The following is a 56,104-nucleotide window of genomic DNA, read 5'->3' on the forward strand; positions in this document are numbered from 1 at the left end:
GTTCTATGCCGGCTCGATCGTGCTGCTCTGCCCGCCGGTGCTGGCCGCCGCCCGGCGGGCCTGGACGCTCACCACCGGCCTGCGGGTCTTCGACCCGAACGTGCGGCCCCGGCTGCTGCCGGACCAGGCCGCGGTGGCCGGGCTCCGGGACGTGGTGGCCGAGTTCGTCGCCTCCGCCGACCTGGTCAAGCTGAGTGTGGCCGACGCCGAGGTGCTCTACGGCGACGCCTCCGCCGAGGCCGCCGCCGGGCGGCTGCACGACCTCGGCGCCGGGACCGTCGTGGTCACCCTCGGTCCGCGCGGCGCGCTGGTCTCGACCGCCGCCGACACCGCTGGAGTACGCCTGCCGGCGCCGGTGGTGGACGCCGTCGACGCGACCGGTGCGGGTGACTCGGTGATGGCGGCCCTGATCGCCGACCTGCTCGCCGACGGCCTCCCGGCGGACCCGGCCGGCTGGTCTGACCGGGTCGGCTACGCGCTCCAGGTCGCCGGGCTGGTCTGCGAGTCCCCGGGCGGCGCGGTCTCGATGCCGACCCGGGCGCAGGTCGCCCGCCGCTTCCCCCGCTGACCCGCCCCGCCGGCCACCACGCCACCGGGCACTAGACCGGTGGCGCCGGTCCCTCCACCGGCTCGCCGTACGAGCGCCGCGCGTCCAGGCCGGCCAGTACGCCGCGCTGGTCGCAGGTGAAGTCCGCGATCAACCGCGCCGAGATCCGGGTGGGCGCGAAGACGAAGACCAGATCGAGCAGCAACTCCAGGAAGGTGGCCCACTGCGGGGTGGCCGCGCTGCGTAACAGCCGCCGGCCACCCTCCTCGGTCACCCGTGCCTCGAACGTCGGGCTGCTAGGCGTCGCCGCGCAGTTCGGCGTAGCCGCGCTGGACGGCGGCGAGGCCGGCCTCCGGGCCGAACGGCGTGCGCTGGGCGACCCGTTCGGCGGGGGCCCGGTCGGCGTCGCCGTTGCGGATCAGCCAGCTCATGGTGGCCAGGTCGTCGTGCTGGACCCGGACGAATTCGGTGTCGACCACCGTGCCATGGCCCGGCACCACCACCGTGCCAGGGTTGAGGCAGCGGAGCAGCGCGGCGACCGTCTCCACCCACTCCAGTGGGAAGGCGTCCTCGAAGGCCGGCGGGCCGCTCTGCTCGATCAGGTCACCGGCGACCAGCACGTCGGCGTCCGGCACCTGCACCACCAGGTCACCCTCGGTGTGCCCCCGGCCGAGGTGGCGCAGCAGCACCGCCCGGCCGCCGACGTCGACCGTGGCCTCCTGGCGTACCGGGTGGGTGGGGGCGAGGATCGTGGTCCGGGCCAGCTCGGCGGCGAGCCCGGGGTCGGCCGGCAGCACCTCGTCGTACGCCTGCCGGCGCACCAGGGCGGGCTGATCGCGCAGCAGCCGGGCGGCCTCGGAGTGGGCGTAGATCGGCACCGGGCCGGCGGCGGCCAGTGCGGCGTTGCCGAAGCAGTGGTCGAAGTGGTGGTGCGTGTTGACCACGACCAGCGGGTCGGCGGTGAGCCCCCGGACGGCGGAGAGCAGTTCGGCTGCCTGGCCGGCGGTGGAGAGGGTGTCCACCACCATCGCCGCGCCGTCGCCGACCACCAGGGTCACGTTGACGTCGAGCAGCGGCTGGCGCAGCACGTACACCCGGTCGGCGATCTCGGTGAAGGCGACACCCACGGTGGCGGTCATGCCGTGCCCTGGGCCCGCTCGACGAAGCGGTGCCGGTCCACCAGCACCCGCTCCACCCGCCCCTCGGCCACCGTCGTCGCGCCCTCGGTGACGGCCACCTCGAAGAGCAGCCGCCGCCCGTCGACCTTGGCGAGCCGGGCCTGCGCCACGGCGGTCCGGCCGACCGGGGTCGGCACCCGGTGGTCGAGTTCCACCCGCATCCCGACCGTGGTCATCCCGGCCGGCAGCCGGCTCGCGGTGGCGGCGACGGTGGCCGCCTCGGCCAGCGCCAGCACCCGGGGCGTGCCCAGCACCGGCACGTCGCCGGAGCCGACCGCCTGCGCGGTGTCGACGTCGCTGACGGTCAGCTCGACCCGGGCGGTCAGGCCCGGCGGAAATACGCTCTGCGGCCCCGACGCGGCTGCGCTGACCTGCGGTTGCGTCGAATCGTCCGACGCTGACTCCGGCGACTGTTCGGCCGGGTGTTCCTGATCCATCAGCAAAGCGTAGATGTTCCGCCGACCGCCGTTGCCGACACGCGACGACACGCCGTACGGCTATCGGATAGTCCACAGCCGGCCCACTCCCCGGACCGTCGAGACCGTACGCGGCCAGGTGGTTCTCGTGCCGTGACGATCCCGCTACCCTCAGGCTCCGTCGGCATCGATCGGAGGCGTAGGTGCCGCTGCATACGGAGGCGAGGACACGACGGGGTTGGCCTGAGCAGAGGGAGAGACGGACGTGGGACGGTCGACGGCACTGGTCATCTACGCCGAGGAGTTGCGCCGGGCGCGGGCCGGGGCGGAACTGTCGCAGCAGGGGCTGAGCGAGCGGATCAAGTACTCGGCGGCGCTGATCGCCAAGATCGAGCTGTGCGAGCGGCGGCCCAGCCGCGACTTCACGCTCCGCTGCGAGCAGGTGTTGAACACTGGCGGACTGCTGGAGCGGATTCTCCGGGCGGCCGGCCAGGAGGCGGCGGTGCTGCCCTGGTTCCAGCACTGGGCCAACCTGGAACAGGAGGCGGTGATCCTGCGCTGCTACGAGCCGTTGGTGGTGCCGGGCCTGTTGCAGACCGAGGACTACGCCAGAGCCGTGCTCGCCGGCGGCGCGCTGCTCACTCCGGAGGAGGTGGCCGAGCAGGTCATCGCCCGGCTGGACCGGCAGCAGGTGCTCTCCCGGGAGCCGGCGCCGCATCTCTTCGCGGTCATCGACGAGGGCGTGCTGCACCGTGCGGTCGGCGGCCCGGCCGTGATGCGTGAGCAGTTGCTCGCGATCGTCCGGGTCTGCGCCGAGCATCCCCGGGTCCGCGTGCAGGTCGTGCCGGCCTCGGCCGGCGCGTACGCTGGGCTGAACGGGCCATTCACCATCGCCACTCCGCAGGAGGGCGACGACGTCGCGTTCCTGGACAACTCCCGCCGGGGCATGGTCCTCGACCAGCCGGAGGACGTCGGCGCGCTGCACCAGGCGTGGGAGGCGATCCGCAGCGTGGCCCTGCCGCACGAGCAGTCGATCGAGTTGATTTCAGAGGTGGCGGAGCGATGGAACTGACCGGGGCGCGGTGGCGGAAGAGCAGCCGGAGCAACGGTACTGGCGGCAACTGCGTGGAGGTCGCCGGCAACCTGCCCGGGATGGTGGCGGTGCGGGACAGCAAGGACCCGGCCGGGCCGGTGCTGCGCTTCGACCCGTACGCCTGGCGGGTCTTCGTCGGTGCGGTGCCGGCGGCCCGCCCATAACAACGAACGCCGTGGTCGGCCGGGACGACCGCCTGGGTCGGGCGGGTGCACATGCGGGGCAGCTCGACAGTCCGCGCGACAGGCACCGTCAACTCCGCCCGAGCGATCCGCGACCGACGGGGCAGCGCCGTCCGCGAAGTGACTGGAGTGGCCACCGTAGCCCTGGCGGGTCTTGCCGGCACGGTGCCGGTGGCCCGCCCATAACGGCGACCCAGCCGGTATCCGGGGCCGAAGCGTCGCCCCGGATACCGGCTGTCCCCGATGGCCTCGCCCCGGTCAGGGCCGGCGGAGCTGTTCGGCGGTGATCCGCTGCGTCAGCCAGGCCGGTACGGCGATCAGCACCAGCCCGACCGCCAGCGCCCCGCCAGCCAGCCAGAGCGCCGGGGCGACCCGGTCGAACACCCGCCCCACGTCCAGGTCGAGCAGGCCGGCGAGGACGGCCGCGAGGGTGACCGTCGCCAGGCTGGCCAGGCCGAGCCCGATCACCAGCGGCAGGGTGCCGAACCCGACCTCTCCGGCGGTGATGGTGCGCGGGCTGGTGCCGACCACGGCCAGCGTGGCGTTGTCCCGGCGCCGCTCCACCGTGCGGTCGATCGCGGCGGCGGCGAACGCCCCGACGCCGAGCACGAAGGTCACGGTGAGCCCGGTGACCAGCAGTGTCACCAGGAGTTCCGTGTCGAAGCCGCGCCGGGCGCCGAGGTCGCCGCCGAGATAGTGGCTCGGCGCCCGGGCGGCCAGCACCTGGGCGGCCCGGTCGGCGGTGGCCGGGTCGCTCGCCACCAACTGCATCGAGGAGGACGCCGGGACGTTCAGCGTGGCGGCGACCGGCGCCTGCCGGGTGACCAGCATCGTGCCACCCATCCCTATGTCGAACCGCATTCCGGTGTGCAGGATCTGCTCCGGCACCGGGATCCGGGCGCCGCCCCGCGCGATCACCTCACCGCCCGGCTCCGGTAGCGGTGGCCCGCCGAACCAGTGCTCGTGCACCAGCCGGTAAACCCGGCCGTCCACGCAGGATTCCCCGGTGTCGAGCCTGAACATGCCGGTGAAGTCCGCGCAGTCGCCGACGATCAGATAGCCCTGCTCGCCGGAGACGGTCGCCGGCAGGCTGGCCAGGTCGACGACCTGCACGCCGGGGACCTGCCGCAGTTCGGCGGCCGGGATCGGCCCCGGGCCGCGGACCGAGTACATCCGGGGTCCGCCCGGGTCGTCGGCCGCGCCGAGGTCGCGGACGTCGACGACCAGGCTGACGCCGAGCGAACCCATCCCGGCCACGTAGATCATCACGGTGAAGGCGGCGACCAGCCGGGGTGCCACCCCGGGGGCGTGCCGCAGCCGGGCGGCGGCCAGTTCCAGCCAGACCGGGGTACCCGGCAGCCGGGTCACCAGCGCGGCGGCGGCGTACCCGAGGGTGGGCAGGGCCAGCGGTAGGGCCAGCCCGATGAGCAGCATCGAGCCGGCGAAGAGCAGGGCGTCGGACTGGTGGGGTTCGTGCCGGCCGGTCCAGCCGGCCAGCACCGCTCCGGCGAGCCCGGCCAGCAGCGGGAGTACCCGCCAGACGCCGGGCCGGCGGCCGGGCGCGTCCCGGCGTACCGCCAGCGGGTCGACCCGGGCCGGCCGGGTGGCGAGTACGCCGATGATGACCGCGTACGCCACGGTCATCGCGAGCATGCCGACGATCACCGGCACCGGTACGGCGAGGTCGGCGGCGTACCAGCGCAGCCGGCCGATCCGCCAGCCCTCCGACAGCGGGGCGAGGATCGCGAAGCCGGCCAGCCCGAGCAGCCCGCCGCCGAGGGTGACCACCCCGGTCTCCACCGCGTTGACCAGGGTCGCCTGCCGGGCCGAGACGCCGAGCAGCCGCAGGGCGGCGATCCGGCGGTCCCGGGTGGAGGCGGAGAGCCGGGCGCAGGTGGCCAGGAAGACCCCGAACGGGACCAGCACGAAGAGCCCGAAGGCGTTGGCCAGGATCCGGGCCGGGGTGAAGACGTCCGGTCCGGCGCCCTCCCCGAGGGCGTACTCCAGGGCATGGCCGAAGCCGGTGACCGGCCAGTGCTCGTCGAGCATCCGATCCTCCTCCGGCACCGCTGCCGGTGGGGCGCCGACGTAGGCCAGCAGTTCGTCCGGGGCGAGCAGCCCGGCCGGGCCGACCGTGCCGACCACCCGCTGCGGGAGGCGCCCGGCCGCTCGGGGGTCGGTGGCGAGCAGGTCGCGCAGGGCCGGCGAGACCACCATCTCCCCGGGCGCGGGCAGCACGGCCACTCCGGGTGGGCGCGGGCTGGTCGCGGTGGCGCCCACCACGGCGGTACGCCGGAGCACCCGGCCGCCGACCGCGTCCTCGATGTCGTAGATCCGCAGCGCCGACGGGCTGGCCGGTTTCTCCTCCCGTACCGGCGTGCGTGCCTCGGCCCGCCCGTGCTGCGCCCCGGCGACCGAGACCGTGGCCAGCGATGCCAGCACCAGCAGTACGCCGAGCGCCGCCCCGGACGACATCAGCGCGGTACGCAGCAGCCCGCCCCGCCCGGAGCCGATCGACAGCCTCAGTCCGAGCCAGATCCACCGCCTCATGCGGCTACCCGCCCGTCGCGAAGGAAGACCGTGCGGTCCGCGTACGCCGCCACCCGGGCCTCGTGGGTGACCATCACGACCGCGCTGCCCTCCTTGCGGGCCAGCCCGGTCAGCGCGTCCAGCACCACTTCGCCGGCCGCGCTGTCCAGCGCCCCGGTCGGCTCGTCGGCGAAGATCACCGACGGCCGGTGCGCCAGTGCCCGGGCGACGGCGGCGCGCTGCGCCTCGCCGCCGGAGACCTGCCCCGGGCGGCGGTCGGCCAGTTCGGCCACGGCCAGGTGTCCGAGCAGTTCGGCACCCCGGCGCCGGGCCTCGGCCCGCGGCCTGCCGAGCAGCCGCAACGGCAGCTCGACGTTCTCCCGCAGGGACAGCTCCGGCACCAGGTCGCCGAACTGGAGCACGAAGCCGAACGACCGGAGCCGGAGGCTGCTGCGCCGGCTGTCGGAGAGGTTGTCGATCCGCTGTGTGTCGAGGCGTACCTCGCCCTGCTCGGGGCGGAGGATGCCGGCGAGCACGTGCAGCAGGGTCGACTTGCCGGAGCCGGACGGCCCCATGATGGCGACGATCTCGCCGGGGGAGATCGTCACGTCGGCGCCGTCGAGCGCGACGGTCCGGCCGAACCGGATGGCCAGGTCACGGCCCTGGAGGGTCATCGTGCTGCCCTGGGATGTCATCGGGGCTCCTTCTCCGCGTCGTCGACGCGGGATAGCAGCGCGGCCAGCCGGGCGAGCCGGGCGACGGCGCCGTCGATCCACTTGAGATCGGCGTCCAGGTGGTACATCTCGAAGTCGGCGTCGAGCTGCGTGAGCAGGTCTCCGGCCTGCCGCTGGGCGCGCAGCTCGCGCATCCGGGCCAGGTGCGCCTGGCGTTGCCGGTCGAGCATCGGCTCGGCGGGCCGGCCGCTGGAGAGCGCGATCAGCACCTTGGCGAAGAGCACTCGGCGGCTGCCGGTCACCTCGGGCACCTCCGGCTCGTCGAGCCAGCGGTCGAGTTCGCCGACGCCCGCCTCGGTGATGGCGTAGACCCGGCGGTCCGGGCCGACCCCGCTGGCCACGCCGGCCAGGTCGATCAACCCGTCCCGGTCCAGCCGGCCGAGGGTGGCGTAGACCTGCGCCGACTTGAGCGGACGGCTGTTGCCGAACCACTCGTCGTAGCGGCGGCGCAGCACGTAGCCGTGTTGGGAATGCGGTTCGAGAAGACCGAGCAGGATCCGGGAAACGGACATGGCCGGGACACTAGCAACCGAGTTGCTACGCTAGCAAGCGAGTTGTTAGTCGCGGTCAGCCCGTCGCCGGATGAACCCGGGGCGGGCCGGGCCGGCGCCGTGGAGCGCGCCGTCGTCCCTCCCGCAGTCCGCCGTACCGGCGCCGTTAACCTGGACGGCGATGCTCGTTACCGTCACCGACACCCCACCCGTGCCGCCGCCCGGTCCGGCGGCTCCGGACGGCCGGCGCCGCCGCCGGTTCGTCGCCATGTCCGTCTGGGCGGTGGCCTTCGTCGCCGCCTGGCTGCTGATCGGCCTGCCCACCGACCCGCTGTACGCCTTCGCCTGGCTCTGGGCCGCCACCATCGCCTGGCGCAGTGACCGGCCCTGGCGGACGCACCTGGGATTCGCCCGGGACTGGCTGCCGGTGGTGGTGCTGCTGGCCGCGTACAACCTCTCCCGGGGGTTCGCGGACAACGGGGCGACACCGCACGCCTACGAGCTGATCGTCACCGACCGGTGGATGTTCGGCTGGGCGATGGACGGCCAGGTGCCGACGGTCTGGCTGCAACAGCACCTCTACGACCCGGACGGCATCCACTGGTGGGACGTCGGGGTGAGCTGGGTCTACTTCTCGCACTTCGTGGTCACCCTGGCCGCGGCGGTGGTGCTCTGGCTGACCTCGCGACCCCGCTGGGCGGCGTTCATGCGGCGCTGGGGCTTCCTCTGCGCCAGCGGCCTGGTGACCTACTTCCTCTACCCGGCCGCGCCGCCCTGGTGGGCCGCGCAGTACGGGATGCTGGAGGAGGTCGCCCGGATCTCCACCCGGGGATGGCGGGAGTTCGGCATGCACGGCGCCGGCAACCTGCTCAACGCCGGTCAGATCGCCTCCAACCCGGTCGCCGCGATGCCGTCGCTGCACACCGCCTGGGCGCTCTTCGTGGTGGTCTTCTTCCTCGGCGCGACCCGGCGACGCTGGTGGCCCCTGCTGCTCTGCTATCCGCTGGCGATGACCTTCACCCTGGTCTACGCGGGCGAGCACTACGTGATCGACGTACTGGTCGGCTGGGCGTACGTGGGTTTGACCTTCCTGGTCGTCGGGCTCGCCGAGCGCTGGTGGGCGGCGCGCAAGGCCCGCCGCCGGCAGGTCGAGCCGGAACCGGCCGGGGCGGTGACCGCCGAGGCCGGCACCGGGCCGGCCGGGGAGCCCGGGCCGGACGTCGACAGCGCCCCGAAGGCCGGGAGAGGTACCGGGGCCGGGGCAGGCACCGACAGCGGGCCGGAGTCGGGGCCGGCGCCGGAGCGGACGGTCAGCGCGGGTCGCTGACCCGGGCGGCCCGGGCCCGGACGGTCAGTTCCGCCGCCAGCGCCCACGCCTCGTACAGGTCCCGGTCCCGGGCTGCCGCGCCGGGCCCGCCGGCCGTGTCCGCGTAGACGGTGGCCAGTCGCAGCCGGCGCTGGAGCGGACCCTGCACCACCCGTACGCTCTGGATCCGGGCGTACGGCACGACGAGGAGTTCCCGGGTCAGCAGTCCGGAGCGGACCGCGAAGACCCGGGCGGAGAGTCCGGCGCCGAGCGCGGTACGGGCCAGCGGGTGCACCCAGCGGGCCCGGGCCGGCGGCGGGGTGAGGGTGCCGGTGATCGCCACCCCGGGCAGGATCTCCGACATGATCATCTGTGCCGTGCTCAGGTCACCGACCGGCAGCAGTCGGTCCGGGTGGCTCCGGTCGTCCAGTTCACCACTGGCGATCCCGGCGACCGACAGCCGCATCCGCAGCCACCCCTTCATCCGCCAGAGCAGCGGCCAGGTGACCCCGATCGCCTGGAGCCGGTCCAGCGGTACGGTCTGGGCCCGGGTCTCCAGCAGGCCGTGCCGGACCCGCAGCGCGGCGTCGTCGCGGGCCAGCCGGAAACTCCAGTCGTCCAGTACCCGCCGGATCGGCTGGAGCACCACCCCGGCCATCGCGGTGAGGGTGCTGGCGACCGCGATGAACGACCAGGAGCCCTCGGTGAAGAACTGGGTCAGCACGAAGGCGAGACCGAACGGCAACAGGAACGCCTGCGGGGTGAGGAGCTGGCTGACCAGCAGGTCGCGGTTGGACACCGCGTGCAGGTGCCGGCCGGCCGGTGGCTCGGCGGTGCCGACCAGCCCCGGAAGGCCGGGTACGCCGGGCTGACCCGGCCACGGCGCACCGGGCTGCCCGGGCGGTACGGTGCCGGGGCCGGCGGCCTCGACGGGCGCCCCGGTCGGGCCGGACGGCGCCCGGCCGGCCAGCACCAGCAGGCGTTCCCGCAGCGCCACCGCGTCGGCCACCGTGACGTACGCCAGCGGCGCCTCCGTCTTGCCGCCGCCGACCACCTCCAGCCGCAGCTCGGCCAGCCCGCTGAGCTGGGCCAGCAGCGGCCGGACCACCTCCACCGACTGCAACCGCTCCAGCGGGATCGCCCGGGTACGCCGCCACAGCAGCCCCTCGTGGATCCGCAGCTCCCGCCCGACGATGTGGTAGCCGGTGTTGTACCAACTGACCACCGAGAGCGCGAGGGCGCCGATCAGCAGTACCGCCACCAGTAGGGCGAAGAAGCCGAGGCCGACCCGGGACAGGGTCGACCAGGAGAGCGCGGCGACGATCACCACCAGTGACTTCGCCCCGTGCAGCAGTGGACTCAACGGGTGCAGCCGCTGCCGGGGCTCGGCGACCTCCTCGGGGGTCATAGACCCTCCGCCCGGTCCTCGCCGAGGGCGGTGAGCCGGTCGCGCAGCCGGGACGCCTCGGCCGGACGCAGGCCGGGCACCCGGGCGTCGCTCGCGGCGGCGGCGGTGTGCAGTTGCACGGTGGCCAGGTCGAAGGCCCGCTCCAGGGGCCCGGCGGTGACGTCGACGAACTGCATCCGGGCGTACGGCACGATCGACAGCCGCCGGACCAGCAGGCCGTGCCGGACCAGCAGGTCGTGGTCGCGCTCGGCGTACCCCCAGGCCCGGACGGCCCGGACGATCACCGCCAGCCGCCAGACGGTCAGCACGACCACCGCGCCGAGCGCGAGGCCGAAGAACCAGTGACCGGTGAGCGCGAGGCCGACTCCGGCGCCGGCGGCGAGGGCCAGCATGCCGATCCCGAGCCGCAGTGCCTCCACCTTGATCAGGTCGGTGGAAACCGGCTGCCAGTGCACGGTCTCCGGCCACGGCTCCAGCGGGTCGGTCGGCCCGGCTGTGGGCCGTCCGGCCGTCGGCTCACCGGTCGACGCTGCGCCGTGCGCGCTTCGGTCCGCGCTGCCGCGCGCGCTTCGGTCGTCCTCGCCGTGCTCGCTTCGGTCCGCGCTGCCGTGCTCGCTTCGGTCGCCGCCTCGCTCGGTCACGTGTCGAGCGTAGGCGATCCCTCGGCCGGTGTTACCTCGCGAAGGAACCCGCGCGCGCCGAGGAAGTCGCCGAGCGAGCGCCGGTGCTCGGCACAGGCGAGCCAGGTCTTGCGCCGCTGCGCGGTGTGCAGCCGGGGATTGTTCCAGTGCAACGCCCAGACGGCCGCTGCCCGGCAGCCCCGGGCCGAGCAGATCCGGGGCGGGTTGTCTGCCGGTGGAGAGCCACCGCTCGCGGCTGCGGACCCGTCACTCACGGCGGCGAGTCTACGGCGCCGGAGGAGGGCCCGGTCTACGGCGCCGGAGGAGGGCCCGGAGGAAGAGATCGCCGGGCGGCCACGGGGGGAGCCGCCCGGCGATTCGCTGCATCGTACACAGAGAAAACCCCTCTATGTCTACCCACCATCGACCGTTTTCCGGATTGCGCGCCTCGGCGAGGCGCAAATGCGCGGGACGGAACCGCAAATCCGGTTCTCCCTTCGCGGCCTCTCCGCTCGACGTGCGACGCTTGGGGGCGTCGGCTCGCGCCGACCCCTGATTCCCTGACCCCGCTGTGGAGGACCGGTGGCCCAGCCGACGACGCCCGACACCCCGACCCCGCCCGACGTCGGCGGTGCCGTCCCCACTGTGGGCAGCACCCCGGCCGAGGACGCCACCCTGCTCGAGCGAGCCCTCTTCGAGGTCAAGCGGGTCATCGTCGGGCAGGACCGGATGGTGGAGCGGATGTTCGTCGCCCTGCTGGCCCGCGGGCACTGCCTGCTCGAAGGGGTGCCGGGGGTGGCCAAGACGCTCGCGGTGGAGACCCTGGCCCGGGTGGTCGGCGGTACGTTCGCCCGGGTGCAGTTCACCCCGGACCTGGTCCCCGCGGACATCGTCGGCACCCGGATCTACCGGCAGTCGAGCGAGAAGTTCGACGTCGAGCTCGGACCGGTCTTCGTGAACTTCCTGCTCGCCGACGAGATCAACCGGGCACCGGCCAAGGTGCAGTCGGCGCTGCTCGAGGTGATGTCCGAGCAGCAGGTGTCGATCGGCGGGCAGACCCACCGGGTGCCGAACCCGTTCCTGGTGATGGCCACCCAGAACCCGATCGAGCAGGAGGGCGTCTATCCGCTGCCCGAGGCGCAGCGGGACCGCTTCCTGATGAAGATCATCGTCGGCTATCCCACCGACGCCGAGGAGCGCGAGATCGTCTACCGGATGGGGGTCAGCGCCCCCGAGCCGGCGTCGGTCTTCACCCCGCTGGAACTCGTCGGGCTGCAACAGAAGGCCGACAAGGTCTTCGTGCACAACGCCCTGGTCGACTACGCCGTACGCCTGGTGCTGGCCACCCGCGCACCGGCCGAGCACGGGATGCCGGACGTGGCGCAGCTCATCCAGTACGGCGCCAGCCCGCGCGCCTCGCTCGGCATCGTCCGGGCCACCCGGGCGCTCGCGCTGATGCGCGGCCGGGACTACGCGCTGCCGCAGGACGTCCAGGACATCGCCCCGGACATCCTCCGGCACCGGCTGGTGCTCAGCTACGACGCGCTGGCCGACAACATCCCGGCCGACCATGTCGTCGACCGGGTGATGTCCACCATCCCGCTGCCCTCGGTCGCGCCCCGGCAGAACGCCACCCCCGCCCCGCCGAACGGTTCCGGACCCGCCCTCGGGCCCGCGTCCGGGGTACCGGCGGCCGGCCCGGCGTGGCCCGGGCGCCCGCCGGCATGATGTCGGCGACCGACAGCGGTCCGGCCCGGGCCGACGCCGTACTCTCCCGGTTGCAGTTGCTGGTCACCCGCAAACTCGACGGGCTGCTCCAGGGCGACTACCTCGGCCTGCTGCCGGGGCCCGGCACCGAGGCGGGGGAGTCCCGGGAATACCGCCCCGGCGACGACGTACGCCGGATGGACTGGCCGGTGACGGCCCGGACGACTGTGCCGCACGTCCGGCGCACGGTGGTCGACCGGGAACTGGAGACCTGGCTGGCGGTGGACCTGTCGGCCAGCCTCGACTTCGGCACCGGCCGCTGGCTCAAGCGGGAACTCGTGATCGCGGCGGCGGCGGCGATCACCCACCTGACCGTGCGGGGTGGCAACCGGATCGGCGCGGTGATCGGCACCGGCCCGCCCCGGGACGGCCGGACCGGATCCCCGTCCACGCCACCGGGGGTGCTGCGGCTGCCGGCCCGGCCGGGCCGCAAGGAGGCACAGGGTCTGCTCCGGACCATTGCCGGCACGCCGACCCGGCCGGGGCGTACCGACCTCGGTCTGCTGGTGGACGCGCTCAACCGTCCGCCCCGGCGGCGCGGGATGGCCGTGGTGATCTCCGATTTCCTGGCCCCGCCGGAGCAGTGGGGACGCCCGGTACGCAAGCTCGGGGTCCGGCACGAGGTGCTCGCCGTCGAGGTGGTCGACCCGCGTGAACTGGAGCTGCCGGACGTCGGGGTGCTGCCCGTCGTCGACCCCGAGACGGGTGAGCTGCACGAGGTGCAGACCGCCGACCCACGGTTGCGGCGCCGCTACGCCGCCGCGGCGGCCGCCCAGCGTGCCGCGATCGCCCACCAGCTGCGGGCCGCCGGAGCGGCGCACCTGCGGCTGCGTACCGACTCCGACTGGCTGCTGGACATGGTGCGCTTCGTCGCAGCGCAGCGGCACGCCCGTACCCGGGGGACGACACGATGATCCGTTTTCTGCAACCGTGGTGGCTGCTGGCCGTGCTGCCCGTGCTGCTGCTCGCCGGGGCGTACGTCTGGCGGCAACTGCACCGCCGCACGTACGCGATGCGGTTCACCAACGTCGAGTTGCTGCGCACCCTCGTGCCGAAGGGGATCGGCTGGCGCCGGCACGCCGCGGCCGGGGTGATGCTGCTCAGCCTGCTGATCCTGGCCACCGGGATGGCCCGGCCGGCGGTCGACACCAAGGAGCCGCTGGAGCGGGCCACCATCATGCTGGCGATCGACGTGTCGCTGTCGATGGAGGCCGACGACGTGGCACCGAACCGGCTGGAGGCGGCCCAGGAGGCGGCGAAGCAGTTCGTCGCGGAGCTGCCGCCGACCTACAACCTCGGGCTGGTCGCCTTCGCCAAGTCGGCCAACGTGCTGGTGCCGCCGGGCAAGGACCGCCCGGCGGTGACCCAGGCCATCGACGGACTGGTGCTGGCCGAGGCGACCGCGACCGGCGAGGCCGTCTTCACCTGCCTGGAGGCGATCCGGTCGGTGCCGGCGGACGGCGCCCAGGGCATCCCGCCGGCACGGATCGTGCTGCTCTCGGACGGCTACCGCACCTCGGGGCGCTCGATCGAGGAGGCCGGTGCGGCGGCGCAGGCGGCGAACGTGCCGGTCTCGACCATCGCGTTCGGCACCGACTCCGGCCAGGTCGACATCGGTGGCCAGGTGCAGCGGGTGCCGGTCGACCGACTGGCCCTGGCCGAACTCGCCGAGACGACGCAGGGCTTCTTCTACGAGGCGGCCTCGGTCAACGAGCTGAAGCAGGTCTACCAGGACATGGGCAGCTCGATCGGGTTCCGGACCGAGGCCCGGGAGATCACCCAGTGGTACGCGGGGATCGCGCTGCTCTTCGCGCTCTGCGCGGCAGGGCTGAGCCTGCTCTGGACGTCCCGCCTGGTCTGACGGGCGGGCGCCCGCCGGGGCGGGGACAGGTGTGCGGGCGTACCCGGTCGGTGCCGGTCACCGGCCCGGCCGGGTACGTGCGGACGGACCACTGCCGCTCGGACGAGCCGGTGTGGCGGGGTCGACGGTCGGCCCTGGGGTGGCGGTCGTCACGGGGTCGCGCGGACCAGGATGAAGACCAGCACGACCCAGGCGGCGGCGAGGGTGAAGCCCAGCGGGGCGACGTAACGCTGCATGATTCTGCTCTCCGGGTGGCGACTGGAGACGACCCGGGCCGGCGCAGGGCCGGGCGGGGTGTCTCGGGGATCAGTGGACGCGCACACGAAGTCGTGACCGGGCGGCTCCACACACCTCGGCTCGGCGACAGCCATCGGATTCGCACAGCCGGGACGGCACGCCGGCAGAGGCCGGAGTGGTCCGGGGATGCGGTGTGGAGCGGAACTGGGTCAGTCGGCGGGAGATGTCACGGCTCAGGCGGACTGACCAAGGACCCGGCCACGACTGGGAGGATCGCTATTTCGCACAGCGATCACCTCCACCTGTCGACCGGACCTGGAACGTGAGTCATCGTACACCCGGAGAGCCCGGTGGCCGCAGTCGGCCATCCGGGCCCCCGGGTGTCGGCTCTCCGACCGTTGTCGGGCGCGGAACAGGGTCTGCTCGTCACTGAACCCGCTCAACCTCCCCTCGCGGTCCGTCGTGGCCGGAGGTGGAGGTCGGGGCGCATGCGCCGCGCGGTTCAGGTTGAAGAGGGTGCACTGTCCGTGCCGGCCCGGGGCGTCCGGAAGCCTCCCGGGACGCCGGCCCCTGGGCGTCGCGGTGCCGCCGCCGGTCGCCGCCGGCCCGTCCGACCAGCACGGACAGGACCAGGACCAGCAGCGGCAGCCAGGCCAGCCGGGCGGCCACCCAGCCGGGCCCGTCCGGCACCGTGTGCAGTCCGGGTACCGGACCGGTGCCGGCCAGCCGGGCCGCGAGCGCGGCCAGCGCGGTCACCCCCAGCAGGGTGCTCTGGTGCCACAGGTAGACGCTGATCGCCACGCTGTTCAGCCGGTTCACCGGGGCCCACCGGCCCGGCCGGGCCAGCGCGCCGGCCAGCGCCGGTCGGACCAGCAGCGCCGCGCCGACCTGGGCCAGCGCCAGGCTGACCGCGAACAGCGACGGCGGGTCCAGGTTGGACATGCCGTCCCCGGGCACCCCGACCGCGCTGAGCGGATAGCCCGCCCCGCCCAGCCCGGCCATTCCGGCGGCACCGGCCAGCAACAGCCCGACGGCGGTCCGCCGGCCGCCGAGCCGGCCGTCGGCGAGAGCCATCCCGAGCAGGTACGGCAGCAGCCAGCCGGCCAGCACCGCGACCGGTACCCGCCACACCCCGTCCCCGGGCAGCGGCACCGGCCAGCCCGACGGATCGCCGCTCCGCCCGGCCAGGTCGCTCAGCGTGACCAGCGCCACGGCCGGTACGGCCAGTCGGACCGGCCCGTACCGGTCCAGCGCCCGGGCCAGCGGGGCGGTCGACGCGATCAGCACCACCAGCGGCAGCAGGAACCACAGTGGACTGACCACCAGCGTGGCGGCGGTACGCAGGGTGTCCGCCGGAGTGCCGAGCAGGGCGGCCACGGCCAGCACCGCCAGCCAGCCGCCGAGCAGCAGCAGCACCGGCCGGCCCAGCCGACCGAGCCGCCGGCGCAGCCACCGTGCCGGGCCGAGTCCCCGGGCGGCGGCCGAGCGGAGCGACCGGGCCGAGGCGTACCCGCTGACGAAGAAGAAGAGCCCGAGCGTCTGGAACAGCCAGGTCACCGGGACCAGCGCCGGCATCGCGGCCAGCGGACTGGCCGTGCGCAGCGCGTCGTCCGGGCCGAGTACCAGGGCGGTGACCAGCCAGTGCCCGAACACCACCCCGCCGATCGCGTACGCCCGCAGCCCGTCCACGCCCCGGTCCCGGCCACCACCGTCCGATCCGGCCCGGGGCCGGTGCGGTGTCGCGCCGTCGGTCCGCCGCGGTCCGAGGAGGCTCGTCGGTCGCCGATCGAGGACGCTCATCGGGTGGTCACCGCCGTCCCGGTGCTCGTCCCGGTCGTTGCGGTGCTCGTCCCGGTGGTCGTCTCAGCCGGGTCGGTGGATGTCCCGGCCGCGCCGAGCACGACCAGGGCCGCCGCGTGCAACGTCGCGGTGCCCGGCACCAGGTAGCCGTCGTGGCCGGTCACCCGGTCCACCGGCAGCGGCCTGGCTCCGAACTCCGGACTGGCCGGCCGGACGCCGTGCCCGAAGCCGAACACCCGCACCGGGGGCAGCCGGCGGACCCAGTCGTCCGGCGCCTCGGCCGCCCAGACCCGGGCCCCGGTGCCCAGTTCGGCGGCCCGGTCCACGCCCATCCCGACCCCGGCCAGCGTCACCAGGTCGGTCACCTGCGGCGGCACCTCCGGTGCGGCCAGCCCGACCACCAGCGCGCCGTAGCTGTGCCCGACCAGCGTCACCGTCGCGTCGGGGCGGTGCCGGGCCAGCGTCCGGGTCAGCTCGACCAGGGCGTCCGCCCCGGCCCGCGCGTGCTCCGAGCGGGCCGCCGCCCGGCCCAGCCCGTTCGGCGGGTCGTAGCCGAGCCAGGCCAGCACGGCCACCCGGGCACCGGGCCGGGTGACGCGGATCTCGTCGTACAGGGCGCGGGCCTGGGCGGTCGGAGCACGCCGGCGTACCCCGCCCAAACCACGGTCGAAGTCCCGCAGCGTGCTGTCCACCCCCGGTACCAGTACCGCGATCCGGTCGGCGGTGCCGAGGTCGCCGAGCACCTCCACGGCCAGCCCGTCATCGTGCGGATCGAACGCCAGGAAGGAGCGGCCGGCGGCCACCCAGCCGGCGTACGGCGCACCGGCCGTCCGCATCGCCGCCGCCACCGCCGGGTACGCCTCGACGAACCCGGCCCGCGCCACCGCCACCTCGCTCGCCCCGGCCGGCGGCGGCACCATCAGCCCCAGCGCGAGCAGCCCGGCCACCGCTCCCCGTACCGCCGGTCGCCACACCATCCCGATCTCCCTCCGATCGCCTTCGGAGCAGAGAATGCGTGGTCGGCATGGGTTGCCGCGTCACGCCACGGGACGGCTTCCGGCGGGCTACCCGGGGACTACCGCAGGGCTACCGGGGGACGACCCGACCGGTGCGGGCCGCCCGCCGCCCGGAGGTGTACCGGGTCGGCTCGGCAGACCGTGGGTACCAGCCGGGCGGCTTGGCGGACCGGGGTACTAGTCGCCGGCGGCGACCAGCCCGGACTCGTACGCGACGACGACCGCCTGGGCCCGGTCGCGCAGGTCGAGCTTGCTCAGGATCCGCCCGACGTGCGTCTTCACGGTCTGTTCGGCGACCACCAGTTCGGCGGCGATCTCGCCGTTGGAGCGGCCCCGGGCGATCAGCCGGAGCACCTCGGTCTCCCGGGGGGTGAGCCCGGCCAGGCTGACCGGGCGGGGCCGGTCCCGGCCGGGCCGGGCGGCGAACTCGGCGATCAGCCGGCGGGTCACCGCCGGGGCGAGCAGCGCGTCCCCGGCCGCGACCACCCGGACCGCCTGCACCAGGTCGGCGGCCGGGGCGTCCTTGAGCAGGAAGCCACTGGCGCCGGCCCGCAGCGCCTCGTAGACGTAGTCGTCGAGGTCGAAGGTGGTCAGGATGAGTACCCGCGGGCGGTCCGCCTCCGGCCGGTCGCCGAGGAGCTGCCGGGTCGCGGCCAGGCCGTCCAGCACGGGCATCCGGACGTCCATCAACACCACGTCCGGGTCGAGCCGCCGGGCCGCGGTGACCGCCTCGGCGCCGTTCGCCGCGTCCCCGACCACCAGCAGGTCGGGCTGGGCCGCCAGCAGCGCCCCGAATCCCTGCCGGACCATCGCCTGGTCGTCGGCGATCAGCACCCGGATCATCGGGCCGTACCTCCGTCGTGCTCGGCGCCGGCCGTCCGCACCGGACCGCCGTCAACCGCCTCCTGCGGTCCGTCGCGGCCGGGGATGGCAGTCGGGGCGCGCACGTCGCGCGGTTCAGGTTGGCGAAGGTTCACGGTTCGGTCGGCTCCGGGTCGTAGGGCAGGTGCGCGGTGACCGCGTACCCCTGGTCGTCGGTCGGGCCGGCCCGCAGCCGGCCGCCGAGCAGCCGGACCCGCTCCCGCATCCCGGTCAGTCCGTGTCCGGCGGGGCCGGCGGCGTCTCCCGGGCGGCCGGCGCCGGGACCGGCCGGGTCGTTCCAGACGTCGACGGTCAGCGCCCGGTCGCCCGCGTCCACCGACACCCGGACGGCGGTCCCGGGCGCGTGCCGGGCCGCGTTGGCGAGGGCCTCCTGGACGATCCGGTACGCGGCCAGCCCGACCGCCTCCGGCACCGCCCGGCGCTGCTCCGGCTCCGGGCCGGTGGCGACCGTCACCGCCATGCCGGCCCGGCGGGCCGCGTCGACCAACTCCGGTACGTCGGCCAGCCCCGGCTGCGGCGCGGTCTCCGGTGCCGCCGACTCGCTGCGGAGTACGCCGAGCAGCCGGCGCATGTCGACCAGCGCCTCCCGGGCAGACCCGGCGATCGCGGTGAACTCGGCCCGGGCCGGCTCGGGTAGCCCGGTCAGCCGGTACGGCGCGGTCTCCGCCTGCACCGCGATCATCGACATGTGGTGCGCGACCACGTCGTGCATCTCCCGGGCGATCCGGGTCCGTTCCTCCAGCACCGCCCGGCGGGCCTGCTCCAGTTCGCTGCGCTCGGCCTGCTCGGCCAGGGCCCGCTGGCTCTGCCGGCGCCGCCGCACCTGGTCGCCGACGATCAGGATCGCCAGAAAGAGGAGGGCGACCCCGTGCGCGTTCGCGTGGGTCGGCACGAACAGGTACGCCGGCAGCACGCTGAGCAGCCCCGCCCAGGCGGCGATCCCCAGGCTGGTCCGAGCGGCCAGCACCAGCAGCACGAAGAGGAAGGCGATGATCTGCACCGGGCTCCACGGCCAGGACTCGTCGGGCAGCGCGTCGATCACACCGAGGTAGAGCAGTGGGTAGCCGAACCGCCAGGCGAGCAGCGGGCGGACCGGGGCCAGCACCGCCGGCAGGGTCCCGCCGACGCCGAGCCCGATCGCCAGCCATCCGGGCAGGCCCCGGGTGTCGGTCAGGTACTGGATGCCGGCGATGGTGATGCCGACCAGGGCGAAGACCAGCACCGGGGCCAGGAACGGCCGGGCGCGCTGCCACACTCGCCGCCACCTGCCGGGCGGGCCGAGCGGCACGGACAGCGGAAAGTCCGCCCCGACCAGCAGCCGGCGCAGGTCGTCCCGGCCGACGCGCAGGACCGCAGCGGTGCCGTTCTCCATCAGGGGCAGGGTACGGGTGCCGGAGCCCGACCGTCGTCACCCCGTGGCACGATTCCGCCGGTAGTACCCGGGTAGCACGCCACCCCGGGTTACGGATTACCTGCCGGTAGCGCCTAGTCTCCAACCCGCACGTCCGTACCGTCCGTGAGGAGGACATCCGTGGCCCGAACCGTGCTGGTGACCGGAGGCAACCGGGGCATCGGCCTGGCCATCGCGCAGGCCTTCGCCAAGCAGGGCGACCGGGTGGCGGTCACCCACCGGGGCAGCAGCCCGCCCGCCGACCTGTTCGGCGTGCGGTGTGACATCACCGACAGTGGCCAGGTCGACGAGGCGTTCTCGGCTGTCGAGGCGGAGCTGGGCCCGGTCGAGGTGCTGGTGTGCAACGCCGGGATCACCGACGACACGCTGCTGCTGCGGATGTCCGAGGAGCAGTTCACCCGGGTGGTCGACGCCAACCTGACCGGCGCGTTCCGGTGCGCCAAGCGGGCCTCCGGCAAGATGCTCCGGGCCCGGTGGGGCCGGATGGTCTTCGTCTCCTCGGTGGTCGGCCTCTCCGGCGGCGCCGGCCAGGTGAACTACGCGGCGAGCAAGGCCGGACTGGTCGGGGTGGCCCGGTCGATCACCCGCGAACTGGGCAGCCGGAACATCACCGCGAACGTGGTCGCGCCCGGGTTCATCGACACCGACATGACGGCGGTGCTCACCGAGGAGCGCAAGGCGGAGATCCGCAAGTCCATCCCGGCGGGCCGGATGGCCAGCCCGGACGAGGTGGCCGGGGTGGTGGCCTGGCTGGCCTCCGACGCCGCCGGCTACGTCTCCGGGGCGGTCATCCCGGTGGACGGCGGCCTCGGCATGGGGCACTGACCGGGCCCGGGCACGCGGCACCGACCGGCCCGGCAGGGGCACTGACCGGCCCGGGACCGGGGCACCGACTGGCACAATCGCCCAGGCGCCGTGATCGGCCGGGACGGACCCGGACCGGCCACGGGACGCGGGGGACCACGAGGGTATGGAGGATCTTCACGTGTCTGGACTGCTGGCCGGCAAGCGGCTGCTCATCACCGGTGTCATCACCGACCAGTCGATCGCGTTCTCGGTCGCGAAGCTCGCCCAGGAGAACGGTGCGACGGTGGTACTCACCGGCTTCGGCCGGATGTCGCTGGTCGAGCGGATCGCCAAGCGGCTGCCCGAGCCGGCCCCGGTGATCGAGCTGGACGTCACCGACGCCGAGCAGTTGGCCAGCCTGGCGGACCGGGTCCGCGAGCACGTCGACGGGCTGGACGGGGTGGTGCACTCGATCGGCTTCGCCCCGCAGAGCTGCCTCGGCGGCGGCTTCCTGGACGCGCCGTGGGAGGACGTGGCGACCGCGGTGCACGTCTCGACGTACTCCTACAAGGCGCTCGCGGTGGCGGCGCTGCCGCTGATGAGCGCGGGCGGCGCGGTGGTCGGGCTCACCTTCGACGCCACCAAGGCCTGGCCGGTGTACGACTGGATGGGCGTGGCCAAGGCCGGGCTGGAGTCCGCCTCCCGCTACCTGGCGCTGCACCTGGGCCCGAAGGGGATCCGCAGCAACCTGGTCTCGGCCGGACCGCTGCGCACCATGGCGGCGAAGTCGATCCCCGGCTTCCAGCAGTTCGAGGAGGCCTGGGCCGAGCGGGCCCCGCTGGGCTGGGCACTGACCGACCAGGAGCCGGCCGCGCGGGCCTGCCTGGCCCTGCTCTCCGACTGGTTCCCGGCCACCACCGGTGAGATCGTGCACGTCGACGGCGGCTACCACGCGCTCGGCGCCGCGATGTGAGGAAGGCCCCGTCCGTCCGGCGCTGCCGGCGGGCGGGGCCCTGCCGGCCGGCTCGGCCGGGGCGGGAACAATGGTGGCATGTCGTACGACGCCGTTGTGTTGATCTCGTTCGGTGGCCCGGAACGGCCGGAGGACGTCCTGCCGTTCCTGGCCAACGTCACCCGGGGGCGGAACGTGCCACCGGACCGGCTGGCCGAGGTCGCCGAGCACTACCAGCACTTCGGTGGCGTGTCGCCGATCAACCAGCAGTGCCGGGACCTGCTCGCCGCGATCCGCGCCGACTTCGCCGCGCACGGGCTCGACCTCCCGGTGTACTGGGGCAACCGCAACTGGCATCCGATGCTCGCCGACACCGTGGCCCAGCTCCGCGACGACGGCGTCACCTCGGCTCTCGGCTTCGTGACCAGCGCCTACGGCGGCTACTCCTCCTGCCGGCAATACCTGGAGGACATCGCGACCGCCCGCGCGGCGGTGGGCCCGGACGCGCCCCGGATCGAGAAGCTGCGGCAGTACTGGGACCATCCCGGGTTCGTCGAGCCGCACGCCGACGCGGTGGCCAACGCGCTGGCCACCCTCGACCCGGCCCGGCGGGAGAGCACCCGGCTGGTCTTCACCGCCCACTCGATCCCGGTCTCGATGGCCGCCTCCGCCGGACCGCAGGGCGGCCGGTACGAGGCCCAACTCCGCGAGACCGCCGCGCTGGTGGCCGAGCGGGCCGCCCCCGGCCTGCCGTACGACCTGGTCTGGCAGAGCCGCTCCGGCCCTCCCCAGGTGCCGTGGCTGGAGCCGGACGTCAACGACCACCTGCGGGCGCTCGCGGCCGACGGAGTCACCTCGGTGGTGGTCAGCCCGATCGGCTTCGTCTCCGACCACCTGGAGGTGGTCTGGGACCTGGACACCGAGGCGGCGGCGACCGCCAAGCAGCTCGGCCTCGACTTCGTCCGGGCCGGTACCCCGGGCACCGACCCGAGGTTCGTGGCGATGGTCCGGGAGCTGGTGACCGAGCGGCTTAACCCGGCCGACACGGCGGCGCGACGCCGGCTGGGTACGCTGCCCGCCTGGGAAACCTGCCCGGCCGGTTGCTGCCAGCCGGTCCGGCGCCCCTGACCCCACCCGGTAGGAGAGTCATGAACGAGAGCAGCGGAGTGCCGGCATGAGCGACAGGAAGCCGGTGGAGAGCTGGCTCACCGACATGGACGGGGTGTTGGTGCACGAGGGCCAGCCGGTGCCGGGCGCGCCCGAGTTCGTCCGGGCACTGCGCGCCTCGGGCAAGCCGTTCCTGATCCTCACCAACAACTCGATCTACACCGCCCGGGACCTCCAGGCCCGGCTGAACCGGATGGGCTTCGACGTCCCCGAGCATGCGATCTGGACCGCCGCGCTGGCCACCGCGCAGTTCCTCGCCGACCAGCGCCCCGGCGGCACGGCGTACGTGATCGGGGAGGCCGGGCTGACCACCGCGATGCACGCCGTGGGGTACGTGCTGACCGACTTCGCACCCGACTACGTGGTGCTGGGCGAGACCCGGACGTACAGCTTCGAGGCGATCACCAAGGCGGTCCGGCTGATCGACGGCGGGGCCCGGTTCATCTGCACCAATCCGGATCCGACCGGCCCGTCCGCCGAGGGTGCCCTGCCGGCCGCCGGTTCGGTGGCGGCGATGATCTCGAAGGCGACCGGGGTGGAGCCGTACTTCGTCGGCAAGCCGAACCCGATGATGATGCGGTCGGCGCTGAACACCATCGACGCGCACTCCGAGACGACCGCGATGATCGGTGACCGGATGGACACCGACATCCTCTGCGGGCTGGAGGCCGGGTTGCAGACCGTGCTGGTGCTGACCGGGATCAGCACCCGGGCCGAGGCGGAACGCTATCCGTACCTGCCGTCCCGGATCGTCTCCTCGGTCGCCGACCTGATCGACGAGATCTGAGTCCGGCCCCGGCCGGTCCGCCGAGGACCGAGCGGTGCCGGCGGATCAGGCCGAGAGCGGGGCGTTGCAGGCGGCCACGACCGCCCGTCGGCAGGCGGCGGTGAGCGGGCGCAGCGCGGCGTCGCGCTGCTGTGCCTCGTAACCGTTGACCGAACCACCGGGTGCGGCGTGCTCGGCCAGCGCGAGCACCTGGTCCAGCACGCTGGCCCGGGCGAACAGCCGGCGGGAGCGCGGGTCGAAGCCGGGCGGCAGGTCCATCCCGTTGTCCGGGCGGCGCAGTGCGGCGAGCGCACCGGCCAGCTCCGGACGCCACTGCGCTACGTCGAGCCGGGTCAGCGCCGCGGTCGCCTCGGCCAGGGTCACCGCCAGCTCGGCCTCGGCCTCGGCCGCACCGGGATTGCCCAGCGAGGCGGCCGGGGCGGTCTCCGGCAGCGGATAGACCCGCCACAGCACCGTCTCGAACGTCACGCCGGACCCGCTGGTGTGCGTGCGTACCTCGGGAATCACACCGAGGCCACGGGCCACCACCGCCTCGCCGGCCAGCAGGGCCGCCGAGGCGAACGGGCCGGGACCGGGGAGCCCGCGCGGATCGCCGGGAGCGGGCAGCACCAGCCGGATCTCGTCGGGCGAGAGTTTGGAGAAGGCGGAGAGCGCGTCGCGCAGCGGGATGTCGGTCCAGGCGCCGGGGGCGTCGGCGACGAGGTGCTCCTCACCGGCGGCGATCTCGTCGGCGATCTCGTCGTACGGCACCAGCCCGGCACGCCATGCGCGTACCCAGGCCACAAAGCGGCTGGACCGGCGCGCCACGAGAGTCGCCGCGCCCGTTGCGGGGGACATGCGGCTAGGGTACGTGCTTCCTGTGTCGGCTGTCTCGGGTGCGGGCCCGGCGGCGCGTCAACGCCGACCGACCGGCCGCGAGCGGCTAGCGTCGCCTCCCATGGGGAGGATGTACGGCGACGACGTGCTCGCCGGGGACTGGCGGCGGCGCAAGGTGATACCGGAGGTGCCGGCCGAGGCCGACCTGGTGGTCGAGGACGCCGACTCGGGGTTTTGCGGCGCGGTGGTGGGTTTCGAGTCCGGTGCGGTGGTGCTGGAGGACCGGCACGGCCGGCGGCGGAACTTCCCGCTGCTGCCGGCGGCGTTCCTGCTCGACGGGCAGCCGGTGACGTTGCGCCGGCCGGCGCCGTCGGCGGCACCGGCGCCGCGCCGACGGACCGCCTCCGGATCGGTGGCGGTGGCCGGGGTACGCGCCCAGGTGGCCAAGGCCAGCCGGATCTGGGTGGAGGGCGTGCACGACGCGGCGCTGGTGGAGCGGATCTGGGGCGACGACCTGCGGATCGAGGGCGTGGTGGTGGAGCCGTTGGACGGCATCGACGCGCTCGCGTCTCGGGTCCGCGAGTTCGGCCCGGGGCCGGGACGGCGGCTGGGTGTGCTCGTCGACCACCTGGTGCCGGGCTCGAAGGAGAGCCGGATCGTCGCGGCGGTTGCCTCGCCGGACGTGCTGGTCACCGGCCACCCGTACGTCGACGTGTGGCAGGCCGTGAAGCCGTCGGCGCTCGGCATCCGGGCGTGGCCCGTGGTGCCACCGGGACGGCCGTGGAAGGAGGGCGTCTGTGCCGCCCTCGGGGTTGCCGAGCCCGCCGAGATGTGGCGGCGCATCCTCGCCCGGGTGGACAACTTCCACGACGTGGAGACACCCCTGATCAACGCGATGGAACGGCTCATCGACTTCGTCACGGCACCGTCCGCGCCCTGACCGCCGCCCGCCGTCGGCAAGGGTCGGCGTGCCGGTGCGGAGCGCGGCGGAGACGTTCTCCTGGCGGGGCTCCGGCCGGCGCACCGCCGGCCGGACTCCGTGGCGCCGATACGGTGGCGGCGACCACGCCACCGGCGACCACGCCACCGGCGAACCTCCGGTGCCGGCTCAGTCGAGGCGGTCGGGGTCGCGGGTGAAGACGAAGGTGGCGATGTCCAGGGCCGTGGCCGCACCGGTCGGGTCGCGCCGGACGGCGAGGATCTCACCGTTGTTCATGCCGGAGCGGCCCCGCCAGCGCCCGGTGGCGTCCCGGCCGAACCGCCAGCGCGGTACGGCACCGGCCGGCAGTTGGGTGACCACCAGTTCCTCGGCGGTCGGCTCCCAGGCGATCTCGAACTCCCGGCCCATCCACCACCAGCGGCCGGTCAACTCGGCGATCTCCGGGGCCGGCGGTGCGGTCGCCGGACGCCAGGGCCGGACCGGCGGGGGTTCGGCGTCGAGCACCGTACTGAGCACCTGCCGGCCGAGCATCGGCACTGATCCGGCGCGCAGCCCGTACGCGTTGGCGAAGCCCACCACGCCGGTGCCGGACGGCCGGTGCACGGAGAGCGTGGCCACGTAGCCGGGCATCGAGCCGCCGTGCCCGGTGAACACCCGTTCGCCGATTCGGTGCAGTTCCACGCCGAGCCCGTAGCCGGCGGTCCAGGCGTCCAGATCGGCCATCGCCACCGGAACGCACATCTCGGCCAGGGTGTCCGGAGCCAGGATCTCCGGATCCGGGTCGGCGAGGAAGCCGGCCCACCGGGCCAGGTCGGCCAGGCTGGCCCAGAGCTGCCCGGCCGGTGCCATCGCCCCGGTGTCGGTACGCGGCTCCTCGCGCAGTGTGCCGTGCCAGGGATGTACGACGTAGCCGCGGGCGTACGGCTCGGCCGGTTGGTAGGAGGTGCGGACCATCCCCAGTGGATCGAGCAGCCGGGACCGGACGAGCTTCCACCACGACTCCCCGGTGACCCGCTCCAGCACCGCCCCGAGCAGTCCGTACGCCAGGTTCGAGTAGTGGAAGGTGCGGTGTGCCGGGAAGGCCAGTTTGTCGCTGGTCAGACCGGCCAGCAGGGCGTCCAGGCCGGCACCGGCGGAGCGTTCCCACCACTCGCCGTCCGGTTCGCGTTGCAGGCCGGCGGCGTGGCCGAGGAGTTGACGCAGCCGGACGTCCCCGACCGGGTTGCCGGGCAGGTACCGGTCCAGCGGATCGTCCAGGTCGAGCAGCCCTTCGTCGCGCTTGCGCAGCAGCAGTACCGCGGTCATCGTCTTGGTGATCGAGCCGATCCGGTACTGGATGTCCGGGTCCGGCGGTGGGGTCTCGCCGGCCGTGGCGACGTGCACGAGCCCGCCGCCCGGACCGGGTCCGGCGGCGGACGGGGCCCGGAGCACCCCGAGGATCAGCGAGGGCGCCCGGCCGGTGGCCTGGGCCTGGGCGACGAGGGCGTCGATCCGGCGGGTGGTCTCCGGCAGTAGGTCGGACTCCGGCGGCAGGGGGGCCACGGGCTGCCTCCTGGGACTCGGGTACGGGAACCGGACTGAATTATCCGAACCGAACCGTGCGGGGCGGAACCGGGCTGGACCGGGGCGCCGGGAACGCCGATTGCCCGAATCTCGGCATGCGAGATCTAGGTGCGTCGATCGCGGGTCGCCGTTAGGTGCGTGGGCGTGCCAGGATCGACATGTGGAGCCGCTCCTGTGGATCGTATTGGGCGTCGTGCTGGTCGTTGCGGAGATCTTCACGACGACCCTCTTCCTGGTCATGTTCGGAGTCGGGGCGTTCGCCGCGGCCGGGGCGGCCGCCCTCGGTGCCCCGCTGGCGCTCCAGGCGGTGGTCTTCGCCGCCGTCTCGGCGTTGACCCTGGTCGTTGCCCGCCCGGTCATCCGACGGCACCGCCAGTCCGCGCTGACCGGCGACGAGCAGCCGTTCGGCGTGCAGGCCATCGCCGGGAGCAACGCGTTGGTGCTCGAACGGGTGGACGCCAACAGCGGGGTGGTGAAGATCGATGGAGAGATCTGGACCGCCCGTTCCTACGATGCGACCCAGGTGTTCGCCCCCGGCGACCGGGTGCGGGTGATCGAGGTCAAGGGTGTGACCGCGCTGGTGTGGCACGAGGATTTCGACGCTACTGATGAGCAGCCCGATACAAAGAGGTGAGCGGTGTGGATACTGTGATGGGCATATTGTTGGCCGCCGTGGCCCTGATCGCGGTGGTCACGCTGATCCGGGCGGTGCGGATCGTCCCGCAGCAGCGTCAGGACGTGGTCGAGCGGCTCGGGAAGTACAAGCGCACGCTCCACCCCGGCCTCAACCTTCTGGTGCCGTTCATCGACGCGGTACGGACCAAGGTCGACATGCGGGAGCAGGTGGTCAGCTTCCCGCCCCAGCCCGTGATCACCTCGGACAACCTGGGCGTCTCGATCGACACGGTGCTCTACTTCAAGGTCGCCGACTCGGTGAAGGCGACCTACGAGATCTCGAACTTCCTGCAGGCCATCGAGCAGTTGACCGTCACGACCCTGCGTAACGTGATCGGCTCGCTCGACCTTGAGCGGGCGCTGACCAGCCGGGAGGAGATCAACCGGCACCTCTCGGGCGTGCTCGACGAGACGACCGGACGCTGGGGCATCAAGGTGACCCGGGTGGAGATCAAGGCCATCGAGCCGCCGCCGAGCATCCGCGACTCGATGGAGAAGCAGATGCGCGCCGAGCGGGACCGCCGGGCCGCGATCCTCAACGCCGAGGGGCAGAAGCAGTCGCAGATCCTCACCGCCGAGGGTGAGAAGCAGGCCGCGGTGCTCCGCGCCGACGGTGACCGGCAGGCCCGGATCCTCGAGGCGGAGGGCCAGGCGAAGGCGATCCGTACCGTCTTCGACGCCATTCACCAGGCCAACCCGAGCCAGAAGGTGCTGGCGTACCAGTACCTCCAGGCGCTGCCGCAGATCGCCAACGGAACCGCCAACAAGGTCTGGATCGTGCCCGCCGAGTTGAACAGGGCGCTCGAAGGGCTCGGCGGCGCGTTGGGCGGGCTCGGCCAGATGGTCGGCGACGAGCCCCGGGCGAAGGTCGACGCCGGTGCGGTCGAGCGCGAGGCCGCCGAGGCGGCGGCGGCCGCGGCCGAGGCGGCCCGACAGGTCAATGCCGAGGTACGCGCCGCCGAGGCGCAGGTGACGTCCCGGTCCACCGGTACCCAGGAGTTGCCGGCGCCGGAACCGGTCCCGCCGACCAGCCTGCTCGGCGACTCCACTGTGGATAAGCAGCCCGAGCGCGGCGGCTGACCGCCCGCCGTCGGGTCCGCCCGGCTTATTCCAGCAAAGCGTCCGCGTGGCGCCCCGACACCTGACACGATCGGTCTAGCGACGGGTGGTGTGAAGGAGCGGGGCGTCGAAGCGGATCGCGCCCGTGCCCGCCCGCGCAGCACGTTGAGCGAGGTGACGGCGCGTGATCCACCCCTCGAAACCGGAAATCCACCCCTCGAACCCCAAGCGTGATCCCGCGCTCGCACGGCCATCGAGTGCGCCGAAGCGGACAGCCGGCGCCGGACCGGGCACCATCGGCGCGGTGGATCCGGTTTCCGGGCGCTGGCCGTACGGCGGCTTCGGCTTCCTGCCCTTCGCGGTGGAGCGCGGCACCAGCGAACCGGCCAGCGACGCGAGCTGGGCCTGGTCGCTGCGCCGGCTGGCCCGGCTCGCCGTCTGGTCACTGCCCGGTTATGCCATTGTGTACGGTTCGGTGACCCTGGTCGGCGCCGGGAACGCCCCGTTCCTCACCCAGCAGCGTCCGGCCCACCTGCTCGGCTGGATCGGTGCGCTCTGGCTCGGCCTGCTCGCGCTGATGGCGCTGGCCAGCCTGCTGGTCACCACCCGCACCCGGCGCGCCGGTACGGCCGGCCTGCTGGTCGCGGTCGCCGGAACGATGCTGGTACTCCCGTTCGGTGGGCTGCCGGATTCCACGGCGGCGTTCGGCAGGGCGGGCCAGGTCATCGCCGTCAGCGGTGGAGTGCTCTACTCCCTCGGCTGGTGGCTGACCGGTCTGGCGCTGCACCGGTCCGGAGTGTTCAGCCAGTCCGACGGCGTACTGCTGATGATCGCGGCTCCGCTGCTCGGCGTCGGCGGGATGCTGGCCTCGGCACTGCACGCCCTCGGCGCGATGTTCGTGCTCGCCGCCGGCATCGGGATCGCCTGGCGGGCCCGGCGGCTGGTGCCGGCGGTCGGCCGGGCCGCGCTGACCCGTCCCGGTACGGCCGGCGCGGTGGCGGCGAGGGTCTCCGGTGGCGGCCTCGGTGTCGCGCCGGCAGGTGGCGGGCTCGGCCCCGCCACGACCGGCCCCGCCCCGTCCTGACCGGCCGGGACAACCCGACCGTGTCCTGCCCGGCCGGGAGAACCGACCACCACCGTCCTGTCCGGACCCGCCAGTCCTGTCCGGACCCGCCAGTCCTGTCCGGACCCGCCAGTCCTGTCCGGACCCGCCAGTCCTGTCCGGACCCGCCAGTCCTGTCCGGACCCGCCAGTCCTGTCCGGACCCGCCAGTCCTGTCCGGACCCGGCGGAGAGGCCTGTCCGGACCCGGCGGAGAGGCCTGTCCCGTCCGTGCCGGACTGTCCGCCCGTCCCGGAGCGGCGCTACCGGCCCGGCTCGCGCTCCGCCGGGCCGTCCAGTTCGGTCAGCAGTTCCGCGATGCGGCGGAAGACCATGCCGCGCCAGCCGCCGGACATGATGGTGAAGGCGTGCTGCTGGACCGGGTCGTCGGGATCGAACCCGGCGTGTTCGACGAAGAGCCGGGTGCCCCGCCCCTCGGCGGCCAGCGTCCAGGTGACGGTGGTCTCCAGGTGCCCGCCGCTCCAGGAGAGCTGGAGCCGGTGTTCCGGCTCGACCTCCAGGACCTCGCAGTGCACCACGCCGTCGAAGTCCTGGTCCGGCCGGGCCATGGTCTGGAAGGTGAACCGGTGTCCCGGCACCGGTTTGAAGTCGTTCGGCATGAACCACCGGGCCAGCAGGTCGGGCTCGGTGAGCGCCTGCCAGACCCGTCCGGGTGGATGCGCGAGATACTGGTCGGCCCGGATGACACCGCGCTCGGTCATCGTCGTTTCCCCTCCTGCTCGCCGGAAGCCCGGCCCTGCTCGGATGTCACGGCCGCGGTCTGCTGCGGGCCGTCGGTGCCCTCCTCGACGCCCATCGCGTCGAGCAGGTCGCGGAGCCCGGCGAGCTTCTCCCGCCAGAACCGCTCGTACGGGGTCAGCCACTCGGCCACGTCCCGCAGCGGCTCCGGGCGGAGCGAGTAGAGCCGCTGCCGGCCGGCCCGGTGCTCGACCACCAGGCCGGCGTCCTTGAGTACCCGCAGGTGCTCCGACAGACTCGGCCGGCGCATGTCGAAGTGGTCGGCCAACTCCTGCACCGGCCGCTCGCCCCGGTCCAGCAGCAGGCCGAGCAGTTGCCGCCGGGTCGGGTTGGCGACCGCGGTGAAGACGTCGACCTCAGCCACGGGCGGCGGTCGCCTGGAGCACGATGCCGTTGCCGTCCGGGTCGTCGAAGCTGACGAACCGGCCCCAGGGCGCGTCCTGGATGCCGCCGGAGATCGCTACGCCCCGGCGGGTCAGGTCGGCCACGTCGCCGTCGAGGTCGTCGGTTTCCAGCACCAGCCCCTTGACCGAGCCGGGCGGCATGGTGTCGAACCAGGTGACCAGGGTGATCGAGGTCGCGGCGCCCTTCGGGCCCACCTGCACCCAGCGCTGGTCCGGCCCCATCCGGTTGTCGCCGAGCAGTTCGAAACCGAGGGTGTCGACGTAGAAGTCCCGGGCCCGGTCCTGGTCGGTCACCGGCAGCGAGAGCAACTGGATCTGCGTGATAGCCATGCCGAAGACAATAGGTAGGCGATGTCCTACCAGTCAAGGGTAGGGAATCTCCTACCTGTCGGGGTCGCCCGCGCCGTGGCGCGGGGACGGGGGAAGAATCGGCGCGTGTCCGACGCACCGACAACCGTGCCCGCCGAAGTGATCACCGATCCGGAGGACCCCCGGATCGCCGACTACCGGGCGCTCACCGACGTCGAGCTGCGTACCCGGTGGGAACCGCCGAACGGTCTCTTCATCGCCGAGGGCGAACTCGTGCTGCGCCGGGCGGTGCGGGCCGGCTACCGGCCCCGCTCCTTCCTGGTCGACCCGAAACGGGTGGACCAGCTCGGCGACCTGGTGACCGGCGACGCACCCGTCTACGCCGCCAGCCCGGCCGTGCTGGAGCGGGCCACCGGCTTCCACGTGCACCGGGGCGTACTCGGGTCGTTCCACCGTCGCGAGCTGCCCACCGTGGCGCAGGTGCTCCGGGACGTCCGCCGGGTGGTGGTGCTGGAGGACGTCAACAACCACACCAACCTCGGTGCGATCTTCCGGGGCGCCGCCGCGCTCGGGGTGGACGCCGTGCTGCTCTCACCCACCTGTGCCGACCCGCTCTACCGGCGCAGTGTCCGGGTCAGCATGGGCGAGGTCTTCGCGGTGCCGTACGCGAAGTTCGACCGCTGGCCGGCCGGGCTGGCCGAGGTGCGGGCGGCGGGCTTCGCCGTACTCGCCATGACGCCGGCCCCGGACGCGGTGCCGATCCAGCGGCTCGCCCCGGCACAGCGGCACCGGGCCGCGCTGCTGCTCGGGGCCGAGGGCGCCGGTCTCACCCAGGCCGCCCAGGCCGCCAGTGACGCCCGGGTGGTCATCCCGATGCGGCGCGGCGTCGACTCGCTCAACGTCGCGGCGGCCGCCGCCGTCGCCTTCTGGGAACTGGGTCGCGACGACCCGCCATAGCCGGCCCGCGATAGCCGGCCCGCCATAGCCGGGCGGCGTGGGCCGGGCGGCGCGGGCCGGGCGGGCACGCCCCGGGCGGTACCGTCGAGCCCGTGTTTCCTACCGTGCGTGAGGTGTTGGCCCTCGACCCGGTCCGGCACGGCGGCCCCCGGGTGGTCGCCGGCGCGGCCGGACTGGACCGGCTCGTACGGTGGGTGCACGCCGCCGAGGTGCCGGACATCGCCGCACTGCTCAGCGGGGGCGAGCTGGTGCTCACCACCGGGATCGGCCTGCCCGGCGACGACGCCGGGCTGCGCGCCTTCATCGGCGAGCTGGCCGACGTCGGGGTCTCCGGACTCCTGGTCGAGCTGGGCCGGCGCTATCCGGCGGCGGTACCCCGGGCGATGGTCACCGCGGCCGAGCGCCGCAACCTGCCGCTGGTCGAACTGTGCCGGGTGACGCCGTTCGTCCGGATCACCGAGGCGGTGCACGGGTTGATCGTCGATGCCCAGCTTGCCGAGCTGCGGGCGACGGAGGAGATCCACCAGCGGTTCACCGAACTCTCCGTCGAGGGCGCCGAGCCGGCCGAGGTGGTCCGGCAGGCCGCCGTACTGGCCGGCTGCCCGGTGATCCTGGAGAATCTCTCCCGGCAGGTGCTGGCGTACGACCCGGCGGGGGAGAGCGCCGAGCTGCTGCTGCGGGGCTGGGAGCAGCACTCCCGGCGGATCCGCCCGACCGGCCGGACCGGCTACGACCCGGACGCCGGCTGGCTCTACACCACCGTCGGCGCCCGGGGGCAGGACTGGGGACGGCTGCTGCTGCGCTGGCCGACCGGTGAGCTGCCGTCCGGCGCGTCCGGTGGCCCGTCGACCCGGTTGACGATCCTGATCGAGCGGGCCGCCTCCACCCTGGCACTGGGCCGGCTGATCCGGCGGGACGCCGAGGGGCTGGAGCGGCAGATCCACCGCACCCTGCTCACCGCGCTACTCGACCACACCCGGCCGGTCGACGAGGTGGCGCTGCGGTCCCGCGCCCTCGGCGTACCCCTGGACCGGCGGCACCTGGTCGGGGTCGTGGTCCGGTACCGCGCCGACGAGGCGGGGGCGGGCGCCGCGGCGGGCGGCCCGGCCGGGCAGGCCCGGCTGCGGGACCTGGCCGAGGCGGTCGGCCAGGCGCTCCGGGACGCCGAGCTGACCGGGCTGGCCAGCACCCTGGACGACCAGGCGGTCGGTGCCGTGCTGGCGCTGCGGGACGCCGGGAACGAGGAGTCCGCGCTGGCCGCGTTCGCGGCGGCCCTGGACCGGGTACGCCTGGACGCCGGCCCGACCGCCGCCCGGCCGTACGGCGCACCGGGTGCGGTGATCGTGGCGGCCGGCTCGGGTGTGGGCACCGTACGGGAGGCCCGGCGGTCGCTGATCGAGGCCCGCCAGGTCGCCGACGCCGCCCGCCGGGGTCGACGGGACCTGCCGGTGTACCGGTTGCCCCAGGTCGGGCTGGCCGGGCTGCTGCACCTGCTCCGGGACGAGCCGAGGTTGCAGACCTTCGTCGAGCGCGAACTCGGGCCGCTGCTGACCCACGACGCCGAACATCCCCGTGAGCAGTTGCTCGGCACGCTGCGCGGCTATCTGGAGAGCGGCCGGAACAAGTCGGCCGCCGCCGCGGCGGCGCACCTGTCCCGGCCGGCCTTCTACGAGCGGCTGGCCCGGATCTCCCGGATCCTCCGGGTCGACCTGGACTCGGTCGACGACTGCCTGTCGCTGCACGTCGCCCTGCTCGCCCTGGACGCCGTCCGGGACGGCTGAAACCGCCCGGACCGCCGCGTGGTTCAGGAGATCGCGGTCAGCGCCTTGGCGTACGTCGGCGGGACGAAGTGTGGGCCGGCCGGGGTGAAGACGTCGGTGGCGTTGGCGGCGGTCCAGGCTTCGGCCGGGACGGCATCGAGCAGGGTGCGGACCACGGCGGCGTCCCGCCAGTCCGGGTGCTCGGCGACCAGGCCGAGCGCCACCACCGACTCCTCCACCTCGCCGACGCACTCGAACGGCTTGTGCGCGTCGATGCCGAGCAGTTCGAGATAGCCGGCGGACTGGGCCGGGTCGGCCAGCAGGTCGGCGCCGAAGATCTGCACCAGCCGGGCCCGGGGCATGAACGGGGCCAGCGCCAGGAAGATGAACCGGCACTTCGGGCAGTTCCCGCACCACCGGTCGCTGGGATCGCTCAGCTTGAACGCGGCGTTGCAGCTCGTCACCACGTCGTCGTACCGGCTGAACTGGGCGAAGAGCCGGGCGATGTGCAGCTCGGAGAGCTGCCGCAGCAGCGAGAAGTACGGCTCGGTCAGCCCGGCGTGCCCGGCCAGCGCCGCCCGGAGCAGCCCTTCCGCCTCGACCCCTTTGGACCACTGGTGGTTGACCTCGACGCCGTGCCAGACCAGGTTGGGGTCGGAGGCGGAGCGCTCGTTCGACATCACCACCGGGCCCAGCCCGTGCAGCACGGCGGTGGCCACCGCGATCAGCGAGTTGATCGCGGTGACCGGGATGTGCCCGTTGCGCGCCCCGGCCGCGTTCAGCTCGATCAGCGCCGGGTCGAGCCGGCGCCGGGCGGCCAGCGGGGTGAGCCCGGAGGCGTCGTTGACGCTGACGATGATGTGGTTGGGGTTGACCGAGAACGGCACCGGGTCGAAGCCGGCCCGGCGTAGCGCCTCCAGGCTGACGATGGAGTCCTTGCCACCACCCACCGTGGAGAGCGGCCGGCGCTCCGAGTTGTCCCACCCGGCCGGCTCGGCGACCCGCCCGGACGGCACCTCCGGGGTCAGCTCCAGCACGTGCGGCAGGTCGTTGCGGTAGGCGTACTCGGCGAGGCCGGAGGTGTAGACGGCGGCGACCAGCGCGATGGCCTGGTCGCCCAGCGGCGCCGGCAGGACCAGCCGGGGCGGCGCGGCGGCCTTGTAGTAGCTCACCCCGGCGACCAGGTGCAACAGCTCCAGCACCCGGCCGAAGGTGGCCAGGGCCTCCGGCGACGGCGGGGTCTCCGGCCGGGGGAAGGTGATCCGCTCGGTGAACCGCAGCTCGCCGTCCGGGCCGGTCAGCGCGTATTCGAGGGCCGCCTCCCCGGTGGCCGGGTCGAAGGAGTGGGCCGGAAAGGAGAAGGCGTCCATTCGCCGGAGCTGTCCGTTGGGCACAGGCAATAGTAGTCCGCCCGGGTTGACGGCATGTCAATGTCCGGGCCCCGGTGCCCGACAGAGTGGCAGTTGTCCGGCGTCCCGCGCGGTGGGAGCGTGCAGGGGTCCGCGTTCCCACCGGCGCCCGGGCGCGCGGGGTTCCGGTTCCTCCCCAGCCTGAAGGCCGGGGTGTCCACGAAAGGAGTCTGATGACCACCGACGAGCTGCTGGCACGGCACCGGGCCGTTATGCCGTCCTGGATGCCGCTGTACTACGCCGAGCCGATCGAGATCGTCGCCGGCTCCGGTCGCCGGGTCACCGACGCGCAGGGGCGCAGCTACCTGGACTTCTTCGGCGGGGTGCTGACGAACATGCTCGGCTACGACGTCCCCGAGGTGGCCGAGGCGGTGCGGCGCCAGCTCGACACCGGCGTGGTGCACACCTCGACCCTCTATCTGATCCGTCAGCAGGTGGAACTGGCCGAGAAGATCGCCGCGCTCTCCGGGATCCCGGACGCCCGGGTCTTCTTCACCAACTCCGGTACCGAGGCGAATGAGGCGGCGCTGCTGGTCGCCACCAACCACCGGCGGTCGAACCAGATCCTGGCGGTGCGGAACAGCTACCACGGCCGGTCGTACGCGGCGATGGGGATCACCGGGCACCGGAGCTGGTCGGCGAGCAGCCTCAACCCGCTCCAGGTGAGCTGGCTGCACTCCGCCGACCGGCTGCGTGGCCTGCTGGCCCGGCTCGGCCCGGACGAGTACGTGGAGGCGGCCGTCGACGACCTGCGCGAGGTGCTGGCCACCCAGACCAGCGGGGACGTGGCCTGCCTGATCGCCGAGCCGATCCAGGGGGTGGGCGGGTTCGTGGCCCCGCCGGACGGGCTCTTCGGCGCGTTCAAGAAGGTACTCGACGAGTCCGGCATCCTGCTCATCTCGGACGAGGTGCAGACCGGCTGGGGGCGTACCGGGGAGCACTTCTGGGGTTACCAGGCGCACGGGGTCACCCCGGACCTGCTCACCTTCGCCAAGGGCATCGGCAACGGCTTCGCCCTGGCCGGGGTGGTGGGCCGGGCCGAGGTGCTGAACGAGGTGCACGCGGTCTCGTTCTCCACCTTCGGCGGCAACCCGATCTCGACGGCGGCCGGCAACGCCGTGCTGGACTACCTGCTGGAGCACGACCTCCAGGCCAATGCGGCCCGGGTCGGCGCGGTGCTGCTCGCCGGGCTGCGCGAGCTGGCCGACCGGCACGCCGTCGTCGGAGAGGTACGCGGCAGGGGGCTGATGCTCGGCGTCGAGTTCGTCCGGCCCGGCACCGCCGAGCCCGATCCCGCGGCCACCGGCCGGGTCTTCGAGGAGTGCCGGCGGGGCGGCCTGCTGGTCGGCAAGGGCGGCCTCTACGGCAACGTGGTGCGGATGGGTCCGCCACTGACGCTGACCGAGGAGGAGGCTCGGGAGGCGCTCGGAATCCTTGCCGAGGCCGTCGCGCTCGCCGATGCCGAGGCGGGGGCGGTCGCCGACCCGGCGCACTAGCGGGACGGCTGTCGCCCCGAGGTGGGGTGCTCGCCGGGCGCGTACGGTAGCTGGCCAGTCGCCGAGCCGGCGCGGGAGCTGCCTGGCCGCCGGTCAGTCCCGACCGGCGGCGGGCACCGAGCGGAGCAGCCGGAGCAGGCCCGCTCCGACGAGGTACGCGACGAGGGCGCCGACGGGCAGGCCGAGCAGGTACTCGCCGCTCTTCGGGGCGACGTTGTTGCTGAACAGCCCGACCACGGCCGCGGCGAAGCCGAGCACGACGACCAGCAGCCGGGGCAGCGGGCGGGCGAGCGTCCGGCACAGCGCCGCCGGCAGCCATCGGGGCCGGCCGGCCGGGCGGCGGGAGCCGCGTAGCTCGATCCGGCCGAAGACGGCGACCAGCAGCGCCAGTACCACGGCGAGCATGATCCACCAGGGGATCCGCCAGAGCCACCAGGCGGTGCTGCCGACCTCCGGGGTGGGCAGCGCACCGAGCGCGTCCAGCGCGCCGGCCAGCAGGATCACGGCGGTGAGGTGCCAGAGGAAAATGGTCAGCACCACCGAGTTCACCGCGACGACCAGCGTCCAGGGGCGGGTCCGGTGCAGCCAGCGCTCGGCCGGGGCGCGGAGCAGCATGATCAGTCCGAGCTGCGCGGTGGCCAGGGCGAGCAGCGCCAGGCTCGGCGGGGACATGTTCTGGATCCGCTGGCCCGGCTGGTTGATCATGCTGGTCGGGTACGGGCCGACCAGGGTGAGCAGGAGCAGCGCGGTCAGCCCCACCACCAGCAGCGGCCAGCCCACCCGGGGACGCATCGGCAGGCTGCCGGTCCGCCAGGCGAACCCGACCTGGTGCATGGCGAGCCAGCCGAACAGGAAGTTGCCGTACCCGAGCCGGCTCTCGCCGAGCAACCGGGCCAGGTCACCGAGGGTGAGCAGCCCGAGCAGCACCACCGGCACGACCAGGCCGTACCGCCGGTGCAGGGTGTACGTCACCGGGGTCAGCAGCACCACGCAGAGGTACGCGGAGAGGAACCAGAGCGGCACTGTGGCGTACCAGACGACCTCGCGGACCTGGGTCGGGTCGGCGCCGAGCAGCCGGGCGCCCAGTGCCGCGAGGGCGAGCAGCACCAGCAGCACTGTGGTGGGCCGGATCAGCCGCCCGCTGCGGCCGGTCAGCCAGCCACCGGCGTCGCCGCCCCGCCGCCGGTGGTTCTCCAGCGAGGCGGCGTTGGCGTAGCCGCCGACCAGGAAGAACAGCGGCATGACCTGGAAGAGCCAGGTGCCCGGTCGGGCCCAGGTGATGTCCTCGAGGGCGTTGTGGCCGCGCAGCCGCCCCGCGTCGTCGTTGTCGAGGACGGCGATCAGCCAGTGCCCGAGCACCACCAGGGTGATCGCCACCGCGCGGAGCAGGTCGACGTAGCGCTCGCGTTGGGCGGGCGTGCGGCCGGCGATCTCCCGCAGGCGGCGCATGTGGCCAGGTTAACTACTCCGTCGGCCCGCCGCCGCGCTATGCGCCAACCCGGGTGGATTGCCGGTCCGTAACGGTTCGGCCGCCGGGGCTTGCTGCCGGCACCCTCTTCCGTAAGAATCCTTCAGTAACTTTGTGTTAAGTGAAGACAAGCACCAGTGTGCCGAAGCGCTCGCACCTGTCGACGCGGCACCGCCCCGCACCACCGGTCGACGGCGCGCCGCCGACCAGCATCAACCAGCACCAGTACCGCCAGCGCCACCCGACCCGATCACCCCGTGCCTCGTTGGCGGGCGCCGCCCCAACCGGCGGCGTCCACCTGGACCGGATCCGAGGAGAAGCTATGAAGAGGCGTGACATCCTCCGTCGTACCGCCGCGGCCGGCCTGCTGGCCGTCCCCGCCACCGGCCTGCTGACCGGTTGCGCCCTCGGCGGCGGCGACGACAACAGCGGCGGCGAGTCGCTCGAAGGCACGAAGAGTGAGCAGAACCCACTCGGCGTCAAGGAGGATGCGCCGCTCGAGGTGGTCATCTTCAATGGTGGTTTTGGTGAAGAGTATGCCAAAGCCCACCAGGCGATGTACACCGAGAAATATCCAAAGGCGACGATCAAGCACTCCGCGACGCAGGAGATCAACAAAACCCTCCAGCCCCGGTTCGTCGACGGCACCCCGCCGGACGTGGTGAACAACTCCGGCGCCGGTCAGATCGACTTCAACGGCCTGGTCTCGCAGGGCGCCCTGGCCGACCTCGGCGAGCTGCTCGACGCGCCCAGCCTCGACATCCCGGGCAAGAAGGTCCGGGACACCCTGCTGCCGGGCGTGGTCGACGTCGGGTCGTACGACGGCAAGTTCCTGGTGCTCAGCTACGCGTACACCGCGTACGGCATCTGGTACTCCAGCAAGCTCTTCACCGACCGGGGCTGGCAGTACGGCAAGACCTGGGACGACCACATCGCGCTGTGCCGGCAGATCAAGGCCGCCGGCATCGCCCCCTGGACGTACGCCGGCAAGCACCCCCGGTACATGAGCTGGCCGGTCATCTCGATGGCGATCAAGTTCGGCGGCCCGGACGTGGCGAAGGCGATCGACAACCTGGAGCCGAACGCCTGGAAGTCCGAGCCGATGAAAATGGCGGCGGACGCCTGGTACCAGATCGTCAAGGACGGCTTCATCATGCCCGGCTCGCCCGGTCTCGACCACGTGCAGTCGCAGACCGAGTGGTGCCGGGGCAAGGCCGCCTTCATCTCCTGCGGCTCCTGGCTGGAGAGCGAGCAGGCCAAGGTCACCCCGGCCGGCTTCAACATGACCGTCGCGCCGACGCCCAGCCTCGGCGCGGGCGACAAGCTGCCGTTCGAGGCGATGCGCGGCACCGCCAGCGAGCCGTTCATGGTGCCGGCCAAGGCCAAGAACCGGGCCGGTGGCCTGGAATACCTGCGCACCATGCTCTCGATGAAGGGCGCCCAGGACTTCACGAAGAAGGTCTCCAGCCTGAGCGTGGTGGCCGGCGCCACCCAGGGCGCCGAGCTGCCGTTCGGGCTGACCAGCGTGGTCAAGGCGCTGGACGCCTCCGGCAGCAACGGCTTCAACTGGGTCTACAACAACTACTACCGGAAACTGGAGCGGGAGTTGGTCGACGCGGCCTGCGGCGAGTTCTTCAGCGGCCGGACCAGCCCGGCGGAGTTCCTGGACCAGTGCCAGAAGGGCGCCGACCAGATCGCCGGGGACAGCAGCATCAAGAAGTACAAGCGCCAGTAGGTCGTCGGTGACGTCGCGGGGTCGGCCGGTGTGGCCGGCCCCTCCGGCGCGATCGTCGCGGGGAAGGTCTTCCCGCGTGGAGTGGGCAGGATGTCGGTTCCGTGAAACATGGCAAGTATCCGCTGATCATCACCTTCCTGGTGCCGCCGCTGCTGCTGTACGGCATCTTCGTGCTCTCGCCGTACCTCCAGGCGTTCCAGATCTCCACCACCAACTGGCTGGGCTACTCGGCCAGCGCCGACTACGTCGGGCTGGAGAACTTCGCCACCCTGCTGCGCGACGGAGCGCTGTGGAACGCGGTCAAGAACAACGCGATCCTGCTGGTGCTGCTGCCGGTGCTCACCATCGGGCTGGGGATCTTCTTCGCCAGCATGCTCAACATGGGCGGCCGGAGCGGCAGCGCCGGCGTGGTCGGGGTACGCGGCTCCGGCGCGTACAAGCTGGTCTACTTCTTCCCGCAGGTGCTCTCCGTGGTGATCATCGCGCTGCTCTGGAAGGAGGTCTACCACCCCAACAACGGGCTGCTCAACGCCACGCTGCGTAGCATCGGGCTGCCCGCGCCGACCTGGCTCGGCGACCCGCGTACCGCGTTCTGGGCGGTGCTGGCGGTGATGGTCTGGAGCAACGTCGGCTTCTACGTGGTGCTCTTCGGCGCGGCCATGCAGGCCATCCCGAAGGACATCTACGAGGCGGTGATGCTCGACGGCGCCTCCCGGTGGACCACGCTGACCAAGGTCACCATCCCGCTGCTCTGGGACACCGTGCAGGTCGCCTGGATCTACCTGGCCATCGCCGCGTTGGACGGCTTCATCCTGATCCAGCAGATGACCGACGGCGGCCCCAACCACTCCTCGGACGTGATCGGCCTGCGGATGTACAACACGGCGTTCGGCAGCGAGACCAAGTTCGGGTACGCCTCGGCGATCGGCGTGGTGATGTTCTTCCTGACCCTGTCGGTGGCGGTACTGGCGCTGCGCGCCAGCCGCCGGGACCGAATCGAGTACTCGTGACGACCGTCGACACCCCCGCGTCGGCTCCGCCCACCGTCGGCGCCGACGGCCGGTCCGGGGCCGGCGACCGGGCACCCCGCCGCGAGTGGGGCGTGGTGAACGTCTTCTCGCACGGGTTCCTGCTGATCTGGGCGCTGCTGACCACGCTGCCGCTGCTCTGGGTCTTCCTCAGCTCGTTCAAGAGCGACGGTGAGATCCTCAGCGACCCGTGGGGGCTGCCCGGCGCGCTGCGCTTCGAGAACTGGGCGCGGGCCTGGACCGAGGCCAGGATCGGGCAGTACTTCCTGAACAGCGCGGTCGTGGTGGCCGGCTCGCTGACCCTGACGATGCTCTTCGGCGCCACCGCGGCGTACGTCTTCGCCCGCTACGAGTTCCGGTTCCGGCAGGTCTTCTACTACCTGTTCGTCGGCGGCATGATGTTCCCGGTCTTCCTCGCCCTGGTGCCGCTCTTCTTCGTGGTCCGCAATGCCGGGCTCTTCAACACCTGGAGAGGGCTGATCCTGGTCTACGCCGCCTACTCGCTGCCGTTCACGGTCTTCTTCCTGACCGCGTTCTTCCGGACCCTGCCGACCTCGGTCGCCGAGGCGGCGCTGATCGACGGCTGCGGGCACTTCCGGCTCTTCTTCCGGGTGATGCTGCCGATGGCCCGCCCGGGCCTGGTCAGCATCGGCATCTTCAACTTCCTCAGCCAGTGGAACCAGTTCATCCTGCCCCAGGTGCTGATGCAGGGGGACGAGTCGAAATGGGTGCTCGCGCAGGGGCTCGCGGCGCTGGCGGTCAGCCAGGGCTACCAGGGCGACTTCAGCGGGTTGTTCGCCGGGCTCACCCTCGGGATGCTGCCGGTGCTGGCGGTCTACGTGCTGTTCCAGCGCCAGATCCAGTCCGGGCTGACCGCCGGCCAGTTGAAATAGCGCCGACGGTCCCGGCGTTACCGGCCGCAGTAACGGTCCGGGCCTACGTGGGATAGGTCCGGACCGTTCTACGTCTCCGGATGCCACTTCCTCAGCCGCTCCTCAACCGTTCGTACGCCACCCCGGCGGCCCCGCAGTAGCCGGTGTGATCCGGCGGGTTGCCGTACGCCCGGCAGTTGCCGCGATCGGTAACGTGACGGAGAAGCACGCCGCGCATCTCGGCCCGCTCGACGGACTCCGGCACCGGCACCGGTCCGGGATCACTGAGCGGTACGGGTCGGTGCGGTAGGTCGTCTCTGAACACATGAGGCTGCTGGCAGCGAGATCGTCAGATGCTGAAGCGGGTGAACACCCTGATCGATGACATCCGACGAAACGGCCACCAGGGCATCGGCAAGCCGGAGCAGTTGCGCGGTAACTGGGCAGGGTTCTGGTCGAGACGCATCGATCAGGAACACCGCCTGGTGTACCGGAACGTCGATGGCACGGTGCAGATAGCGCAGTGCCGCTACCACTACGAATGAGCTGCCCAGCCACTCCCGCCCACCGCTGGGCACGGCAGCACGCCGAGGTGGTACCCCAATAGTCGTCGTGCTACCTGGGACGTTTTGGTTTCTTGGGTCGAGGCTTGCTCTGTCGCCTCACATTATTGGTCCCTCCCATCATCGCCGCGATTTTCCGTTGGGCGTCGCGGCCGGCTGTGGTGCCGGGCTGACCGATCCGCGAGCAGCCGGCGGTGCAGTTCGGCCGGGTCGGTCAGCTCGGGCAGCGGCCGGGCGGCCAGCCAGGCGGCGCCGAGCGCGCCGTCTCCGGCGGTCCGCAGCGGCGCGTCCGGCCAGCGCTCGGCCAGGGCCGGGCGGACCGCCTCGGCCAGCGGGGTGTCGCCGGTGAGCAGTCCGCCGCCGAGCACGATCGGGGTGTCCGAGCCGGCGGGCCGGATCCGCTCCACGTTGCCGGCGAGCAGCCGGGCGGCCTCGGCGAGCAGTGCCGTCGCCGTCGGGTCGCCGTCCCGGTCGGCCCGGATCACCAGCGGGGCGAGGGCGGCGAGTTCGACGGCGGGGCGCCGGGTCACCGTCTGGACCAGGACGTCCACGGTGTCCCGGGGACGGGCCGCGACCTCTGTCGAGCCGAGCAGTTCGGTGAGCACGAGGGCGCCGAGCGGGCCGGGGGTGCGGTGTCGGTCCAGGTCGGCCAGGGTCCGCCGGACGGCCTCCCGACCGAGCCAGAAGCCGCTGCCGGCGTCGCCGAGCAGCCAGCCGTGGCCGTCGGCGACCCGGTCCAGCGCCATGTCGCGTACCTCTGCGGCGATCGCCCCGGTGCCGGCGATCAGGATCGTGCCGTCCGGCTCGGCGGTGCCCGAGGCGTACGCGACGAGGGCGTCGCCGAAGATGTCGTATCGGCAGCGCAGTCCGACCTCCTGCCAGACCCGGTCGAAGGCCAACCGGCCGGCCGGATCGGCGAGCAGGCGGCCCGCTCCGGCCAGCCCCATGGCGCCGGCCCAGACCAGTCCCGGATCGATCTCGGCGAGGGCGTCGGTGAGCGCCACCCGGAGCTGTTCGGCGGCCCGTTCGGCACCGTGGCTGGTCGGGTTTCCACCGCCGCCCTGCCCGGTGCCGAGGCATTCTCCGGAGAGCGAGACCACGGTGGCCCGGGTCGAGGTGCCTCCGACGTCGAGCCCCACCACTATGCCGTCGGACATGACCGGCAACCACCTTCCACCCGGGGAGTTGATCGGCGTCCATGCTGGTCGGTGCGGCTGTCCGGGGCAAGCCTCGACGGTCCGGCACCAGGGCGGGCCAGGTAACAGTTTGAAAACTTCACCCATCGTCTTGACAAGGAGGGGGGGTTAGTAAGAACTTTTACCACTAACAGTTAACTTCCTTTTCGGAAAGGCGTGCCCATGGTCGAGCAGGAGGCGGACACCATCGCGGGGACCGCGCTGGTCGACGCCGAGCCCGACCGCCGGGCCGCCGCCGGGCTCTCACCGGCGGACAGCGTGCTGGTCCGGGTCCGGTCCCGACTCACCGAGTTCACCGGTGCGCTGCAGCGGGTGGCCGAGCAGGTGCTCAGCGATCCGTCCGCCGCCGCCCGGGCCACCATCGTCGAACTGGCGGAGCGCAGCGGCACGTCCCCGGCCACCGTCACGCGGTTCTGCCGGGCACTCGGGTTCGAGGGCTACGCCGACCTGCGGCTCGGCATCGCCGCCGAGACCGGCCGGGCGCACACCGCCGGCTGGACCGTGGACATCGGCCGGGAGATCCAGCCGACCGACCCGCTGGAGCGAGTGCTCGGCCAGATCATCGCGGCGGACACCCAGGCCATGCACGACACCGCCACGCTGCTGGACCTGGCCGAGGTCGAGCGGGCCGCCGAGGCGATCGCCGGAGCCGCCCGGGTGAACATCTTCGGCGCCAGCGGCAGTGCACTGGTCGGCGAGGAGATGCAGTTCAGCCTGCACCGCATCGGCGTGGCGGCGTGGGCCTGGAACGACGTACACGAGGGGCTGGCCGGGGCCGCGCTGCTCCGCAAGGGTGACGTCGCCCTGGGCATCTCGCACACCGGCCAGACCCGCGAGACCATCGAGACCCTCGCCGAGGCCGGCAGTCACGGCGCGACCACGGTGGCGCTGACCGGCTTCCCCCGGTCGCCGCTGGCCGAACTGGCCGACATCGTGCTGCTCACCGCCAGCCAGGCGACCACCTTCCGGCCGGACGCGCTCTCCGCCCGGCATCCGCAACTCGTCGTGCTCGACCTGCTCTACATCGCCGTCGCCCAACGCACCCACGACCGGGCCCACGCCGCGTTCCAGCGGACGGCCAGGGCGGTGGGCGGGCACAAGGCGACCAAGGAGGCACGGCCGTGACACGCATCCGACACCGACCCGTCGGGGCGGAGGTGGCCGCTGACCACCTCCGGCCCGATCGCTCCTGTGGGAGTGAGTAACCGCACCGCTGGCAGGTCCCGGTCACCCGGAGCAGTCCGGCTGGCCCGACCCGATTCCCAACTGAGGAGATGAAGATGTCCGCAACCTCCGACCACACGTCGGACCGCGTTGATCCGTCGACCATGACCGGGCCGGACCTGCCGGCGGCGCTGGGCACCAGCCGCCGTACGGTGCTGCGCCGGGCCGCCGCCGCCGGGCTGCTCGTCACCCCGGCCGCCGGGCTGCTCGGCGCCTGCGCCACCGGCGGTGACGACGAGGGCAACACCGAGCAGGAGACCGGAGAGAAGAGCGTCACCAACCCGCTCGGCGTCAAGGAGGACGCCGCGCTGGAGGTGATCATCTTCAACGGTGGCTACGGCGAGAAGTACGCCACCGACGTGCACGAGAAGCTCTACCAGACCGCCTTCCCGAAGGCGCAGATCAAGCACCAGGCGACCCAGGCGATCTCCACGGTGCTTCAGCCGCGGTTCACCGCCGGTGACCCGCCGGAGTTCGTCAACAACTCGGGCGAGAAGTTCCTCGACTTCGGTGCCCTGGTCAACGACAACCAGCTCCAGGACCTGACCGAGCTGTGGGACGCGCCGTCGGTGGACGACCCGAACAAGAAGGTCCGGGACACCATCATCCCCGGCGTGATCGAGCAGGGCATGTTCAACACCAAGGACGGGGCGCGCAAGCCGTTCGTGCTCTACTACGTCTCGACCGTCTACGGCATCTGGTACTCCGGCAAGCTCTTCAAGGACAACGGCTGGACCGTACCGACCACCTGGGAGCAGTTCACCGCGCTCTGCGACCAGATCAAGGCCAAGGGCATCACCCCGTTCGGCTACGCCGGGGCGAACGCGGCGTACTACATGTGGAACGTGATCCTGACGCAGGCCGCCAAGGTCGGCGGCCCGGACGTGCTGAAGAGCATCGACAACCTGGAGCCGAACGCCTGGAAGGCCGACGCGGTGATCCAGTCCGCCAAGGCCTGGGCCGAGATCGGCGCCAAGTACGGCGACAAGAGCTTCGAGGGCCTCAAGCACACCGACGTGCAGCTACGGCAGAACCAGTACAAGCTCGCCTTCTACCCCAGCGGCGACTGGCTGGAGAACGAGCAGAAGAAGGACACGCCGGCCGGCTTCGAGTACCAGCTCATGCCGGTGCCGAGCCTGACGCCTGCGGACAAGCTGCCGACCGGTGCGATCCGGGCGGCCGGCGGCGAGGGGTACTTCGTCTCGGCCAAGAGCAAGAACCCGCGCGGCGGCATGGAGTACATGCGGCAGATGCTCTCCAAGGCGGGTGCCCGGGGCTTCACCGAGACCGTCGGGGCGGCCACCGTGGTGCCGGCCGGCAGCGAGGGCTACTCGTTCCCGCCCGGCGTGGCCAGCTCGCAGGCCGCGCTGAAGGCGGCCGGGGCGAACGTGTTCAACATGATGTTCGACAACTGGTACAAGGAGCTGGACACTGAGGCCCGGACGGCGACCAACGAACTGATGTTCGGTCGCGCCACCGCCGAGCAGTGGGCCGAGCGGATCCAGAAGCGCGCGGACGCCATCAAGGCCGACAGCAGCGTCGCCAAGTTCTCGCGCTGATTGACCGGAATGGAGTGATCATGCGGCAGGGCAAGTACCCGTTCGTGATCGGCTTTCTCTTCCTGCCGGTCACGCTCTACTCGATCTTCGTGATCGCGCCGTACGCCCAGGCGTTCCAGCTCGCGATGACGAACTGGCGGGGCATCGGCACGCCGGAGTGGATCGGGTTCGAGAACTTCCAGCGGCTGTTCAACGACACGGCCTTCTGGAAGGCGGTCCAGCACCACGGGATAATCCTGCTCGCCCTGCCGCTGATCACCATCGCCATCGCGCTGTTCTTCGCCTTCATGCTGAACGTCGGCGGTGGCAGCAGGGGCGGGCAGCGGGTCGGGGTCCGGGGGTCCGCCTTCTACCGGGTGGTCTTCTTCTTCCCCCAGGTCCTGGCGGTGGCGGTCATCGCGGTGCTGTTCCAGATGGTCTACCGGCCGGACGAGTCCGGCCTGATCAACGGCGTGCTGACGAAGATCGGGCTGGAGCCGGTCTTCTTCATGATCAATCCGAACCTCGCCCTCTGGTCGATCATCGCGGTGCTGGTCTGGCAGAGCGTCGGCTTCTACGTGGTGCTCTTCTCGGCCGGCATGGCCTCCATCCCGACCGAGATCTACGAGGCCGCCGAGATCGACGGTGCCACCAAGGTCACCCTCTTCTTCCGGGTCACCCTGCCGCTGCTCTGGGACACCCTCCAGGTGGCCTGGGTCTATCTGGGCATCGCGGCGTTCGACTGTTTCGCCATCGTCGCGGTGCTCTCCATCGACAGCGGCGGCCCGGACGGGGCCACCACGGTGCTCGCGATGGAGATCTACCGCAACGCCTTCACCTACGGCCGGGCCGGCTACGCCTCGGCCATGGGGGTGGCGCTGTTCTTCCTGACCATCACGTTCGCGGCACTGATGCTGCGGGTGTCCAAGCGGGAGAGCATCGAGTACTGAGATGGGACCCCAGATGACGACACAGACCGAGCGCCCGGTGGTCCGGCCGGGGGAAGGCAAGCCGGCCGGCGCGGCCGGCAAGGGCCGCGACCGTAAGGTCAGGTCCGAGGTACGACTGCTGTCCAGCCTGGGCCACGTCGCCCTGGTGGTCTGGGCGGTGATCGTGATCGTCCCGATCCTCTGGACCTTCCTGGCCTCCTTCAAGAACACGGCGGAGATCTTCAGCAGCCCGTGGACGCTTCCGGCGGAACTGCGCTGGGAGAACTGGGGCCGTGCCTGGACCCAGGCCCGGGTCGGGAGGTTCTTCGTCAACAGCGTGATCGTGGTCTCCTGCGGCGTCGTCGGCACGATGCTGCTGGGTTCGATGGCCGCGTACGTGCTGGCCCGCTACAAGTTCGTCGGCAACCGGGTGATCTACTACCTCTTCGTCTCCGGGCTGGCCTTCCCGGTCTTCCTGGCCCTGGTGCCGCTCTTCTTCGTGGTGGAGAACCTCGGCCTGCTCAATTCGCACACCGGGCTGGTCCTGGTCTACATCGCGTACTCGCTGCCGTTCACGGTCTTCTTCCTGGCCGCGTTCTTCAAGACGCTGCCGACCTCGGTCGCCGAGGCGGGCATGATCGACGGCTGCTCGCACACCCGGCTCTTCTTCCAGGTGATGCTGCCGATGGCCAAGCCGGGCCTGATCAGCGTCGGGATCTTCAACATCATCGGGCAGTGGTCGCAGTACCAGTTGCCGCTGGTGCTGCTCTCCAACGCCGAGGACAAGTGGGTGCTCACCCAGGGCATCGCCGACATCTCGGTCAACGCCGGTTACGAGGCGGACTGGTCCGGGCTGTTCGCCGCGCTGACCATGGCGATCCTGCCGATGATCCTGGTCTACGCGATCTTCCAACGGCAGATCCAGTCCGGCCTCACCGCCGGCGCGGTCAAGTAGCGCGGCCGACCCGGACGCGACACTCCTCGGCCGGCCGCGTACCGGCGGGCCGTCCTACCAGCCCGGGCCCCGATCTCTCACGAGGAGATCGGGGCCCGCGCGCTGGATGGCGGGCTGCGCCGAGCCGGCGGTGCCGGTGATGCCGGTGTAGCAGTCTCTGCGTCAAAGCCGGTACGCCGACACCGGGCCGGACCGGTGCTCGGCCATCATGGACGGATGCCCCTGCTGGTGCCGCCGGTCCTGCCGGTCGACTCGCTGCGCACGATCCGCCAACCCCGGCTCACAGCCGCCGGCGGGCTGACCCTGCGGCCGTGGCGGGTGGACGACGCCGCGACCGTGCGGGCCGCGTTCGAGTGTCCGGAAATCCAGCGGTGGCATCTGCGCCGGCTGGACAGCGAGGACGAGGCGCGGGAGTGGGCGGCGCAGTGGCCGGCCCGCTGGGCGGCGCAGACCGACGCGAGCTGGGCCGTGACGGCGGAGCGGACCGGCGAGCCGCTCGGCCAGGTGGGGCTGCGCGAGATCCGGCTGGACCAGGCGTCGGCCGAAATCTCGTACTGGGTGCTGCCGGCCGCCCGCGGCCGGGGCCTCGCCGGCCGGGCGGTACGGGCACTACAGGCGTGGGCCTTCGACCGCCTCGGGCTGCACCGGCTGGAGCTGCGGCACTCGACGGCGAACCGCGCGTCCTGCCGGGTGGCCGAGAAGCTCGGGTTCGCGGTGGAGGGCATGCTGCGCGGTGCGTGGCGGCACGCGGACGGCTGGCACGACGTACACCTGCATGCCCGGCTGCGCGAGGAGGGCGACCGCCCGGCCTGACCGGCCGGCTGCCGGCTGCGGCGCGGCGGCGGTGTGCGCCGTGGCGACGGCCGGTGACATGACGACGGGTGGCCCCTATGCTACTGAATGGAGTGAGGTTCGTCGTTCCGGCGACCGCACCGCCCGCGTCACCGGCATTGAGGGGGAAAACCGTCGTGGCCCATGCCGCACCCGTCGAGGCCCAGCAGACGTCCACCGACCTGACCGCGATCCTGCGTACCCCGCTGCGCCAGCTCTCCGCCGACCAGGTCCGCCCCGTCGTACGGCGGATCGTCGAAGACCGCGAGCGGGCCGAGGCGGTCGACGTGGCGGCGTTCCAATCGTCGATCTGATCGCGTGAGGCCCACCGCGCGAGGCCACTCCGACGTACGGCCGCGCGCGCTGAGCCAGTATGTCCTCAAGGTACACAGCCGGTGTGACCTGGCCTGCGACCACTGCTACATCTACCAGCACGCGGACCAGAGCTGGCGCGAGCGGCCCCGGGAAATCGCCCCGGAGACCGTACAGGCCGCCGCCACCCGGATCGCCGAGCACGCCCGGGACCACGGGCTACGCCGGATCCATCTGGTACTGCACGGCGGTGAGCCGCTGCTGCTCGGCCCGGTCAGGCTGGCGGCGGTGCTGAGCCGGCTGCGCGCCGCCATCGAGCCGGTGGCCGAACTCGACCTGCGGATGCAGTCCAACGGGGTGCTGCTGACCCCGCGCCTGTGCGACCTGTTCGTGGCGCACGGCGTACGGGTCGGGATCTCGCTCGACGGCGACGACGCCGCCAACGACCGGCACCGGCGCTTCGCGGACGGGGCCAGCAGCCACCCGGCGGTACGCCGGGCACTGGCCCTGCTGCGCCGCCCGGCATACCGGCACAGCTACGCGGGCATCCTCTGCACCATCGACGTGCGCAACGATCCGATCCGGGTGTACGAGGCGCTGCTGGCCGAGGCGCCGCCCCGGATCGACTTCCTGCTTCCGCACGCCACCTGGAACGCACCGCCGTCACGGCCCGACGGCACCGCCACCCCGTACGCCGGCTGGCTGCTGCGCATCTACCGGCGGTGGGTCCGGGACGGCAGGCCGGTCGAGATCCGGCTCTTCGACTCGCTGCTGGCCACCGCGGCGGGCGGGCGCAGCGGCACCGAGTCGGTCGGGCTCGACCCGGCGGACCTCGCGGTGGTGGAGACGGACGGTGCCTGGGAACTGGCCGACTCGATGAAGACCGCGTACGACGGCGCTGCCGGGATCGGGTTGGACGTCTTCCAGCATCCGGCGGACGCCGTGCTCTCCCATCCGGAGTTCGTCGGCAGCCAACGGGGTCTGTCCGGGCTCTGCCGGACCTGTCGGCAGTGCCCCGTCGTCGCGCAGTGTGGCGGCGGGCTCCGGGCGCACCGCTACTCCGACGCCGGCGGATTCGACAATCCGTCCGTCTACTGTGCCGACCTGAAGGAGCTGATCATTTCGATCAACCGGGAAACGGCGACCGGTGCGACGCCGGCCGGGGTGGCTGCCGTGGCCGGAGCGGGCGGGGACCTGCTGCTCGACGGCCTGCCCACCGGCGACCTGCTCGAAGACCTCGGTGCCGGCTACGGCTCGGTGGCCAGCCTGCGGCGGCTCGCCGCCGCCCAGCTCGGATACGTCCGGGGGCTGTTGGTCGAGCTGGCCGACCGGGTCGCCGGTACCCCGACCGCCAGCGCCTGGGAGCTGCTCGCCCGGCTCGACGAGGAGGCGCCCGAGGTGGTGTCGGCGACCCTCGCCCACCCCTACCTGCGGCGCTGGGCGCGGCAGTGCCTCGCCCCCCGCCCCGGCGGGATCCCCGACCCGGCCCACCTGGCCGGGTTGGCGGCGACCGTGGCGATCCGGGCCGGTGTCGAGGCCGACCTCGAGGTGCCGGTCCGGTCCGGCCTGGTCCACCTGCCGGGCCTCGGCGCGCTCGAACTCGACGAACCGGGGGAGCGACGCGCACTGCTGTCCATCGCCGGTGGCGGTTTCACCGCCCGCGCCGGACCCTCGGCCGTCGCCGTGCCGCCGGCCGGGTACGCGCCGCCGCCGGCCGCCTGGCGACCGGTACGCCGGGCCCGGCTGGACGGTTGGGAGATCCTCGTCGAGGATCTCGACCCGTACCGGGACTGCTACGAGTGGCCGGCGGCGGGTCGGCTCGACCCGGCGGCGCTGGCGTCCTGGCGGCGGTCGCTGGCCGCCGCCTGGGCCCGCATCCAGCGGGAGGTGCCCGGCCAGGCGCCGGGCCTGCGGGCCGGCCTGCGTGCCGTCACACCGTTGCGGACCGATCCCACCGGCCGGTTGCGCAGCGCGACCTCCCGGGACGCCTTCGGCGCGGTCGGCACCGTCGCCGCCGATCCCGACTCGCTGGCCGTGCTGCTGGTGCACGAGTTCCAGCACGTGAAGCTCGGCGCCCTGCTGGACCTCACCGTCCTGTTCGACCCGGCGTACCCGGAGCGGCTGCGCGTGCCGTGGCGGGACGCGCCGCGACCGCTGGAGGGGGCGCTCCAGGGCACCTACGCCCATCTGGCCATCGCCGACATCTGGCGGGCGCGGCCGGGCGCCGAGGCCGGGGAGCACTACCGCCGGTATCACGAGTGGACGGCACGAGCGATCGACGGGCTCGCCGCGAGCGGCGCGCTCACCGAACACGGGCAGCGGTTCGTCCGGCAGATGGGTGAGACCCTGCACTCCTGGCCCGATGAGCGCTGATCCGGCGACCCGCACCGCGCACGCCGATCCCCGCGAGACCGAGCGGCTCGCCGCCGACCTGGCCGCGCTCGGCGTACGCCCCGGCCGGGACGTGCTGGTGCACTGTTCGATGCGGCGGATCGGGCCGGTGACGGGCGGGCCGGCGACCCTGTTGGCCGCGCTGCGCCGGGTGGCCGGTCCGGAGGCGACGGTGGTGGTACCCGCGCAGACGGCCGGCAACTCCACGACCGGGCCCGCGTTCCGCGCCGCCACCGAGCGGCTGGACGCGGCGGGGCAGGCCGGGTACGAGGCCCGGATGCCCGGCTTCGACCCGGCGAGCACGCCCTCGGAGGGGATGGGGGCGTTCGCCGAACACCTGCGCAGACAGCCGGGTGCGGCGCGCAGCGGGCACCCGATCACGTCTTTCGCCGCCCTCGGCCGGCGCGCGGTGGAATTCACGCAGACGCACGACCTCGACTGCCACCTCGGGGAACGCTCCCCACTCGGCCGCCTCTACGAGGCCGGCGCCGCCGTCCTGCTGCTCGGCGTCGGTTACGACAGGTGCACCGCGCTGCACCTGGCCGAGTACCGGCCCGACGCCCGCCGGCCGGCGGGCCCGCCGCCGGAGCGGGCGTACCGCTGCTACGTGCTGGCGAACGGCCGGCGGGAGCGGCGCGACTTCCGCGCGCCGGTGCTCGACATGAGCGACTTTCCCCGGATCGGTGCGGCGATCGAGAGCAGTCTGCCGGTCGGTCGGGGCCCGGTCGGTGCCGCGGCGGCGCGGCTTCTGGATCTTCGCGCTGCGGTAGATTTCGCGACAAGCTGGATGGCGGAGCACCGCCGACCGTAAAGCTGGATAGACCGGCCGGTACCCGTGTGCTTACCTTGGGCGACGGGTGTGGGGTGACGCATGGTCGACGGCGGGAGAGCGGCAGTTGGACGACGGCCGGGTGGTGGACGATCCACTCGCTCCACTGTTCTTTGTCAGCTACGCCGTCATCAAGCCACCGCGGCGCACTCCCGGAGGCCGGCGGGAGGCCAACACCAATGCGCTGCGACTCTTCTCCGAGCTGTCGATTCACGTAAACGCCCTGGTGAGCCGGCCGACCGGCGCGGACCCCGGTTACATCGACCGGAACATGCGCGGTGGCGAGCGGTGGACCCCGGACCTGCTCGAAGCCGTCGGCACCTGCCAGGTCTTCGTCGCGTTGCTGTCTCCGGCCTATCTGGACAGTGAGTGGTGCGCGCGGGAGTGGAACCTCTTCGCGAGCCGCACCGTCGTACGCCGCGACGGCCGGCCCAGCAACGAGACCTGCATACTGCCGGTGAGTTGGACCCCGGCGGACTCCTGCGAGCCGCCGAACTACGTCCAGCGGTTCTCCCCGGACGGCACCCCGGACGAGGACCTGGTGCCGACCTACCACCAGGAGGGCCTCTACGGCCTGCTCTCGATGAAGGACCCCGCCAGCGACGTGGTGCTCTGGAAGCTCGCGCAGCGCATCGTCGAACTGTCCCGATCCCACTGGGTCGAGCCGCGGGTCCTGACCACACCCGGCGGAATTGCCCGGAAGTTCTCCAGGAGGGGCACATGACCGGGAGCGGCGCGGCGGCAGCGGCGGCGATCGACGACGGCACCTACTTCTTCCTCAGCTACGCCCACTCCGCTCCGATGCTTGAGGATCCCCGGCTCGATCCGGACAAGTGGGTGAAGGTCTTCTTCGACGACCTGTCGGCGGCGATCCGCAGCCGGATCTCCGCCGCCGACGGGCGGCAGGTCGGGTTCTTCGACGCACAACTGCACTCCGGCGCGGACTGGGAGGAGGCGCTGACCGCGGCGCTCGGCAACACGCAGGTCTTCGTGCCGCTCTACTCGCCCGCCTACCTCAGCAACTCCTGGCCGCTCGGCGAACTGGAGTCGTTCCGCCGCCGGTTGAAGGCGTCCCCCATCGCCGAGAAATACCGGCACATCATTCCGGTGCTCTGGATCCCGCTGCCGTCCTGGGACCAGAGCGCCGAGACCCGTGAGGCGCTCGAACTCGCCGGCGACGTCCCCGGGTACGCGGAGAACGGCCTGCGGGCGCTCTGCATGCTGGCCAGCTACCGCGCCGCGTACCAGGAGATCCTGGGCCGGCTCGCGACGGAGGTCACGCAGATCGCGCAGCGCTACCCGCTGCCGCCCTCCCGGGTGCCCAAGGTGGCCGAGGCGCAGCACACCTCCCTGGCGGACGCCCAGTTCGTGGTCGTCGTCGCGGCGCCGACCCGGGCCGAGGCGCCGGCGGACCGGGAGCCCGGGGTCTACACCGAGCGGAGCGAGCAGTGGCGCCCGTTCGGGCAGGACCAGGCGCTGCCCGCCGCGAAATACGTGGCCAGCACCGCCGAGCGGCTGGGGCTGGCCACCCACGTCACCAGCTTCGCGGACGCCGGTGACGCGATGGTCCGCTGCCCATCGGTCCTGCTCATCGACCCGTGGGTGGTCAGCGACAGCGCCGGTGAGCACGACCTGGCGCTCGTCCTCAAGCGCCTGCCCCGGTGGGTGATCCCGCTGGTGGTGCTGAACGAGAGCGATCCGCACAGCGCGACCGTCGGCACCCGGTTCGCCGACCGGGTCGCCCGGATGCTCGGCGCGGCGAACCGGCCCCCCGCGAAGCGGGTCGGGCAACTCCCGGAGTTCGTGCAGATCATGCCGGAACTGGTGACCGAGGCACGCCGGCAGTACCTCAAGAACGCTCCCGTCCTCCCGCCGGACCGGCCCCGGGTCCGGCGCCCACAGCTCGGCCGGCCCGAACCGTCCGGCGATACCCCCGCAGGCACGGAAGAGGAACGATGACTGACGAACGCAACGGCCAGGTGGTCACGTTCTACTCGTTCAAGGGTGGCACCGGCCGGACCATGGCACTGGCCAACGTGGCCTGGATCCTCGCCGCGAACGGCAAGAAGGTCCTGGTCGCGGACTGGGATCTGGAATCGCCCGGCCTGCACCGGTTCTATCACCCGTTCATCGACCTGAGCGTGCTGGTCGGCACCGGCGGGGTCATCGACATGATCCGCGGATTCGAGACCCAGGCCTCGGCGAAGGACGCCGACGGCGTACCCAAGATCCGGTTCCTGCCCGCGGGCTGGGAGGCGGAGTTCGCCCGGGTACAACACTTCGCCTTCTCGCTGAACTACACCTTCCCCGGCGGGGGCAGCCTCGACTTCCTCTCGGCGGGCCGGCAGAACCAGGACTACGCCGCCGGGATCAGCGGCCTGGACTGGGACGTCTTCTACGACGGGCTGGGTGGGGCGGCGTTCATCGACGCGCTGCGCGAGGACATGCGGCGCAACTACGACTACACGCTGATCGACAGCCGGACCGGGCTGAGCGACGTGGCGAGCATCTGCACCATCCACCTGCCGGACGTGCTGGTCGACTGCTTCACCCTCAGCGACCAGGGAATCGAGGGCGCGGCGCGAGTCGCCCGGGACGTCACCAAGCGGTACGTCAACCGGCGGATCCGGGTGCTGCCGGCTCCGATGCGGGTCGACCCGGCTGAACAGGACAAGGCCAACGCCGGCCGTGCGCTCGCCATGCACCGGTTCGCGGGCCTGCCCGCCGGGCTGACCGAGGCCGACCGGCGTGACTACTGGGCCGAGGTCGAGGTCCCCTACGTGGCCTACTACGCGTACGAGGAGACGCTGGCGACGTTCGGCACCGACCGGGCGATGCTCTCGGCGTACGAGCGGCTGACCGGGGCCATCACGGAGGGCCAGGTCCGGTCGCTGCCCCGGATGGAGGACGTCCTGCGGGACCAGTTGCGGTCCCAGTTCGAGCGCAAGAGGTTCCTGCCGCAGGGCGAGATCCTGCTGCGGTACTCGCCGAAGGACCAGGTCTGGGCGGAGTGGATCGAGCGGGTACTCGGACCGGCCGGGATCGGCGCCGTCGACGTCTGGTCGAGGGAGGGGGGCCCGGGCCGGGACAGCTCGCCGATCCGGACGCTGACCATCGTCTCGACCGCCTACGCGGAGAGCGCGCTGGACTCCCTGCCGCCGGCGGAGACCCCCGGTTCGGGTGCCCCGCTCGCGGTGTACGTCGACGACGTCAGGTCGCTGCCCGAGTTCCTGCCCGAAACGTCGGTCTTCCTGACCGGGGTCACGAAGGCGGGCGACGCGGTGGCGAGCCTGCTGCGGCTGGTCGGGCGGGTGGCGTCGGCCGTCGAGGACGCCAACGCGGCGACCGTGGCCCGCTATCCGGGCGCCGGGCCGGAGTTGCAGAAGACGCCGGTCGCCAACGTGCAGTTCACCGGGCGGGACGAGAATCTGCGTACGCTGCGGCAACTGCTCCGTTCCGGCACCAGTCGGGGCTACTCGCTGGTCGCGTTGCACGGGATGGGCGGGGTCGGCAAGAGCCAGATCGCCCTGGAGTACGTCCACCGGTTCCGGACGGCGTACGACCTGGTGTTCTGGATCGAGGCCGATCCGCAGATCTTCATCGACACCCAGCTGGTCGAGCTCGGTGAGCGGATGGGCCTGCCGGAGCAGGCGAACGTCCCGGCCGCCATTCGCCAGGTGCTCGACACGCTGGTCCGCGGCGACCGGTACCCGCGCTGGCTGCTGGTCTTCGACAACGTCGCCGACTACCGCGAGATCGAGGACTTCCTGCCGCAGGGCGGTCGGGGCCACATCATCATCACCGCCCGGGAGAAGA

Annotated in this window: 54 protein-coding genes and 1 pseudogene (2 of these 55 cut by a window edge); 33 read left to right on the forward strand and 22 right to left on the reverse strand. The window is 72.7% G+C overall.

Annotation, left to right across the window (positions count from 1 at the left end):
- On the forward strand, positions 1-568 hold the 3' portion of the coding sequence (locus tag ACQEVC_RS21490) for a PfkB family carbohydrate kinase (RefSeq protein WP_432880269.1). 371 nt of this gene lie to the left of the window's left edge; 568 of the gene's 939 nt are visible here — the last part of the coding sequence; its start codon lies beyond the left edge, outside the window; the stop codon is at positions 566-568.
- A gap of 31 nt (positions 569-599) precedes the next feature.
- Here the strand turns inward: ACQEVC_RS21490 and ACQEVC_RS21495 are convergent, their stop codons facing one another.
- Genes ACQEVC_RS21495 through ACQEVC_RS21505 form a run of 3 tightly spaced genes read right to left on the reverse strand, consistent with a single transcriptional unit; the run spans position 600 to position 2,162 of the window.
- Positions 600-821, reverse strand: coding sequence for a hypothetical protein (locus ACQEVC_RS21495; protein WP_432880272.1), 222 nt, complete (start codon positions 819-821; stop codon positions 600-602).
- A 22-nt stretch (positions 822-843) separates the two neighbouring features.
- Positions 844-1,674, reverse strand: a complete 831-nt coding sequence (locus ACQEVC_RS21500; RefSeq protein ID WP_432891606.1) for an MBL fold metallo-hydrolase — start codon at positions 1,672-1,674, stop codon at positions 844-846.
- An 8-nt stretch (positions 1,675-1,682) separates the two neighbouring features.
- Positions 1,683-2,162, reverse strand: a complete 480-nt coding sequence (locus ACQEVC_RS21505; RefSeq protein ID WP_432880274.1) for a thioesterase family protein — start codon at positions 2,160-2,162, stop codon at positions 1,683-1,685.
- A gap of 244 nt (positions 2,163-2,406) precedes the next feature.
- Here ACQEVC_RS21505 and ACQEVC_RS21510 point away from each other — a divergent pair, with 244 nt between their 5' ends.
- Positions 2,407-3,213, forward strand: coding sequence for a helix-turn-helix domain-containing protein (locus tag ACQEVC_RS21510; RefSeq protein WP_432880277.1), 807 nt, complete (start codon positions 2,407-2,409; stop codon positions 3,211-3,213).
- Complete coding sequence (locus ACQEVC_RS21515; RefSeq protein ID WP_432880279.1) at positions 3,204-3,398, forward strand: DUF397 domain-containing protein; 195 nt, start codon at positions 3,204-3,206, stop codon at positions 3,396-3,398. Before ACQEVC_RS21510 ends, ACQEVC_RS21515 begins: the two co-directional genes overlap by 10 nt.
- A 276-nt stretch (positions 3,399-3,674) precedes the next feature.
- On the opposite strand, the gene ACQEVC_RS21520 is transcribed toward ACQEVC_RS21515, so the two are convergent.
- From ACQEVC_RS21520 to ACQEVC_RS21530, 3 genes are read right to left on the reverse strand one after another with little or no spacing between them, the layout of a single operon-like run.
- Positions 3,675-5,966: an FtsX-like permease family protein gene (locus tag ACQEVC_RS21520; protein ID WP_432880282.1), complete on the reverse strand. Its 2,292-nt coding sequence runs from the start codon at positions 5,964-5,966 to the stop codon at positions 3,675-3,677.
- Positions 5,963-6,640 carry an ABC transporter ATP-binding protein gene (locus tag ACQEVC_RS21525; RefSeq protein ID WP_432880284.1) on the reverse strand — a complete coding sequence of 226 codons (678 nt, stop codon included), beginning with the start codon at positions 6,638-6,640 and terminating at the stop codon, positions 5,963-5,965. Before ACQEVC_RS21525 ends, ACQEVC_RS21520 begins: the two co-directional genes overlap by 4 nt.
- Positions 6,637-7,191, reverse strand: a complete 555-nt coding sequence (locus tag ACQEVC_RS21530) for a PadR family transcriptional regulator (protein WP_432880286.1) — start codon at positions 7,189-7,191, stop codon at positions 6,637-6,639. Before ACQEVC_RS21530 ends, ACQEVC_RS21525 begins: the two co-directional genes overlap by 4 nt.
- Before the next feature lie 160 nt (positions 7,192-7,351).
- On the opposite strand from ACQEVC_RS21530, the gene ACQEVC_RS21535 reads away from it, so the two are divergent.
- A complete protein-coding gene (locus ACQEVC_RS21535; protein WP_432880289.1) occupies positions 7,352-8,497 on the forward strand; it encodes a phosphatase PAP2 family protein in 1,146 nt (381 codons plus the stop codon).
- Here the strand turns inward: ACQEVC_RS21535 and ACQEVC_RS21540 are convergent.
- The 3 genes from ACQEVC_RS21540 to ACQEVC_RS21550 form a co-directional block, all read right to left on the reverse strand.
- Positions 8,481-9,884 (reverse strand): PH domain-containing protein, encoded by a 1,404-nt coding sequence (locus ACQEVC_RS21540; protein WP_432880292.1) that lies wholly within the window; start codon positions 9,882-9,884, stop codon positions 8,481-8,483. The two genes, ACQEVC_RS21535 and ACQEVC_RS21540, sit on opposite strands and share 17 nt — an antisense overlap.
- Positions 9,881-10,360 carry a PH domain-containing protein gene (locus ACQEVC_RS21545; protein WP_432891608.1) on the reverse strand — a complete coding sequence of 160 codons (480 nt, stop codon included), beginning with the start codon at positions 10,358-10,360 and terminating at the stop codon, positions 9,881-9,883. Before ACQEVC_RS21545 ends, ACQEVC_RS21540 begins: the two co-directional genes overlap by 4 nt.
- 161 nt (positions 10,361-10,521) lie before the next feature.
- Entirely contained in the window at positions 10,522-10,779 is a 258-nt protein-coding gene (locus tag ACQEVC_RS21550) for a hypothetical protein (RefSeq protein ID WP_432880294.1), read from the reverse strand.
- Between the two features lie 307 nt (positions 10,780-11,086).
- Between ACQEVC_RS21550 and ACQEVC_RS21555 the strand changes: the two genes are divergently transcribed.
- Genes ACQEVC_RS21555 through ACQEVC_RS21565 form a run of 3 tightly spaced genes read left to right on the forward strand, consistent with a single transcriptional unit; the run spans position 11,087 to position 14,132 of the window.
- Positions 11,087-12,232, forward strand: coding sequence for an AAA family ATPase (locus tag ACQEVC_RS21555; RefSeq protein ID WP_432880297.1), 1,146 nt, complete (start codon positions 11,087-11,089; stop codon positions 12,230-12,232).
- Complete coding sequence (locus ACQEVC_RS21560) at positions 12,208-13,185, forward strand: DUF58 domain-containing protein (RefSeq protein WP_432880300.1); 978 nt, start codon at positions 12,208-12,210, stop codon at positions 13,183-13,185. Before ACQEVC_RS21555 ends, ACQEVC_RS21560 begins: the two co-directional genes overlap by 25 nt.
- Positions 13,182-14,132: a VWA domain-containing protein gene (locus ACQEVC_RS21565; RefSeq protein WP_432880302.1), complete on the forward strand. Its 951-nt coding sequence runs from the start codon at positions 13,182-13,184 to the stop codon at positions 14,130-14,132. The genes ACQEVC_RS21560 and ACQEVC_RS21565 overlap by 4 nt, the downstream gene beginning before the upstream one ends.
- A gap of 149 nt (positions 14,133-14,281) precedes the next feature.
- Here the strand turns inward: ACQEVC_RS21565 and ACQEVC_RS21570 are convergent, their stop codons facing one another.
- From ACQEVC_RS21570 to ACQEVC_RS21590, 5 genes are all read right to left on the reverse strand, one after another.
- Positions 14,282-14,503, reverse strand: a complete 222-nt coding sequence (locus tag ACQEVC_RS21570; protein ID WP_432880304.1) for a hypothetical protein — start codon at positions 14,501-14,503, stop codon at positions 14,282-14,284.
- 292 nt (positions 14,504-14,795) lie between these two features.
- Complete coding sequence (locus ACQEVC_RS21575; protein ID WP_432880306.1) at positions 14,796-16,169, reverse strand: acyltransferase family protein; 1,374 nt, start codon at positions 16,167-16,169, stop codon at positions 14,796-14,798.
- Entirely contained in the window at positions 16,166-17,146 is a 981-nt protein-coding gene (locus ACQEVC_RS21580; RefSeq protein WP_432880308.1) for an alpha/beta hydrolase, read from the reverse strand. The genes ACQEVC_RS21575 and ACQEVC_RS21580 overlap by 4 nt, the downstream gene beginning before the upstream one ends.
- Positions 17,147-17,362: 216 nt before the next feature.
- Positions 17,363-18,028 (reverse strand): response regulator, encoded by a 666-nt coding sequence (locus ACQEVC_RS21585; RefSeq protein WP_432880310.1) that lies wholly within the window; start codon positions 18,026-18,028, stop codon positions 17,363-17,365.
- A 130-nt stretch (positions 18,029-18,158) separates the two neighbouring features.
- Positions 18,159-19,439: a sensor histidine kinase gene (locus ACQEVC_RS21590; protein ID WP_432880312.1), complete on the reverse strand. Its 1,281-nt coding sequence runs from the start codon at positions 19,437-19,439 to the stop codon at positions 18,159-18,161.
- Positions 19,440-19,598: 159 nt separating this feature from the next.
- Here ACQEVC_RS21590 and fabG point away from each other — a divergent pair, with 159 nt between their 5' ends.
- The 4 genes from fabG to ACQEVC_RS21610 all read left to right on the forward strand — a co-directional run bounded on the left by fabG (position 19,599) and on the right by ACQEVC_RS21610 (position 23,170).
- A complete protein-coding gene (gene fabG, locus ACQEVC_RS21595; RefSeq protein ID WP_432880314.1) occupies positions 19,599-20,303 on the forward strand; it encodes a 3-oxoacyl-ACP reductase FabG in 705 nt (234 codons plus the stop codon).
- A gap of 160 nt (positions 20,304-20,463) precedes the next feature.
- The gene (gene fabI / locus ACQEVC_RS21600) at positions 20,464-21,237 is read left to right on the forward strand and encodes an enoyl-ACP reductase FabI (RefSeq protein WP_432880316.1); all 774 of its coding nucleotides are present in this window, start codon (positions 20,464-20,466) and stop codon (positions 21,235-21,237) included.
- Between the two features lie 78 nt (positions 21,238-21,315).
- Entirely contained in the window at positions 21,316-22,344 is a 1,029-nt protein-coding gene (locus ACQEVC_RS21605) for a ferrochelatase (protein WP_432880318.1), read from the forward strand.
- Positions 22,345-22,390: 46 nt separating this feature from the next.
- Positions 22,391-23,170, forward strand: coding sequence for an HAD-IIA family hydrolase (locus ACQEVC_RS21610; RefSeq protein ID WP_346258921.1), 780 nt, complete (start codon positions 22,391-22,393; stop codon positions 23,168-23,170).
- Between the two features lie 45 nt (positions 23,171-23,215).
- On the opposite strand, the gene ACQEVC_RS21615 is transcribed toward ACQEVC_RS21610, so the two are convergent.
- The gene (locus ACQEVC_RS21615) at positions 23,216-24,007 is read right to left on the reverse strand and encodes a hypothetical protein (protein ID WP_318399355.1); all 792 of its coding nucleotides are present in this window, start codon (positions 24,005-24,007) and stop codon (positions 23,216-23,218) included.
- Positions 24,008-24,107: 100 nt separating this feature from the next.
- On the opposite strand from ACQEVC_RS21615, the gene ACQEVC_RS21620 reads away from it, so the two are divergent.
- Positions 24,108-24,926 carry a DUF3097 domain-containing protein gene (locus ACQEVC_RS21620; protein ID WP_432880322.1) on the forward strand — a complete coding sequence of 273 codons (819 nt, stop codon included), beginning with the start codon at positions 24,108-24,110 and terminating at the stop codon, positions 24,924-24,926.
- A 168-nt stretch (positions 24,927-25,094) separates the two neighbouring features.
- Here ACQEVC_RS21620 and ACQEVC_RS21625 read toward each other — a convergent pair whose 3' ends face one another.
- Entirely contained in the window at positions 25,095-26,459 is a 1,365-nt protein-coding gene (locus ACQEVC_RS21625; protein ID WP_432891611.1) for a serine hydrolase domain-containing protein, read from the reverse strand.
- Between the two features lie 190 nt (positions 26,460-26,649).
- Between ACQEVC_RS21625 and ACQEVC_RS21630 the strand changes: the two genes are divergently transcribed.
- From ACQEVC_RS21630 to ACQEVC_RS21640, 3 genes are all read left to right on the forward strand, one after another.
- Positions 26,650-27,123: an NfeD family protein gene (locus ACQEVC_RS21630; RefSeq protein ID WP_432880325.1), complete on the forward strand. Its 474-nt coding sequence runs from the start codon at positions 26,650-26,652 to the stop codon at positions 27,121-27,123.
- Positions 27,124-27,128: 5 nt separating this feature from the next.
- The gene (locus tag ACQEVC_RS21635) at positions 27,129-28,244 is read left to right on the forward strand and encodes an SPFH domain-containing protein (RefSeq protein WP_432880328.1); all 1,116 of its coding nucleotides are present in this window, start codon (positions 27,129-27,131) and stop codon (positions 28,242-28,244) included.
- Positions 28,245-28,527: 283 nt separating this feature from the next.
- Positions 28,528-29,307: a hypothetical protein gene (locus ACQEVC_RS21640; protein ID WP_432880331.1), complete on the forward strand. Its 780-nt coding sequence runs from the start codon at positions 28,528-28,530 to the stop codon at positions 29,305-29,307.
- A 279-nt stretch (positions 29,308-29,586) separates the two neighbouring features.
- On the opposite strand, the gene ACQEVC_RS21645 is transcribed toward ACQEVC_RS21640, so the two are convergent.
- The 3 genes from ACQEVC_RS21645 to ACQEVC_RS21655 are packed head-to-tail and all read right to left on the reverse strand — an operon-like array spanning position 29,587 to position 30,816.
- A complete protein-coding gene (locus ACQEVC_RS21645) occupies positions 29,587-30,045 on the reverse strand; it encodes an SRPBCC family protein (RefSeq protein WP_432880334.1) in 459 nt (152 codons plus the stop codon).
- Entirely contained in the window at positions 30,042-30,446 is a 405-nt protein-coding gene (locus tag ACQEVC_RS21650; protein ID WP_432880337.1) for an ArsR/SmtB family transcription factor, read from the reverse strand. Before ACQEVC_RS21650 ends, ACQEVC_RS21645 begins: the two co-directional genes overlap by 4 nt.
- Positions 30,439-30,816, reverse strand: coding sequence for a VOC family protein (locus ACQEVC_RS21655; RefSeq protein ID WP_432880340.1), 378 nt, complete (start codon positions 30,814-30,816; stop codon positions 30,439-30,441). The genes ACQEVC_RS21650 and ACQEVC_RS21655 overlap by 8 nt, the downstream gene beginning before the upstream one ends.
- Before the next feature lie 126 nt (positions 30,817-30,942).
- Between ACQEVC_RS21655 and ACQEVC_RS21660 the strand changes: the two genes are divergently transcribed.
- Together ACQEVC_RS21660 and ACQEVC_RS21665 are read left to right on the forward strand one after the other, a co-directional pair.
- Entirely contained in the window at positions 30,943-31,752 is an 810-nt protein-coding gene (locus ACQEVC_RS21660; RefSeq protein WP_432891613.1) for a TrmH family RNA methyltransferase, read from the forward strand.
- Between the two features lie 92 nt (positions 31,753-31,844).
- Entirely contained in the window at positions 31,845-33,533 is a 1,689-nt protein-coding gene (locus tag ACQEVC_RS21665; RefSeq protein ID WP_432880343.1) for a PucR family transcriptional regulator, read from the forward strand.
- A 23-nt stretch (positions 33,534-33,556) separates the two neighbouring features.
- Here ACQEVC_RS21665 and ACQEVC_RS21670 read toward each other — a convergent pair whose 3' ends face one another.
- Positions 33,557-34,906: a hypothetical protein gene (locus ACQEVC_RS21670; protein WP_432880346.1), complete on the reverse strand. Its 1,350-nt coding sequence runs from the start codon at positions 34,904-34,906 to the stop codon at positions 33,557-33,559.
- A gap of 188 nt (positions 34,907-35,094) precedes the next feature.
- Between ACQEVC_RS21670 and ACQEVC_RS21675 the strand changes: the two genes are divergently transcribed.
- Positions 35,095-36,417 (forward strand): aspartate aminotransferase family protein, encoded by a 1,323-nt coding sequence (locus ACQEVC_RS21675; protein ID WP_432880348.1) that lies wholly within the window; start codon positions 35,095-35,097, stop codon positions 36,415-36,417.
- A gap of 93 nt (positions 36,418-36,510) precedes the next feature.
- Here ACQEVC_RS21675 and ACQEVC_RS21680 read toward each other — a convergent pair whose 3' ends face one another.
- Positions 36,511-37,866 (reverse strand): acyltransferase family protein, encoded by a 1,356-nt coding sequence (locus tag ACQEVC_RS21680; RefSeq protein WP_432880351.1) that lies wholly within the window; start codon positions 37,864-37,866, stop codon positions 36,511-36,513.
- A 341-nt stretch (positions 37,867-38,207) separates the two neighbouring features.
- Between ACQEVC_RS21680 and ngcE (ACQEVC_RS21685) the strand changes: the two genes are divergently transcribed.
- From ngcE (ACQEVC_RS21685) to ACQEVC_RS21700, 4 genes and pseudogenes are all read left to right on the forward strand, one after another.
- Positions 38,208-39,620 (forward strand): N-acetylglucosamine/diacetylchitobiose ABC transporter substrate-binding protein, encoded by a 1,413-nt coding sequence (gene ngcE / locus ACQEVC_RS21685; RefSeq protein ID WP_432880354.1) that lies wholly within the window; start codon positions 38,208-38,210, stop codon positions 39,618-39,620.
- A 101-nt stretch (positions 39,621-39,721) separates the two neighbouring features.
- The gene (locus ACQEVC_RS21690; protein ID WP_432880356.1) at positions 39,722-40,630 is read left to right on the forward strand and encodes a carbohydrate ABC transporter permease; all 909 of its coding nucleotides are present in this window, start codon (positions 39,722-39,724) and stop codon (positions 40,628-40,630) included.
- Complete coding sequence (locus ACQEVC_RS21695) at positions 40,627-41,541, forward strand: carbohydrate ABC transporter permease (RefSeq protein WP_432880358.1); 915 nt, start codon at positions 40,627-40,629, stop codon at positions 41,539-41,541. The genes ACQEVC_RS21690 and ACQEVC_RS21695 overlap by 4 nt, the downstream gene beginning before the upstream one ends.
- 314 nt (positions 41,542-41,855) lie before the next feature.
- Positions 41,856-42,065: pseudogene (locus ACQEVC_RS21700) on the forward strand (Txe/YoeB family addiction module toxin); the annotation flags it as partial.
- Positions 42,066-42,187: 122 nt separating this feature from the next.
- Here the strand turns inward: ACQEVC_RS21700 and ACQEVC_RS21705 are convergent.
- The gene (locus ACQEVC_RS21705; RefSeq protein ID WP_432880361.1) at positions 42,188-43,240 is read right to left on the reverse strand and encodes an N-acetylglucosamine kinase; all 1,053 of its coding nucleotides are present in this window, start codon (positions 43,238-43,240) and stop codon (positions 42,188-42,190) included.
- 201 nt (positions 43,241-43,441) lie between these two features.
- Between ACQEVC_RS21705 and ACQEVC_RS21710 the strand changes: the two genes are divergently transcribed.
- The 11 genes from ACQEVC_RS21710 to fxsT form a co-directional block, all read left to right on the forward strand.
- Positions 43,442-44,404 carry a MurR/RpiR family transcriptional regulator gene (locus tag ACQEVC_RS21710; protein ID WP_432880363.1) on the forward strand — a complete coding sequence of 321 codons (963 nt, stop codon included), beginning with the start codon at positions 43,442-43,444 and terminating at the stop codon, positions 44,402-44,404.
- 155 nt (positions 44,405-44,559) lie between these two features.
- Positions 44,560-46,062 carry an N-acetylglucosamine/diacetylchitobiose ABC transporter substrate-binding protein gene (ngcE, locus tag ACQEVC_RS21715; RefSeq protein ID WP_432880365.1) on the forward strand — a complete coding sequence of 501 codons (1,503 nt, stop codon included), beginning with the start codon at positions 44,560-44,562 and terminating at the stop codon, positions 46,060-46,062.
- Between the two features lie 20 nt (positions 46,063-46,082).
- On the forward strand, positions 46,083-46,991 hold the full coding sequence (locus tag ACQEVC_RS21720) for a carbohydrate ABC transporter permease (protein ID WP_346258902.1): 909 nt from the start codon (positions 46,083-46,085) through the stop codon (positions 46,989-46,991).
- A 13-nt stretch (positions 46,992-47,004) separates the two neighbouring features.
- The gene (locus ACQEVC_RS21725; RefSeq protein ID WP_432880368.1) at positions 47,005-47,925 is read left to right on the forward strand and encodes a carbohydrate ABC transporter permease; all 921 of its coding nucleotides are present in this window, start codon (positions 47,005-47,007) and stop codon (positions 47,923-47,925) included.
- 216 nt (positions 47,926-48,141) lie between these two features.
- A complete protein-coding gene (locus ACQEVC_RS21730) occupies positions 48,142-48,738 on the forward strand; it encodes a GNAT family N-acetyltransferase (protein ID WP_432880370.1) in 597 nt (198 codons plus the stop codon).
- A gap of 155 nt (positions 48,739-48,893) precedes the next feature.
- On the forward strand, positions 48,894-49,070 hold the full coding sequence (locus ACQEVC_RS21735) for a hypothetical protein (protein WP_318399381.1): 177 nt from the start codon (positions 48,894-48,896) through the stop codon (positions 49,068-49,070).
- Between the two features lie 4 nt (positions 49,071-49,074).
- Positions 49,075-51,441, forward strand: a complete 2,367-nt coding sequence (locus tag ACQEVC_RS21740; protein WP_432880372.1) for an FxsB family cyclophane-forming radical SAM/SPASM peptide maturase — start codon at positions 49,075-49,077, stop codon at positions 51,439-51,441.
- Complete coding sequence (locus ACQEVC_RS21745; protein ID WP_432880375.1) at positions 51,431-52,270, forward strand: aminoglycoside N(3)-acetyltransferase; 840 nt, start codon at positions 51,431-51,433, stop codon at positions 52,268-52,270. The genes ACQEVC_RS21740 and ACQEVC_RS21745 overlap by 11 nt, the downstream gene beginning before the upstream one ends.
- A gap of 46 nt (positions 52,271-52,316) precedes the next feature.
- Positions 52,317-53,012: a TIR-like protein FxsC gene (locus ACQEVC_RS21750; RefSeq protein ID WP_318399384.1), complete on the forward strand. Its 696-nt coding sequence runs from the start codon at positions 52,317-52,319 to the stop codon at positions 53,010-53,012.
- Positions 53,009-54,247 carry a TIR-like protein FxsC gene (locus ACQEVC_RS21755; RefSeq protein WP_432880378.1) on the forward strand — a complete coding sequence of 413 codons (1,239 nt, stop codon included), beginning with the start codon at positions 53,009-53,011 and terminating at the stop codon, positions 54,245-54,247. The genes ACQEVC_RS21750 and ACQEVC_RS21755 overlap by 4 nt, the downstream gene beginning before the upstream one ends.
- Positions 54,244-56,104: the start of an FxSxx-COOH system tetratricopeptide repeat protein gene (gene fxsT / locus ACQEVC_RS21760; protein ID WP_432880381.1), read on the forward strand. The gene runs 2,030 nt beyond the window's last position; only the first 1,861 of its 3,891 coding nucleotides appear in the window; its start codon is at positions 54,244-54,246; its stop codon lies off the right edge, out of view. The genes ACQEVC_RS21755 and fxsT overlap by 4 nt, the downstream gene beginning before the upstream one ends.

It is taken from the genome of Plantactinospora sp. CA-294935 (genome assembly GCF_050936445.1).
Lineage (GTDB): Bacteria > Actinomycetota > Actinomycetes > Mycobacteriales > Micromonosporaceae > Plantactinospora.

Bases quoted from the DNA above. Each gene is read 5' to 3' on its own strand.
- ACQEVC_RS21720 (WP_346258902.1), top strand. From the start codon at position 46,083: ATGCGGCAGGGCAAGTACCCGTTCGTGATCGGCTTTCTCTTCCTGCCG.
- ACQEVC_RS21565 (WP_432880302.1), top strand. From the start codon at position 13,182: ATGATCCGTTTTCTGCAACCGTGGTGGCTGCTGGCCGTGCTGCCCGTG.
- ACQEVC_RS21535 (WP_432880289.1), top strand. From the start codon at position 7,352: ATGCTCGTTACCGTCACCGACACCCCACCCGTGCCGCCGCCCGGTCCG.
- ACQEVC_RS21520 (WP_432880282.1), bottom strand. From the start codon at position 5,966: ATGAGGCGGTGGATCTGGCTCGGACTGAGGCTGTCGATCGGCTCCGGG.
- ACQEVC_RS21585 (WP_432880310.1), bottom strand. From the start codon at position 18,028: ATGATCCGGGTGCTGATCGCCGACGACCAGGCGATGGTCCGGCAGGGA.
- ACQEVC_RS21610 (WP_346258921.1), top strand. From the start codon at position 22,391: ATGAGCGACAGGAAGCCGGTGGAGAGCTGGCTCACCGACATGGACGGG.
- ACQEVC_RS21725 (WP_432880368.1), top strand. From the start codon at position 47,005: ATGACGACACAGACCGAGCGCCCGGTGGTCCGGCCGGGGGAAGGCAAG.
- ACQEVC_RS21575 (WP_432880306.1), bottom strand. From the start codon at position 16,169: ATGAGCGTCCTCGATCGGCGACCGACGAGCCTCCTCGGACCGCGGCGG.
- ACQEVC_RS21620 (WP_432880322.1), top strand. From the start codon at position 24,108: ATGGGGAGGATGTACGGCGACGACGTGCTCGCCGGGGACTGGCGGCGG.
- ACQEVC_RS21605 (WP_432880318.1), top strand. From the start codon at position 21,316: ATGTCGTACGACGCCGTTGTGTTGATCTCGTTCGGTGGCCCGGAACGG.
- ACQEVC_RS21515 (WP_432880279.1), top strand. From the start codon at position 3,204: ATGGAACTGACCGGGGCGCGGTGGCGGAAGAGCAGCCGGAGCAACGGT.
- ACQEVC_RS21730 (WP_432880370.1), top strand. From the start codon at position 48,142: ATGCCCCTGCTGGTGCCGCCGGTCCTGCCGGTCGACTCGCTGCGCACG.
- ACQEVC_RS21755 (WP_432880378.1), top strand. From the start codon at position 53,009: ATGACCGGGAGCGGCGCGGCGGCAGCGGCGGCGATCGACGACGGCACC.
- ACQEVC_RS21505 (WP_432880274.1), bottom strand. From the start codon at position 2,162: ATGGATCAGGAACACCCGGCCGAACAGTCGCCGGAGTCAGCGTCGGAC.
- ACQEVC_RS21525 (WP_432880284.1), bottom strand. From the start codon at position 6,640: ATGACATCCCAGGGCAGCACGATGACCCTCCAGGGCCGTGACCTGGCC.
- ACQEVC_RS21615 (WP_318399355.1), bottom strand. From the start codon at position 24,007: ATGTCCCCCGCAACGGGCGCGGCGACTCTCGTGGCGCGCCGGTCCAGC.
- ngcE (WP_432880354.1), top strand. From the start codon at position 38,208: ATGAAGAGGCGTGACATCCTCCGTCGTACCGCCGCGGCCGGCCTGCTG.
- ACQEVC_RS21530 (WP_432880286.1), bottom strand. From the start codon at position 7,191: ATGTCCGTTTCCCGGATCCTGCTCGGTCTTCTCGAACCGCATTCCCAA.
- ACQEVC_RS21580 (WP_432880308.1), bottom strand. From the start codon at position 17,146: ATGGTGTGGCGACCGGCGGTACGGGGAGCGGTGGCCGGGCTGCTCGCG.
- ACQEVC_RS21645 (WP_432880334.1), bottom strand. From the start codon at position 30,045: ATGACCGAGCGCGGTGTCATCCGGGCCGACCAGTATCTCGCGCATCCA.
- ngcE (WP_432880365.1), top strand. From the start codon at position 44,560: ATGTCCGCAACCTCCGACCACACGTCGGACCGCGTTGATCCGTCGACC.
- ACQEVC_RS21745 (WP_432880375.1), top strand. From the start codon at position 51,431: ATGAGCGCTGATCCGGCGACCCGCACCGCGCACGCCGATCCCCGCGAG.
- ACQEVC_RS21710 (WP_432880363.1), top strand. From the start codon at position 43,442: ATGGTCGAGCAGGAGGCGGACACCATCGCGGGGACCGCGCTGGTCGAC.
- ACQEVC_RS21680 (WP_432880351.1), bottom strand. From the start codon at position 37,866: ATGCGCCGCCTGCGGGAGATCGCCGGCCGCACGCCCGCCCAACGCGAG.
- ACQEVC_RS21590 (WP_432880312.1), bottom strand. From the start codon at position 19,439: ATGGAGAACGGCACCGCTGCGGTCCTGCGCGTCGGCCGGGACGACCTG.
- ACQEVC_RS21540 (WP_432880292.1), bottom strand. From the start codon at position 9,884: ATGACCCCCGAGGAGGTCGCCGAGCCCCGGCAGCGGCTGCACCCGTTG.
- ACQEVC_RS21570 (WP_432880304.1), bottom strand. From the start codon at position 14,503: ATGGCTGTCGCCGAGCCGAGGTGTGTGGAGCCGCCCGGTCACGACTTC.
- ACQEVC_RS21705 (WP_432880361.1), bottom strand. From the start codon at position 43,240: ATGTCCGACGGCATAGTGGTGGGGCTCGACGTCGGAGGCACCTCGACC.
- ACQEVC_RS21675 (WP_432880348.1), top strand. From the start codon at position 35,095: ATGACCACCGACGAGCTGCTGGCACGGCACCGGGCCGTTATGCCGTCC.
- ACQEVC_RS21655 (WP_432880340.1), bottom strand. From the start codon at position 30,816: ATGGCTATCACGCAGATCCAGTTGCTCTCGCTGCCGGTGACCGACCAG.